Source organism: Pseudomonas sp. GW823-FHT06E10, assembly GCF_058794995.1.
Genome location: NZ_JBXAHJ010000017.1, coordinates 1 through 57,671 on the forward strand (window position 1 = coordinate 1; position 57,671 = coordinate 57,671).

Genomic DNA, 57,671 nt, shown 5'->3' on the forward strand with positions numbered 1-57,671 from the left:
ATCTGTCGCCAATAGCCATGGAGCAAAAAGCGGCATAAACACCGTAACCGGTGTCCGGGATTACTTGACCAGTTCAGGCTCGCTCCTACAGGGGGGCTTCGGTGAGTTCAGGAAGGGGGCTGTTCATTGCAATGCCTTGCTTAGCGGCAATCGCACCATGTTCCGGGCTTTCAGCGAACCGAAATACAACCAGGCCCCATACTCGCGCACGGTGGTGATGGGGGAGTAATTGTCGCTGCTGCCGTCCTGCAGGTTGGCGATCACTTTGCCATCAAGGTCCAGGCCCAGGGCAAATCCGTGTTTTTCCACGGGCTTGGGCAAGACGGTCATGGCCCGCACGATCATCTTGCGCACGAACGGATGCGCCGCCGTGGCATCGAGCAAGGGGTTTCGGGGGGCATACAGCGCCACCCAGAACCGGTCGTGGCCATTGAACGACAGGTTGTCCGGCAGCCCTGGCAGGTTGTCGATAAACAGGTCGTGGGTGCCGGCCTTCGGACCGCTGAGCCAATAACGAGTGATGCGGTAGGCGCCGGTTTCATTGACCAGTACATAGGCATCGTCCGGTCCCAGGGTCACGCCGTTGGCAAACTCCAGCTTATCCAGCACAACCGAGGTTTTGCCGGTCTGGAAGTCGTAGCGCAGCAGTCGACCGTCGCCGCCGTGTTCGATCACGGCCTCACCGTCGTGGCCATAGCCGAAGCGGCTCGAAGCATCGCTGAAATAAGCGTAGTGACCGGGTTTGTCGATGGCCACGTCGTCGGTAAAACCGAAGGGAACGCCGTCGGCCTCTGTGGTCAAGGCCACCAGGCGTCCCTGGGCGTCGAGGGACAACAAGCCTTTGACGGCATCGGCGATCACCAGCAGGCCATTGGGATGCCGGGCCAGGCCCAGTGGCCGGCCACCGGTATCGGTCAGGATACTGGTGGTCTTGCCGTCCAGGCTCGTACGGATCAGGCGCCCGTCGTGCAGGCCGGTGATGAGCGTGTCGTTTTCCAGCAACAAGGCTTCCGGCCCGTCGATATTGGCGGCGCCGACGCGCTCCACCTCTTTGAGCCGCTGATTGTCGGCGTAGATTCCGCTGGTGAGGGACGGCGCGGCTTGTGGTGTCCAGGCCACCGGCCGCACCTTGGTGGGCATCAGCAGCAGGAAGGCGCCGATGACGACGATGACCAGCAACAGACATTTGAAGGTTCTGCTCACACGCCGACTCCTGTCGCGGCCAGATACTTCTGTGCCATGTCGCGCAATGCCAGCATCGACGCCGCCGATTCCCGGTCTATGCGCCGCTTGAGCAACAAGCGGTTGGCAATGCGCATTGCCAGGCCGCTGAACTGATATTCCAGGGTGCGGACGAAACGTGTGTCTTCGCCTGTGGCATCGCATTCATAGGTCACCACCAGCGACAGGCCGTGGTCACCCCGGGCCTCGGCGCTCCAGCGCCGCCCGGGCAGGTACTCCGCCACCTCCCAGCGCAAGTGCCCGTCGCGCCCGCCGGCACGGATGTCTTCCTCGAAACGTGCGCCGGCATGCAGCGGGCCTTTTGGCCCGTCGATGCGCAGCGACGACGGATGCCATTGCGGCCAAAGGGTCACGGTGCTGGCGTAGGCAAGTACCTGGATCGGGTTTCCGGCAATGACAACCTGATGCTGCATGCGGGTCATGGGGGTTCTCGTCGGGTTGAGCGGCTCAGGTTCCGGCTCCCAATAGAGGGTGCCGAACAGGTAGTCCATCAGCGGGAAAACGATGTTGAAATTACGCGCCTGCATCAGTTCACGGCGGTGGTGCAGTTCGTGCAGCCGGCGCATCTGGCGGATCCACGGCAGCCGTGTGAGCGGGTTGCGCGACGGCAGATGCTCGCAGGCATGAAACACTTCATAAGTCAGGTAGCCGAGGACAAGAAGGCCGCCGACCAATCCGGCGACGTTGGTATTGATGTGCTTGAGCAGCCACCAGAGGGGCAGGGCGACGGCGAGGGTGTGCAGCACGATCAGCCACGCCGGAAACAGAATCACCCGCCAGTCGCGGGCGCTGTCGTAGGTCATGTGGCCGGGGGTGAAAAAGCTGTGGTGGTCGCCTGCGTGACGGGCGTAAAACAGCCGGGCGAAGCTCTTTTTATGATGCCCCAGGTGGCGATGCACCATGTACACACCGAGGTTGAACAACAGCAGCGTGACGGGCACCGCCAGCCATTCCGCTGGCCGCACCTGATGTACGTTGCTCCAGAAGACGCTGATCGCCAGTGCCCCGAACACCAGGACAAACGTGCCATGCAGCCAGGGGTTGTAGAGCGGATGAATGTCGGCGCGGTAACGGCCGCGGAATCCTTCGGTGGTCTGCCTCACTGCAATCACCTGTCGTTTTTGTTATCTCTTTCAGATTAGCCGATCCCGGTGATTTGACGGACCGAACCTTAAGGACACAACGGCCATGATCCGGTGCAAACCGGTCTCAGGTCAGTGGATCCCATCGCTGCGACCAGTCTTCGTCGGAGTCGATGACTTTGCGCAGCAGGTCGAAGGCGTGTTGCAGCGTCGGCGAGTCACGATCGCGCGAGTAGACCAGATAGGTCGGATAGTTGAATTCCGGCGCCTTGGGCACCCGTTCCAGGGCGCCGCTTTGCAGATAACTCTGCACGACGCGGGTGCGGAAGTAGCCACTGCCGCCGTTTTCGAGAAGATACTGCAAGCCCAGCGGGCCCAGATTGAAACTCAGCGCAGCCTTGGCCTTCTCCGGCAACGCGGCGTCGTGCTGGCGTCGAAAATCAGCGCCCCAATCGATGTACACATAAGGATCGGGCTTGTCGGCCAGGCGCACGAGAATCAGTTTTTCTTCGAGAATCTGCTCGACCTGCAGGCGCGGCCAATATTCGGGCTGATACACCAGCGCGGCATCCAGAACGCCCAACTCCAGTTGGCGCAGCAGGTTTTCGCCGTCGCGGATTTCCATGCGCAGGGCATGGCTGGGGATGTTCTTGCGAATTTCACCGGCCCAGCCGAGCATCAACGGGTTGCACAGACTCACCTCGCCACCGATGTGCAGCACATCGCGATAACCTTCGGGCAACGGCAAATCACGCCGCGCGGCTTCCCAGGTTTGCACCAGCTGATTGGCGTACACCACGAACGCTTCGCCATTGGGCGTCAGACGGGCGCCGGCACGATTGCGCACGAACAGGGTGCTGCCCAGTTGGCTCTCGAGTTTTTGCACCCGTGCGGTGATCGCGGTCTGGGTGACATGGAGTTTCTCGGCAGCCGCGGCCAGGCTGCCATGGCGAACGATTTCGAGGAAGGTGCGGGCGAGGTCGATGTCCATGGGGTGGCCGGTGGTGTAAGTGCCCGCATTGTAAGAGCACCACCTGACCTGTGGCGAGGGGGCTTGCCCCCGTTGGGGCGCGAAGCGGCCCTTGACGTCCTTCCGACAAGTCGAAATCTCTGGTTGTGCAACTGCTTCGCAGTCGAACGGGGGCGAGCCCCCTCGCCACAGGACCAGCGAAAACGACGAATCCCGCCACTAAGGGCGGGATTCGTTTGCAGCAGGCACGCTCCCGAAGTTCGGGAACCAGGTGCTTACGACGGGAACAGCTCGGACAGTTTCATCGCCAGCATCATGTCGCCTTCAGCGCGCAGTTTGCCGCCCATGAACGCTTGCATGCCGTCAGTCGAACCGTCGACGATGCCTTGCAGGGTTTCGCCGTCCATCACCAGGGTCACCTGGGCGTCCGGGTTCTCGCCTTCCTGCAGCTCGCAGGTGCTGTCCTTGACGATCAGCGAGAAGTTCTTGGTGTCGTCGATGCGGAAACCGAAGACCAGGTCCAGACCGGCGGCAGCGGCTGGGTTGAACTTGGCTTTCATTGCTTGTACGGCATCAGCTACGGAGGTCATGGTTCGATCCTTTCTTGGGTAATAAGAGCTGGGTGATTACAGCCAGGGTCACAATAATCCGGACTCAGCGAAACGTGATGAGTTCCGGGGCCGTCAACAGTTGCAGGTGCACATGACTGTTGAAGGAAGCCAGGGACACCTCGCGACCACGAAACTTAAGCTGGTTGAGCGAGGTGTTGACGATTTGCCAGTTCAATTCAAAGGCCTGCCGGGCAGGCATTTGCGTAATCAGGTGGAGCAGGGCGGTGATGGTGCCGCCGGACGTGAACACGGCGATTTTCTGGGTGTTGTCGGCCTGGTCGAGAATGCGATGCAGACCGGCCCTCACCCGTTCGACAAACCCCAGCCAGCTCTCCAGGCCCGGTGTGTCGTAGGTGCCGGCCAACCAGCGCTCGATGATCAGGGCGAAGATACGCTGGAACTCACCACGGTTTTGCGCGGCGTTGCGCAGGATGTCCAGGGCCTCGGGTTCGTCCGGCAGCATGGCCGGCAACAGCGCGCGGATCACTGCATCGGCGTCGAACTCATTGAAGGCGGAGTCGGTTTCCAGCACCGGCACCGGCAGGCCTGCCGCGGCGAATTGTTCCAGCGCGCTGTTGGCCGTGTGCTGCTGGCGGCGCAGATCCCCCGCCAGGCAGCGGTCGAAGCTGATCCCGAGTTCGGCCAAGTGCCGACCCAGGATTTCAGCCTGACGAATACCGGTCGGCGACAGCACGTCGTAGTCGTCTGCACCGAAGGAGGCCTGGCCATGTCGAATCAAATAGATACTGCCCACGTCCGCGTCTTCCCGGTACGTTGAAGGTTTGGCGAGGTTATGAGGATGGCGGTGTGCTGTCAATGAAAAAACATACGCTTGTTTGAAATGCCCGTTACAGGCCTGTTACCAGAGCTTTCACGGCTGGTAGCAAGGTCGGTGCATGGGTATGCTGGAGGTATCCCGCGCGCGTTCAAGTCGCGCATCGTTTGAGGAGTCCCTGTGGAGTTTTTTTCCGAGTACGCCATTTTTCTGGCCAAGACCGTGACCCTGGTGATCGCCATTCTGGTGGTCCTGGCCAGTTTTGCGGCCTTGCGCAGCAAGGGGCGGCGCAAGTCGTCGGGCCAGTTGCAGGTCAGCAAACTCAATGATTTCTACAAAGGGCTGCGCGAACGCCTGGAGCAGACGTTGCTCGACAAGGATCAGCTCAAGGCCTTGCGCAAGACCCAGGCTAAAACCGACAAGAAACAGAAGAAAAAACCCGAGGCCAAGCCCCGGGTGTTCGTGCTCGATTTCAATGGCGATATCAAGGCTTCGGCCACCGAAAGCCTGCGCCACGAAATCACTGCCTTGCTGACCCTGGCCACACCGAAGGACGAAGTGGTGCTGCGCCTGGAAAGCGGCGGTGGCATGGTTCACAGCTACGGCCTGGCCTCCTCGCAACTGGCGCGTATCCGTGAGGCCGGCGTGCCCTTGACCGTGTGTATCGACAAGGTCGCGGCCAGCGGTGGCTACATGATGGCGTGCATCGGCCAGAAGATCATCAGCGCACCCTTCGCGATCCTCGGCTCGATTGGCGTGGTGGCGCAGTTACCCAACATCAACCGTTTGCTGAAAAAGCACGACATCGACTTCGAAGTGCTGACCGCCGGTGAGTACAAACGCACACTGACCGTGTTTGGCGAAAACACCGAGAAGGGCCGGGAGAAGTTCCAGCAAGACCTGGACATCACCCATCAACTGTTCAAGAACTTCGTGTCGCGCTATCGCCCGCAACTGGCGATCGATGAAGTGGCCACCGGCGAAATCTGGCTCGGCGTGGCGGCGCTGGAAAAACACCTGGTCGACGAACTCAAGACCAGCGACGAGTACCTCGCCGAACGCGCCAGGCAGTCCGAGCTTTATCACCTGCACTATGCCGAGCGCAAAAGCCTGCAAGAGCGCATTGGCATGGCCGCCAGCGGCTCGGTCGATCGTGTGCTGCTGAGCTGGTGGAGCCGTTTGACCCAGCAACGCTTCTGGTAACGGGGCAGGAGATATTGCAAAACATCCAGCCGGGGCATTAGCCCCGGTTTTTTTTTGCCTGCGAATACTTGCCTGATGTCCTCCACGACCCGGCGAAATCTCTGTAGGCAGCAGGCGACCGTTCCTGCTTTCGGTAATGCGGCGGTTGGTTATGTTGGTGTTCCGGAATAATTGCCATGGAACGCATATGAATGACCATCAGACACCGCTTCATCCCGATCTTGCACCGCTGCGCGAAACACTGAAGTCTGTGGTGGGCGCGGCTTTGCCGCAGTCTCCCGAGCAGTTCGGTGCCCAGTTGATCAAGGCAAAATGGGGGCAAGACATCGACCCGCAAAAGGCCCTGTTGGTCACCCTGGATTACCGCTATCGCGGGCACCCACCGCAGGACGGTATCGAGCAAGGCCAGGTGGCAAACACGCAAACCCTGGTGCAGGCGTTGCTGGCGAACTACCAGACCGTCGGTGACGGGCGTTTTGCCGAAAGCGCATTTGGCTTGTACACACCGCCCGATGTCGGTCCGTCCGTTCGCATCGTGGAGCATGTCGATGAATTCGCCGATCACGGCAATGGCAATCACCACACCTACGAAGGTATCTATCGCCAGACCACGCCCCAGGTCTATGGACCGGCAACGCAAATTGCCCTGAGGCCAGCGGCGTTCAAACAGTGGGTGTGGGAGCTGGATCTGCAAACCCGCTATCAGGCTTACCTTGATCGCGCGTGGCCCTCCGATAAGCGTATCGTCCAGGCGGCGCCGTACGACCTGAGAACCTCGGCCAAGGCCGCCTTTATCATGAGCGCCTGCCTGCAACATCAGGAGGGCAGTTTGAGTCAGGAAGGCCTGGTCTTGGCCATGCAGGCCGCCGGGTTGCCAGCGCAGCAGACCTGGAATGCGTTGACCATCGGCCAGGTGCAGGCGCCCACCCGCATCAGTGCGCCGATCGAGGTCGGTCGGCTGACGATCTATCGCTATACATCGGACGATATCTGGTGTTATCGCCACCGTCACAGCGGCCGGGTCTTGCTGAACATTCCCGGCAACTCCTCACCCTTGCATGAATTCGCCGACTTCCGGCACCTGCGCCAATGGATCGTGGACCAAGGCAGGGTTGCCGCCAAACGGCAAGCGCTGGTCGCGCATTTTGCCGAGGACGATCGTGAAGACGGTACCTTCCATGCGGGGGTGTCGACGGCGTTGGAGGGTATGGCGGTTTACCCGAAGGAACACTGGCTGAAAAAGAACGCAGGGTTGTTCAACAACGACGGTTTCTGGGACCCGCAGGACTACATCGACCTTGAGCGTGCGCCGACTGACACCGATCCGTTCGCGCAATTGGTGCTGACCATGAAGCAGGCCTCCATGGCCAGCGTCAAAACCATCCGCGACGATGCCCAAGTCAATCGCGACAACCTGAGCGCGGTGGTGGAACCGCTCGTGCAGTGGATCAACCGGCTGGGGCCATTGGCACTGTTCATTCCGGGAGGTGAGGGCGTCCTGGTACTGGCCGGGCTGATCGACGCCGGTTATGGCCTCGATCAGGCCGTCAACGGTAAAACACCGGAGCAGCGCTCCGAGGGCGTGACGCGCACGGTGTTCGGCTTGCTCAATGCACTCCCGCTGGCCGGGGCGGTGGCGGCGCTCAAGGGCGAAGAAAAAATCGCCGGAACGTTGCACGAACCCCGGGAACCCGGGAGCGAGCCGCATCCCGAAACGCCGGCCGAGCCCGCACCCGGATCGGCTCCGGCGCCGGTGTCGACACGTGTGGAGCTGATGCGTGGCGTCTGCACCCCCCTTGCTGCCTTCAGTGATGAGGTATTGGCGCAGATCGCCCGGGTCAGTACGGTCGACGACGATATGCTGCGCCTGATGCAGACTGGCCGTCCGCCGACGCCGTTGCTCGCCGACACCATCACACGCTTCAAGCTCGATCAGGAACTCGAAATCGTCGCCGACCCGCAAGCCCGGGCCGGATTGTTCAACGCCCGATATCAGGCGCTCCAGCACTCGGACCAGGAGTGGGTTCGCCTGTTTCAGCGTGAGTACCAAGGTTTGCCGAAAAGCGCCGTGGAGCAGATCCTCGACCGTTCGGGAGTTGACATCAATCGGCCCGTCGATGCTGACGAGGCGCTGCTACTGTTCAAGCGCCTGGACAGCAAATCGCGGGAGTATCAACAACATGCACGACTCAACCGGGCTTATGAAGGTCTGTACTTGCGTTCGATCGTCCATCCGGAAACCGATGTCCTGGCGTTGCATTCCCTGCCACGCCTGCCCGGTTGGCCGAAAGACTTACGCATCGAAGTGCACGACGGGTCAATCAGTGGCCGGGTCCTGGACCGTTGCGGCCCGCCCGATTCGGCGGATTGCCGGCGCTTGATCAAGGTCGGTGATCGCTATCGGTATTCCACGATGGCGGCTACCGACGGCGAGGGTTCGGATCTGTTTACCGCACTGGTCGATCTATTGTCAGGGGAGGAACGCGCGGCGATGTCGCTGCGCTCCCCAGACGCGGCCAGCCAGTTGCGCCTGCGTATTGGCACACATGCCTTGCCCCGCTCCGAGCTGATACTCGGCTTGAATCGAATGGATTCGCGGTTGCCCTTCGAAGCCAGTGGGTTGCGCGGCGGCGGCTTTCCGAATACGCCACAGGCCGCTGCGCTGACCCATGAAATCATGCGACTGCAGGTCAAGAATCTGTATCCGGATTTCACCGATGCCCAGGCGGATGAGCTGCTCCTGATGGCGGGTAACGGCGCTCAAGCGCTGGTGGATCGCCTGATTCTCGAGATGCAGCAGTTGCATGCCGATCTGCGCCAGTGGATCGACCAGGCCGTGCTGGATGTCGATGACATGGATGTGGATTTTCTTGCGGTGGACGATGATGACGCCGCAGGCATGAGCCCTGAGCAGGTGGCGGCACACAATGTCGAACTTCTGCAAACCGTGATTGGCTTTGAGCGTGAAACGCGAATTGAATTGGGCGACGAACTGATGGGCATCTGGCAAAAATGCCCGCCCCAGATCAATAGAGTCATGTCCGGTGAGACGTTCTCTGGTTACAGGCTGGATCTGGGTTTCGAGGACTACCATAGGTTGCCAACGATAAACGTGCGCTTCAATGAGGTCGTCGAACTATCGATGCGGGGCTTGCACCTGGTTGAGCGCGAGAGCCTGAGCGTCTTTCTCGAAAGTTTTCCGAACCTGCGTTCCCTGAACCTGGAACGTGTCGACCTGCGGCAACTCAACGCAGACGGCGTGCTGGAAGGTGTGTTGCCTCCACCGATTCGGCAAATGCCCCACCTCACTACGCTCAACCTGAGTTCCACCTTTTTGCAGCTTCAGGAGCGCACGGCTTCGCAGTTTCGTGAGCTGGTGAGCTTGCAAATGCTGGATCTGAGTGACAACCCGTTGACTGTACCGCCCGTGGTATTGGGGATGAATGAACTGCGTGTGTTGAACCTGAGAAACACCGGAATCAGCCATTGTCCGATAGGCATCGCCGATCAGCCGTACTTCACCTCGCTCGACTTGCGAGGCAACCGGATCGGTCGGGTTCCCTACTCGATACTGATTCAGGCGGTGTCCCGGGACCGGGTGAAATTGTGGGGTAATCCGCTGACGGATGAAGACACGTTGTTGCGCCTGGTGAGTCATCGTGAGCGCACCGGTATCAATTTGTGGTTGAGTGAGCCGGGTGCCGATTACGGCAGTGCGACGCCCTGGCTGGAGGAGGGTGATGAAAGCGTGCGCGAGGCGCGGCAACAGATCTGGCAACGATTGGCCGTCAAGCCATCGGGCAGTGCGTTGCTCCGGGTCATGGATGGATTGAGCCTGACGGCGGATTTCCGGGTCGGTTATTGGTCGCTGCAGGCGCGTGTGTGGCGCTTGCTCCAGGAAGCGGATGCGTCAGAAGAGTTGTGGGGCTGGTTGCTGCACTGTGTCGAAACGCGGACGGCCGATGCGGACAATCCGTTCAGGCTGTTCGTGTTGCTGGAAGATCGAGTCCGGCTGTACTGCGACTGGGTCGCCATGGGGCGTCCGATTCCGCTGGTGGATAATCCGGTGTTTTAGCGCGAAGGGTAAAACCCCTTGAACCCCGGGTCGGGGTTCAAGGGGTGACGGTCAGCGACGACGGAACAGCGGCAGCGGTTCGTCGGCAGCGGCCTGGTAGGTCACCGAGAAGTCCTTGAGGCCTTCAAGGGCTTCGTGCGGGTCTTTGTCAGCGCGAATGGCGAACGCGTCGAAACCACAGCGATGCATGTAGAACAACTGGTCACGCAACACGTCGCCAATGGCCCGCAATTCGCCCTTGAAACCGTAACGGTCACGCAGCAGGCGGGCGTTGGAGTAGTTGCGGCCATCGGTGAATGCCGGGAAGTTCAGGGCGATGACCTGGAATTGCGCCACGTCTTCACCGATTTCCTCGGCTTCTTCATCGGCGTCCAGCCAGATGCCCAGGCCGCCATCGCGGGCCAGGAGCATGCGGCTATGTTCGCGCCACAGCTGCAACGGCACGATGAGGTCGTCGCAGTTGCTGATCTCGTCGATGTTGAAGTCCTTGGGCAGCAGGTGCCAGGTTTCGTCGACGACCTCGTTGTTCTTAATGATTCGCTGCATAGACACGCTCCTTGAAGAGGTCGATACCAATACGCTGATAGGTGTCGATGAAGCGTTCGTCTTCGGTACGTTGTTCGATGTACACGTCGATCAGCTTTTCGATCACGTCAGGCATGGCTTCCTGGGCAAAGGACGGGCCGAGGATCTTGCCCAGGCTGGCGTCACGGCTGGCGCTGCCGCCGAGGGAAACCTGATAGAACTCTTCGCCTTTCTTGTCCACCCCCAGGATGCCGATGTGGCCGACGTGGTGGTGACCACAGGCGTTCATGCAACCGGAGATGTTCAGGTCCAGTTCGCCGATGTCGAACAGGTAGTCCAGGTCGTCGAAGCGGCGCTGGATCGATTCGGCGATCGGGATCGACTTGGCGTTGGCCAGGGAGCAGAAATCACCGCCCGGGCAGCAGATGATGTCGGTCAGCAGACCGATGTTCGGCGTGGCGAAACCTTGCTCGCGCAACTCGCCCCACAGGGCGAACAGCTTCTCCTGCTCGACGTCGGCCAGGATGATGTTCTGCTCGTGGGAGGTGCGCAGTTGACCGAAGCTGTAGCGGTCGGCCAGGTCGGCCACGGCGTCGAGCTGTTTGTCGGTGATGTCGCCCGGTGCAACGCCGGTTGGCTTCAGGGACAAGGTCACGGCCACGTAGCCCGGCTTCTTGTGGGCCAGGGTGTTGCGCACGCGCCAGCGGGCGAAGCCCGGGTGCTGCTGGTCGAGCTCGGCCAGGGCGGCGGTCTGGTTGTCCAGCGCCTTGTAGTCCGGATCGACGAAGTGTGTGGCGACGCGCTGCACTTCGGCTTCGGTCAGCGTGGTCTGGCCACCGCGCAGGTGCTCCATTTCCGCATCGACTTTCTGCGCAAAGACTTCAGGCGTCAGCGCTTTGACCAGGATCTTGATCCGCGCCTTGTATTTGTTGTCGCGACGGCCATAGCGGTTGTAGACCCGCAGGATGGCGTCGAGGTAGCTCAACAGGTCTTGCCACGGCAGGAATTCATTGATGAATGCACCCACCACCGGCGTACGACCCAGGCCACCGCCGACAAGCACGCGGAAGCCCAGTTCGCCGGCTGCGTTGTGCACCGGCTCAAGGCCGATGTCGTGGACTTCGATGGCGGCACGGTCGGAAGTCGAACCGTTGACGGCAATCTTGAATTTGCGCGGCAGGTAGGCGAATTCCGGGTGGAACGTGGTCCACTGGCGGACGATCTCGCACCATGGGCGCGGGTCGATCAGTTCGTCGGCGGCGACACCGGCAAACTGGTCGGTGGTGACGTTGCGCAGGCAGTTGCCGCTGGTCTGGATCGCGTGCATCTGCACGGTGGCCAGTTCAGCGAGAATGTCCGGAATGTCTTCCACGGCCGGCCAGTTGAACTGCACGTTCTGCCGGGTACTGATGTGGGCATAGCCCTTGTCGTAGTCGCGGGCAATCCTGGCCATCATTCGCATCTGGCGCGAAGTCAGTTGGCCGTAAGGCACGGCGACTCGCAGCATAGGCGCGAAACGCTGGATATAAAGGCCATTTTGCAGGCGCAGGGGGCGGAATTCTTCTTCGCTCAGCTCGCCTGCCAGATAGCGTCGGGTCTGATCACGGAACTGCTTGACGCGGTCCTCGATGATCCGCTGATCGTATTCGTCGTATACGTACATATAAGTCCTGTTCTCAGGCTTGGGCCGGTCGGAAACAGCGGCGTTTTTTGGCTTGCTGGCGTCCGATAATACCTCGGCAATTCTGCGCGCACGGCCGCGCACTCCCTACGGAGCCGGGGCACGATACCAGTTTGCAGTTATGCGTAAAAGTGATGTTTGAGCATATGTAAAGAACCAAATCGACTAATGAGGGGCGCTGTTACAAAGACCCTGTTTGTGATGCGGGCAATCGTCGTCTTTACTCTGCTCGAGTCTTTATGCAATCACCGATAAAACCGACAAGAGGCGATGCAATGAGCAACCCAACCAAAGCACGGAAAAGCGATAGCACCGTTGATGCATGGGCCATTTTGTTCCTGATCATTCTGGTCGTGGGGACCGCGGTATTCTGGGTCAGTCATCAGTAAGCGACCCCGTCCGGGCCCGGTTCCGACGATTGTCTGACAAAAACCGGAAAAGTCGCCGTTTTACGGACGTTCGCTGGCTATAATGCGCGGCGAATTTCCGGGGGCTCGGACGACACATGTTGAAGTTTCTAAGTGGTGTATTACTGGCGCTGGGCATGGTCGCGGGACCGTGCGCTCAAGCGGCGTCAGTGCTGTTCCTTAACCCGGGAACCACCAAGGAAGCTTTTTGGGTCAGTTACTCACAGTTCATGCAGGCCGCCGCCAGGGATCTGGGCATGGACCTGCGGATCCAGTACTCCGACCGGGTGCCTGAAAACATCATCAAGCAGGCGCGCGAAGCCCTCCAGGGACACAATCGTCCCGACTACCTTGTGTTCGTCAACGAACAATCCGTTGCCCCCGAAGTGCTGCGCCTGGCACAAGGCAGCGGGGTGAAGTTGTTTCTGGTCAACAATGCCTTGACTGTGGATCAGGTAAAACTGCTCGGCGCCCGACCCGACAAGTATCCCGACTGGATCGGCAGCCTGGTGCCCAACGATGAGGAGGGCGGCTACCTGATGCTCAAGGAGTTGATTCGGTTGCATCCCCCGGTGGCCCCGGGCCAGATGATTGACCTGCTGGCTTTTTCCGGTTTGAAGGTCACTCCGTCGGCGCAGTTGCGTGAGAAGGGCATGCGTCGGGCGCTGGCCGAACACCCGCAAGTGCGTTTGCGTCAGTTGGTGTATGGCGGCTGGACACGTCAGCGCGCGTATGAGCAAGCCAAACTGTTGTTCACGCGTTATCCGCAGACTTCACTGGTGTGGGCGGCCAACGACGAAATGGCGTTTGGCGTCATGCAGGCGTATGTCGAATCGGGCGGTGTTCCGGGCAAGGATGCATTGTTCGGCGCCATCAACAATTCACCCGCAGCATTGCAAGCGCTGCTCGACAACCGCCTGAGCGTGTTGCTGGGCGGGCATTTCACCTTGGGTGGCTGGGCACTGGTTGAACTGCATGACTATGACCAAGGGGTCGACATCAGTCAGTACGGCGGTCGGGACCGACAACTTCCGCTGTTGCAACCGATTAACCGGGCGCAAGCCAAACAACTGCTGGCGTTGGGCAGCGCACGGAATTTCGGGGTGGATTTCCACAAGCTGTCGGCGAAGGGGCGACCAGCGTCCTACCGCTATCCGTTCAGCCTGCAAATCCTGATGCACTGAGCCGTTTCAGATCCCTGCCAGCAGCAACACCAGTTTGACGATGCCAAACAGCGTCAGGGCAAACACCGTGGTGAACAAAATCCCCAGGATCACGAAATGACTGGGCTTGCCGTGGGTAAAATCCCGCGCCCGGTTCTTGTTGCTCTGCACTCCGAACGCTGCCGCCATGACACTGTGCAACATCTGCCAGAAGGTTGGCGGCTTGTTGTCGACCGGATCGTCCATAAATCCCTCGCCTGTCAGTAAGTCCTCAGAGCATAGACAATCTGCCGGCCAGTGGTGCGGCCGGCCTGCGAATCGACGCATATTGAAATCAGTCTGGGCCGATGCGATAACTATCTACCGCAGATACGGTTCACTGAAATGATGTTCTGTCGTTCCATTTTTCAGGAGCGACACAATGTCTACCCATCCCCCCTCTGTGCCCCGTCAACCTCTGGTTGCGGGCCAAACCAGCATTCACCGCGAACTACTTGAACAGCTGACGCCTGATTGGTTGGTCGATGCCACGCCGCAGCGGCGGGCGGCCATAAAAGCCAGCGGCTCGCTCGCGCCGAACTGGTACACGCGAGCGTCCCGCGAGCAACAGCAGGCACTGAAAGACCGTTTCAACGACAGCCTGGTTTGCCAGACCCTGCTCGACAAAACCATGTCGTCGCTGCCAGATGCCGAAAGCTTTGCCGAGCCGATACTGCAAAAGGCGCTGAAGGATCAGTTCGGGGTCGAGGTCGACGTCAACAAAACCCTGGTGTGTCTGAGGCGAGCGCTGGAAGTCAGCGATCTTGAAATCGAGATCAGCACATTCGAGGTGATGAAGCTTTCGTTGTTGCAGGCGGCACTGCATAACTTCGAAGCGTCCGAATGCGAGGCGGGCGCCTTTCATCGCGGCTCGGGCTTTGTAGTCGAGACTTCCACGCCTGGTACGTTCGAGGTCACTGCCCTCAACATGTCGGTCACGCAATTCCTCTCACTCTGCCGCAAGCTGGATATCGGCGCGCAGTATCAAACCCGTGTCGAGGCGTTTTTCCAGGCAACGGCTGCGCAGAAGAAATCGACAGTGTCCGAGCAATTCATTGCCAGTCAGAAAGCGGCAATGAGAGCAGCCGCTGAATTGGCGCTGCTGAAAAAAGACATCGAACCCGACGATTACGCAATGATCCTTTCGGTGGTTAATGGCGAGGTCCATCCCCGTGTAGGCAGCAGGCCAGTCTGGTTTCGTGACCTGAACCTGATGAAGCGCAGGATGACGGGCTGCGTCGTGTTCAGCATCAGTGAACAATATCGTTATACCAACGACTACATCGTCTACATTCCCCACGATCCCGAGCACCCGCTCAAACGCTATACCTCTGAGCAGCTGCGTGAAGAATTCAAGCGTCAGTTCACCGCCCAGGACGCATTGCCCGCCAGTGGCAGTGGGCCGACCGCCCACCAGCGCTTTTTCAGCCAGTTCGTCGCCTACGCCGACCGCCCTTATTACTTCAGCCAGTTCACCCGCAAGGCCGCCGACTCTCCGACTGGTCCTTTGCATTCATTTTGGTTGAAGGTCCTCCAGTACGTGCCCCCGTTGTCGTCCGTCGCCCGCATCAAAGAGCTGCCGCCAGAACCTGCGGGTAAACGTGAGCCGGTCGAAGATCCTTACCTCAATCCATTCGGGATGATTCGCGAGGGCGTGGCGGGCATCTGGTCCGCCAACAGTGATCTGTGGACTTATCTCTACGAGCAAAACCGCAAGAAAGTCATCGCCGACGCACGCAGCCATGCGGTGCCCACGGCGGACGTCGATGCGCGAGTGCGGGCGCAAAAGCTCAATCATCTGCTGGAATTAGGCATGCTGGGCCTGAACATGGTGTCGATGTTCGTGCCGGTACTGGGGGAGATCATGCTGACGGTCATGGCGGGTCAGCTGCTGTACGAGTCGTTTGAGGGGGCGATCGAGTGGAGTGAAGGGGATCGAACGGCGGCCAAGGCGCACTTGGTCGATGTGGCCGAGAATCTGGCGCTGGCCGCGGTGATGGTCGGTGCGGGCAAAGGCTTGGCCAAGCTGACGGCGGTGAAACCCGAACCGCTGGTCGAGCGCCTGCAATCCATCAAACGCGACGACGGCAAAACCCGCTTATGGAAACCTGACCTGAGCGGTTACGAACGCAACCTCATCCTGCCTCGCCATTCAGTCCCTGATGCGTCGTGGCTGCACCGGATAAATGGCAAAACCTTCATTCGGCAGGGTGGCAAGGTCTACGAAACAACCTTTGACCCTTCGCTGAAGAAATGGCGCATTCGGCATCCGACGGATACCAGCGCCTGGCAACCCATACTCGAACACAACGGGCACGGCGCCTGGCGCCATGCGCTGGAGCGTCCCCGGACCTGGGATCGGCTGACCCTGCTGCGGCGCATCGGCCATATCACCGAGGCTTTTTCCGATGAGCAACTGCTCGACATCGCCGAGGCCTGTGGTGTCGAGGACAATGCCTTGCGCAAGATGCACATGGATCATCTTGCGCCGCCACCGGAGCTGGCGCAGGCCTTGCGGTTGTTCGAAGCCGACCCCGGCACTGGCGGACCACTGCTCGAAAAATTGCAACGCGCCAGCCCGGGGCTGAGTAATACCGCAGCCCGCAGGGTTCTGCTCGATGCCAATGCCGAAGAGCTCACCCGCCTGAAAACAACGAGTCGAGTTCCCCTGAAAATGCTGGAGGAGGCCCGTTGGTATGCACAACAGGGGCGTCAGGCCCGGGCTTTCACTGGCCTGCGCATGGAATCCGCGCTGTCCGCTGACAGCCGGTGGCTCGCACTGCATGCCCTGGAAAAAATGCCGGGGTGGTCCGGCGAGGTGCGGCTGGAGATTCGCGACGGCCACATCGAGGGTCCGCTCATCGACGGCATTGGTAGCGAGGCCGCGACAATCCGTAAGTACGTGGTTAAAAACGGCCCGTCCTATCAGGCATTTGATGAGCGTGGCGAGACACTCAATGGCGTGCCCGCCACCGGCGATAACTTTTACGCCTCGATCATGCACGCATTGCCCGATGAATCCCGTCGCGCATTGGGCGTTCCACACGTGGGCCAAAGCGTCGATCTGAAGCAGGCTGTCATCGACTCGGCCTTCGAGCATCGGGCGCAATTGTCGCAAATGCTGGAACAGCGCAGCGGTAACGGCAAGGCGTTCAAGCCGCCCGTACGCGTAACGGAGCGTCGGGTGGGCTACTACGCCAGCGGGCGCGGGCAAGGTTTGAATCCTTCTCTGGTGTCGCGGGTACAGGACGTGTATCCGGCGCTGACGGATCAGCAGGCCAATGGGTTTATCCTGGCGCAGCTGCGCACGGGTAAAACCGATGCACAGATTTATAGCCTCCTGCAGGAGCGTATGCGCGAGTGGGAGACCCTCGAGGCGACGCTCGATCAATGGGTCGGCGAGCCGATAGCGGGTTCTGTCCTGGAGTCGATGCTCGGAGGCAAGGCCTCGGTCGCGCAGAGTCTCAAGCAATCCTGGCGTAATTCGCCGCTGGCCGGGGAGCATCCGCGCTACAGATTGCTTGAGTTGGTCTGTGACGACCCGATCCCTGCGCTGTCGGCGGACTTCTCCCATGTGGGTGATCTGTATGTCCGGGGGCGAAGCATCACCGACGCCAATGTCGATGCGTTGTTGGCGAATTTTCCCAAGCTCAAAAGACTGCGGATCAATGCCACGGGCAACGATTTCGGCACCGTGCCCCAAGTGCTGAGCAGCATGCCGGACCTCAGGGGGCTGAGCCTGTATTCAGCCGCGCCCTTCGCCGCAGACATGCCGTCGAGACTGGGTGCGTTGACGGCGCTCGAGGAGCTCAGCGTGTATTCAACCTGGGGCGTTCCCGTGCCGTTGGACGTAAGCCGGCTGCGCAATCTGCGTCTGCTCGACGTGATCGCGCCGTCAATGGATCAGTGGCCAACCGGGGTTCTGGAACTGCCCCGTCTTGAACGTCTGAACCTCACCGGTACAGCCATCAGTACATTCCCCGAAGGCATTTTCGAAGGGCATGAAAAACTCTGGTCCGGGTTGTCGCTGGATTGGTCGAACATGCCGCGCCCAAACTTCAAGCAGGCCTATGAGTATCTCAGGCGTCAGCCCCGGCACCTTGTTGATCTGGAAGAAATGGTCAGGGATTACTGCAAGGGCGAGTTGAAACGTCTTGCTGAAGGCATCAATGACCCGTCCGCGGGATTATTCAATCAATTTGTCGAACAGTGGCAAGACGCAGGGGCGAGATTCGACGCCGTCGAAGCATTGAGTGAGCAGCATCATCAGCTCAACCGGCATCTTGAGGACTGGTCCCAACGCGCGCTGCGAATGCCTGCAGCGGCCAACGAAATCATCGGACGTACATGGACGGCAGATGCCCTGAGAATCTGCTGGCGCAATGGCGCATTCAAACGCTACGGCTCGACGGCCGATGCCTCGGTACTGGATCTGCCGAGCCTGGCGTTGAGCGAGTTTCCAGAATTGCCGGACGGTGCCTTCCCTGAAGTACGAACCTTGTATCTGAAGGGTAATAGTGCCCCCGTCGAGCAGACTCGCAAGTTCGTCCGCGGTTTTCCCGGGCTTGAAAAACTCGACGTGAGTGGCAGCGGTTTGACCGAAGTGCCCTTTGCGCCCGGTGATCTTGAAAAACTGACTGATCTGGATTTTTCCAATAACCGGATTGTTGGCGACGCCGGGGTTCAGCAGGCTTTTGATGGATTGCAGGCACTGCAATACCTGGACTTGAGCAACAACCCGTTGAATACCTTGGATGTCAGTGCAATGACCCGCCTCAAGTCCTTGAATCTAAGTGGCACGGCGCTGCAAGAATGGCCGACCGGGGCACAGGAGCTGCCAGAGCTGTATTGGCTGGACTTGCGGGATAGCAAGGTCAACGCGCTGCCGGAGCCGCTTGCGGATGAGACGCTGCTCAAGGCCAACCTCACGGGCACACCTTTAACCCCTCAAGCCGTCGCCATGCGCAACGCAGCCCGGCATCGAATGGAAATGGCCAAAGGTCTTCCGGCCGGCGCGCTGGAACGGTTCGATCTGGAGCAGGTGCCACAGGATTTCCCTCCGTTCGAAAGCGCCAGTTCGATCGCACGTCAATTGTTGCCGCTGTCGGAAGTCCCGGCGGGAGAAGGGGTTGCGGTTTTGACAAAGCGCCTGCAACGGCTGAAACCGACACTCGCCGATGATGACGCCTTGCAAATGATCGAACAGATGCAGGGCAGCGAAGCTGCGAGCGTGAAAATTGGCGAATGGGAGAAAACCTATGAAACGCTCACGCGCCAATTGAATGGCTGGCTGTTTACCCGGGGATCTCGCGGAAACGGCTGGATGACATCTTCCAGCATTCGCAGGCAGGCTGCCTTGCGGATCGTCGAATGCTGGCAAAAAGGTCTGAGCAGCACGGGCGCGGTGGCTGATGCGGTGCTGGATCTGAACGGTCTGCAACTGGGTGACCTGCCTGAGGTGCCGGCATCGTTCGAGCATGTCGGCACGTTGAAACTGACGAGCGTAAAACTTACCCGGCAAGGTTCCGACGGGTTCCTCAAGGCCTTTACCCGCCTGAAAACCCTGGACCTCAATGGCAATGGGCTGGATGGCGTTCCAGAGCCGGTCTGTGACATGGACAGGCTCGAGCGTCTGGAGTTGTCCTCGAACCGGATGGACGATGCCGAGCTGCTGTATACCGCATTGAGTAATCTGGAGCGTCTGCGCTGGCTGGACTTGAGCTACAACGAACTGGATACCTTTGATATCGGCGTTTTCGAGCAATTGGAGACGCTGGATCTGCGCAACAATAATTTGACCGAATGGCCGGACGGGGTGTTCGACAGCCAGCACCTGGGCACGCTCAATCTCAGTGGCAACGACATCACGTCGATCCCCGAGCAGGCCCTGAGTGGCGACCATGACGTTTTGACGGCCGGTACGGATTTGAGCGACAACTTCAACCTGTCGCTTGAGAGCCTTGAACGACTCAGGGATTACCGTGAAGCGGGTTTCCACGACAGGGTGCTGGGGATCTCGCGGGCCGATCTTGACGAGTTGATCGATGACGCCAACGGCGATGGCGACGATAGCAGTGAAGGCATCGATACGGATGAGGAACTGCCTGAGACTGAGCCGGATACCGAACAAAAAACACCGTGGTTAACCCATCTTCCTCCCGAGGAAGTGGCCAGTAAAACCGGGATGTGGAATCAACTCGCGGCGGAACCGGACAATGCGGCGTTCTTTCACCTGCTTTCGCGACTGCAGGATACGCAGGAGTTCAGGGTGGCTAACGCCGATCTGACGCGGCGGGTCTGGACGGTCATTGAAGCCGCCGCCAGCAATACCGAACTACGGGAGATCCTGTTTGCCAGTTCCAGCACCCACGGCACGTGTGTCGACGGTCGAATCCTCACGTTCAGCGGGCTGGAAAGCAGAGTCTTCACCCACAACGCCTTGCTTGATATTCCTGTCGGGCGCCCGAGTGTGAAGGGGCATGCACTGCTGAATTTATCCCGGCAGCTGTTTCGACTGGACAAGGTCGACGATCTTGCGAGGAAAATCGCCGCGCAAACCGGGCAGGATGAGGCCGAAATACGCTTAGGCTATCGAATCGGGCTGACGCAAGGATGGGCGGACGGCCTGGAGCTGCCAGGGCAACCGAAACACATGACCTATGCCTCGGGAGTGACCGCTCAACAACTGGCGGACGCGCGCATCGAGATCGTCAACGCAGAGCAGTCCGATGGTTTCTTTGAAGACTTGATCCAGCGCGACTATTGGGAAAGTTATCTCAAGGAAAAACATCCTGACGTGTTCAAGGCGCTGGATGAGATGGATGTTCAGGAGGAAGTTGAAAGCGCTGACGATGCGGCATTACTGACTCAGCTTTTCGAGCAGAGGGCGGCGCGCAACGCGAAGATGATCGAATTGTCCCGACAGGAGGTCGCGGAGCTGACGGCTGCCTCAAGCAGGTAAATCACCTGTGGGAGTGAGCTTGCTCGCGATGGGGCTTGATGTTCAACATCAATGTTGACTGATACGCCGCTATCGCGAGCAAGCTCGCTCCCACAAGGTTTTTTTCAGTTGATCACTCAGTTGTCGTAACCGAGATTCGGCGCCAGCCAGCGCTCGGTAACGCTCAGTTCCTGGCCTTTGCGCGACGTGTAGCTCTGCACCTGGTCCTTGTCGATCTTGCCCACGGCGAAGTACTGCGCCTGCGGGTGAGCAAAGTACCAGCCACTGACCGCTGCCGCCGGGAACATCGCGTAGTGCTCGGTGAGGAATACACCACTGCGGCCTGCGCGCATTTCCTGGGCTTCTGGATCGAGCAGGGCGAACAGCTGAGCTTTCTCGGTGTGATCCGGACAGGCGGGGTAGCCCGGAGCAGGGCGGATACCGCTGTACTGTTCCTTGATCAGTGCCTCGTTATCCAGCGCTTCATCCTTGGCATAACCCCAATAGTCTTTACGCACCTGCTGGTGCAGCCACTCGGCGCAGGCTTCGGCCAGGCGGTCGGCCAGGGCCTTGACCATGATCGAGTTGTAATCGTCGCCGGCGTCCTGGTAGGCCTTGGCCACTTCTTCGGCGCCGATGCCGGCGGTGGTGATGAAACCACCCACGTAGTCAGTCACTTCACTGTCCTTGGGCGCGACGAAGTCGGCCAGGGAGAAGTTCGGTTTGCCGTCGGTCTTGATGATCTGCTGGCGCAGGTGATGCAGCTTGGTCATTGGCTTGCCGTCATCGCCATAGAGCTCGATGTCGTCGTCATGCACCTGGTTGGCCGGCCAGAAGCCGAACACCGCGCGAGCGCTGATCAGCTTTTCGTCGATCAATTTGCGCAGCATTTCCCTCGCGTCGTTGTACAGCGAGGTGGCGGCTTCACCGACCACTTCGTCCTGGAGAATGCGCGGGAACTTGCCGGCCAGGTCCCAGGATATGAAAAACGGCGTCCAGTCGATGTATTCGGCCAGCACGTCGAGGTCGATGTTGTCCAGCACCCGCGCTCCGGTGAAGGTCGGTTTGACCGGCGTGTAGGACGCCCAGTCGAATTGCGGCTTCTTGGCGATGGCTGCGCCGTAGCTCAGGCGCTCGGTGCGGGCACTGCGGTTGGACGTGCGCTCGCGAACTTCGATGTAATCCTGGCGGGTTTTCTCGACAAAACCGGCCTTCAGTTCCTTGGACAGCAACTGGGTCGCCACGCCCACGGCGCGGGAGGCGTCGGTGACGTAGATCACCGCGTCGTTGCTGTATTTCGGCTCGATCTTGACTGCCGTGTGCGCTTTGGAAGTGGTGGCGCCACCGATCATCAACGGCAGGTGGAAGTCCTGGCGCTGCATTTCGCGGGCGACGTGGACCATCTCATCCAGCGACGGGGTGATCAGGCCGGACAGGCCGATGATGTCGCACTTCTGTTCCTTGGCCACCTGCAGGATTTTTTCCGCCGGCACCATCACGCCCAGGTCGACGATGTCGTAGCCGTTGCAGCCCAGCACCACGCCGACGATGTTCTTGCCGATGTCGTGCACGTCGCCTTTGACGGTCGCCATCAGGATCTTGCCCTTGGCCTCCGGCTTGTCGCCTTTTTCCAGTTCGATGAACGGGATCAGGTGGGCCACGGCCTGTTTCATCACGCGGGCGGATTTAACCACCTGCGGCAGGAACATTTTGCCGGCGCCGAACAGGTCGCCGACGATGTTCATGCCGGCCATCAACGGGCCTTCGATCACTTCGATCGGGCGGGCGAAGGACTGGCGCGATTCTTCGGTGTCTTCGACGATGTGGGTGGTGATGCCTTTGACCAGCGCATGCTCCAGACGCTTGTTGACGTCCCAGTTGCGCCACTCTTCGGTCTCGGCTTCCTTGACGCTGCCGTCGCCCTTGTATTTGTCGGCGATGGCGAGGAGGGCGTCGGTGCCTTCCGGGGTGCGGTTGAGGATCACGTCTTCCACGGCGTCGCGCAGCTCCACCGGGATCTGGTCGTAGATCTCCAGTTGCCCGGCGTTGACGATACCCATGGTCAGCCCGGAACGGATCGCGTACAGCAGGAACACCGAGTGGATCGCCTCGCGCACCGGGTTGTTGCCACGGAACGAGAACGACACGTTGGACACGCCACCGGAGGTCAGCGCATACGGCAGCTCGTCACGGATGTAGGCACAGGCATTGATGAAGTCGACGGCGTAGTTGTTGTGTTCTTCGATACCGGTGGCGACGGCGAAGATGTTCGGGTCGAAGATGATGTCTTCCGGCGGGAAGTCCACTTCGTTGACCAGAATGTCGTAGGAGCGTTTGCAGATTTCTTTCTTGCGCGCTTCGGTGTCGGCTTGGCCGGCTTCGTCGAAGGCCATCACCACCACGGCGGCGCCGTAGCGCTTGCACAGCTTGGCGTGGTGAATGAACTGCTCGACGCCTTCTTTCATGCTGATCGAGTTGACGATGCCCTTGCCCTGGATGCACTTGAGGCCGGCTTCGATCACTTCCCACTTGGAGGAGTCGATCATGATCGGTACGCGGGAGATGTCCGGTTCACCGGCAATCAGATTGAGGAAGGTCACCATGGCCTTCTTCGAATCGAGCATCCCTTCGTCCATGTTGATGTCGATCACCTGGGCGCCGGCTTCGACCTGCTGCAGGGCGACTTCCAGGGCCTCGGTGTAGTTGTCTTCACGGATCAGGCGGGCGAACTTGGCGGAACCGGTGATGTTGGTCCGCTCACCGACGTTGACGAACAGCGAGTTGCGATCGATGGTGAACGGCTCCAGACCCGAGAGGCGGCAAGCCTTCGGGATGTCCGGAATCTCGCGCGGCGCATAACCGGCCACGGCCTTGGCGATGGCCTCGATGTGGCCCGGCGTGGTGCCGCAGCAGCCGCCGACGATGTTGAGGAAGCCGCTCTGGGCGAACTCTTCGATGACCTTGGCGGTTTCCGACGGCAATTCGTCGTACTCGCCGAACTCGTTCGGCAGGCCGGCGTTCGGGTGCGCGGAAACGTGGGTGTTGGCCTTGTTCGACAACTCTTCGAGGTACGGGCGCAATTCGCGGGCGCCGAGGGCGCAGTTCAGACCGACGGAAATCGGCTTGGCGTGGGCCACGGAGTTCCAGAAGGCTTCGGTGGTCTGGCCCGACAGGGTGCGGCCGGAGGCGTCGGTGATGGTGCCGGAAATCATGATCGGCAGTTCGACGCCCAGTTCCTCGAACACGCCTTGTACGGCGAAGATCGCGGCCTTGGCGTTGAGGGTATCGAAGATGGTTTCGATCAGGATCAGGTCGGCGCCGCCCTCGATCAGGCCTTTGGTGGCTTCGGTGTAGTTCTCCACCAGCTCATCAAAGGTGACGTTGCGGTAACCAGGGTTGTTGACGTCCGGGGACAACGAGCAGGTACGGCTGGTCGGGCCGAGCACGCCGGCAACAAAACGCGGTTTGTCCGGATTCTCGAGGGTTTTCGCATCGGCGACCTTGCGCGCCAGGCGAGCGCCTTCTACGTTCAATTCGTACGCCAGTTTTTCCATGCCGTAATCGGCCATGGAAATCCGGGTGGCGTTGAAAGTGTTGGTTTCCAGAATGTCGGCGCCGGCGTCCAGGTAGGCTTTTTCAATGCCGCCAATCACGTCCGGGCGAGTCAGTACCAACAGGTCGTTGTTGCCTTTGACATCGCTTGGCCAGTCAGCGAAGCGTTTGCCACGGTAATCCTGCTCTTCGAGCTTGTAGCTCTGGATCATCGTGCCCATACCGCCATCGAGAATCAGGATGCGCTCTTTGAGGGCGTGCTTGAGAGCTTGAAGGCGAACGCTGCGATCGGACATTTGGACTACTCGGTAAGGCCATGACGAAGGGCCGGGATGATAGCAAACCTGTGCGCTTTTGGAGCGTGACTCGAATTTGCATGAATATCGTTCATGTTGATTAGGGTGACAGACCGGTAGAATCGCGGCGTTTTTTCAGGATTCGGGACCAGGGACATGTCGTATCGCTTCGTCATCGGCACATTGCTGCTGTTTTTAAGCTGGGGCGCCGTGGCGCAAGGCCCGGCGATTTCCTCTGCCATTTCACCTGTTATTTCCTACAGCCGCGACATTCAACCGATCTTCACTGAAAAGTGCGTGGCCTGCCACGCCTGCAATGACGCCGCCTGTCAGCTCAACCTGGGCAGCGGTGAGGGCGCGGCACGTGGCGCAACCAAAGTTCCGGTCTACGACGGTGACCGCCGCCAGGCGGTTGCACCGACCCGACTGTTCTATGACGCCTCCGGCAAACAGGCCTGGCAACAAAAGGGCTTCTATTCGGTGCTTGATGCCCAGGGCAGTCAGGCCGCACTGATGGCGCGGATGCTGGAGCTTGGCCACAAGACTGCGTTGCAACCCAACGCGAAGCTGCCGGAAGACATCGTCCTGGGTCTGAACCGGGAAAACATGTGTGCCATGCCCGCGGAGTTCGACGGCTACGCCGCCAAGCATCCGAAAGAGGGCATGCCGCTGGCAGTGACCGGCCTGACCGACCAGCAATACCAGACGCTGCAACGCTGGCTGGCGGCAGGCGCGCCGATCGATCAGCAGGCGCTGGCGCCCAGCGCCAGGGAAGCCTTGCAGGTGGTGCAATGGGAAAACCTGCTCAATTCGCCGGGAGCCCGGGAAAGCCTGGTGGGGCGCTGGCTGTACGAGCACTGGTTCCTGGCCCATCTCTACTTCAAGGACGGCGAGCCTGGGCATTTCTTCCAGTGGGTGCGTTCGCGCACCCCGACCGGCCAGCCGATCGACCTGATCAACACCCGTCGCCCGAACGATGATCCGGGCACGCAGTTTTACTATCGCTTGTGGCCGGTGCAGGGTGTGATCGTGCACAAGACCCACATCACCTATCCGCTGGGTCCGGCGAAGCTGGCGCGGGTCAAGAGCCTGTTCTACAGCGGCAACTGGCAGGTCGATGCATTGCCGGGCTATGGACCGCAGAGCCGGGCCAACCCCTTTGCCACTTTCGAAGCGATTCCGGCCCAGGCGCGCTATCAGTTCATGCTCGATAACGCCGAATACTTTGTGCGCACGTTCATTCGTGGGCCAGTGTGTCGCGGCCAGATCGCCACGGACGTGATCCGCGATAATTTCTGGGCGCTGTTCCAGGCGCCCGAGCACGACCTGTATGTCACGGATCCGAATTATCGCGGGCAGGCCACGCCATTGCTGGCGATGCCTGGGCAGAACGATGATGTCGGCAGCGTCCTCAGCCTGTGGCACGACTACCGCGACAAGCGTAACGAATACGAAGCCTTGCGCCGGGACAGCTACGCCGATGAGCCAGCGCCGAGCTGGTCGACCCTGTGGGCCGGCAACGACAATGCGTTGCTGAGTATCTTCCGCCATTTCGACAGTGCTTCGGTGACCAAAGGCCTGATCGGCGAGGTGCCGCAAACGATATGGCTGTTCGACTATCCGCTGCTGGAGCGCACCTACTATCAACTGGCAGTGAACTTCGATGTGTTCGGGAACCTGTCCCATCAGGCTCAGACGCGCTTGTATTTCGACTTGATCCGCAACGGTGCCGAACAGAATTTCCTGCGCCTGATGCCCGCCGACTCCCGGGATGACTACCTTGATGACTGGTATCAGAACAGTGGCAAATTCAAAATGTGGCTCGACTACGAGACCATCGACGACGACAAGCCGACCGCGCTGAAGCTTAACGCGCTGGACCCCAAGCGCGACTTTGCCATGCAGTTGCTGGCCCGTTATGGCGATCTCAATGCAAGGCCCGACCCGATCAATCGCTGCGACGGCGCTTACTGTTCGCGGCCAAACATCGACCCGGACCTGCAAAGTGCCGAGCAGGCATTGAGCCGCCTGACTTCGCGTCCGGCCGCCGGGCTGAAGGTCATCGATCAGTTGCCGGAGGCTACGCTGCTGCGTATTGAAACCGGCAGCGGCAAGCGTGAGGTCTACAGCCTGTTGCGTAACCGTGCCCACAGCAACGTGGCGTTTTTGCTCGGTGAATCATTGCGCTATCAACCGGGGCTCGACACCCTGACGATTTTCCCGGGTGTGCTCAGCAGCTACCCGAACTACATGTTCAACATCCCGGCCGGGCAAGTTCCGGCGTTTGTGGATGCGATGGAAAGCGCCAAGGACACCGACAGCTTCGAGAAAATCGTCGAACGCTGGGGAATACGCCGCAGTCATCCGCAATTCTGGGCTTATTTCCATGACCTGAGCCGCTACATCCACGAAAACGATCCGGTGGAAGAGGGCGTGCTGGACATGAATCGCTACGAGAACCTCTGAACAATCACCGCCCCCCCTGTAGGAGCGAGCTTGCTCGCGATGATGGATCAGTTGCATTGATGTCGACTGACACACCATCGCGAGCAAGCTCGCTCCTACAGGGGGTTTGTGGACAATCTTTCCCGACAAAAATACTAGGACTTTGTCCGGCGCGTTGATTGGCGTAAACTGCGCCCAAGCCTGCGAGGAGTTTCCATGACCGCTATTACCATCACTGACGCCGCCCACGATTATCTGGCTGATCTGCTCTCCAAGCAGAACACCCCGGGCATCGGCATCCGCGTCTTCATCACCCAGCCTGGCACCCAGTACGCCGAAACCTGCATTGCCTACTGCAAGCCGGGCGAAGAAAAACCCGAAGACACCGCTCTGGGGTTGAAAAGCTTCACTGCGTACATCGACCACTTCAGCGAAGCTTTCCTGGACGATGCAGTTGTCGACTACGCCACCGACCGCATGGGCGGCCAGCTGACCATCAAGGCGCCAAACGCCAAGGTACCGATGGTCAACGCCGACAGCCCGATCAACGAGCGCATCAACTACTACCTGCAAACCGAGATCAACCCGGGGCTGGCCAGCCACGGCGGTCAGGTCAGCCTGATCGACGTGGTCGAAGACGGCATCGCCGTCCTGCAGTTCGGTGGTGGTTGCCAGGGCTGCGGCCAGGCCGACGTGACGCTGAAGGAAGGCATCGAGCGCACCTTGCTCGAGCGCATCCCGGAGCTCAAAGGTGTTCGCGACGTGACCGACCACACGCAGAAAGAAAACGCCTACTACTAAGGTGTTCGCTGCGAATTGAAAGAACGGCGCCCCGTGAGCGCCGTTTTTTTATGGGTGATTGGAAACCTGTGGTGAATCAGGGCCTGTAAAGATGCGCATGCCCTGCGCGATACAGCGATGACTCGCTGAAGTGGTCACTGCCCAGCACCCGACCCACCAGAATCAACGCCGTACGACGAAATCCCTTCGATTCAACCTTCCCGGCAATATCTGCCAGCGTGCCCACCACCCAATCCTGATCCGGCCAGCTCGCGCGATGCACCACTGCAATCGGGCAATCGGCGCCGTAATGGGGCAGCAGTTCCTCGACGATCTTCGCCAGGTGACTGACCCCCAAATGAATCGCCATGGTCGCGCCGTGCTGCGCCAGGCTGGAGAATTCCTCTCCGGGTGGCATGGCGGTTTTGTCGGCGTAGCGAGTCAGGATCACGCTCTGCGAAATGTCCGGCAGGGTCAGTTCCGCGCCCAAGAGCGCTGCGCAAGCGGCTGTGGCAGTCACGCCGGGTACGATTTCGAACGCAATGCCCAGTTCACGCAGATAGCGAATCTGCTCGCCAATGGCGCCATACAGGCTCGGATCGCCAGAGTGCACCCGGGCCACATCCTGGCCTTTGGCGTGGGCGGTCTTGATCAGGTCGATGATCTGTTCCAGGTGCAGTTCGGCGCTGTTGACCACCTGTTCGGCACAGTGACCTTCCAGTACGGCGGCCGGCACCAGTGAGCCGGCATAAATGATCACCGGGCAACTGCGTATCAGCCGCTGGCCCTTGACGGTGATCAGTTCGGGGTCGCCGGGACCTGCGCCAATGAAGTAGACGGTCATCGTCGGTTCCTGTGGGAAAAAGGGGCTGAACAGGTCTTCAGATGAAGAATGTTCATGATCGAAGGCGGGGATTATCGGTTTTTACGCAGCACCAGCCAATGCCAGGGTTGCCTGGGCATATTTTTGTCGTGGAATCAGCAGTTTTGCCGGGGCCTGGGCCAGTTGTTCGGCCAGGGCCAGTGCGGCGCTTTCCGCAACGCCGTAGCAACCGGTGCGCTCAAACGCTATTTGCGATTGATGGCTGAGTTGCGGTTCATAAGCGGCCAGTTGCTCACTGCTGAAATACGTCAGTTCCAGGCCGAGTTGCTGAGCCAGTTCGATCAGTGCAGGTTCGTCGCGCTTCGAATCGATGCTGGCCAGCGCCTTGATTTCATGACGAGCTATCTGGTGCGCCTCCAGCGCCTGATCGAGCAGCGCCAGCAACGTGCTGACGGGGCAGCCCCGTTGGCAGCCCAGGCCGACCACCAGGGTCGGCGCTGTGCTGACGTCAGTCATGCGTTGTATTGACCATCGCTTTTGCGACGGAACAACCAGGCGCTGATCAGGCCCAGGGCCAGCCAGAATGCCACGTTGGTCAGTTGCGAAGCGATTTTGAACCGGGTTTCCAGCGCCTCTGGAGCAAGCATCGAATGCACCTCCGGTTGCGGCGCGCCAATCACATGGGGAACGGCGAGGATCGCCGCGCCGAGGACTTTCATCAGCCAGTGACGGCTGAACACGATCAGCGCAATACCGACGGCGGTGGAGGCGGCGGTACCGACCCACCACAGTTGCCGTTCTGCCAGGTCGGCGGCGGCAGTGCCTGGCAATTCAGGTGGCAGGCCTAGGGTCGGCGCGAGCACGAAAGTCGCGTAACCAGCCAGGCCCCAGAGCAGGCCTTGAGAGGTTTTGGTCGGCGCACGCAAGGTGTACAGGCCGGCCAGCATCAGGGCGAAACCGACCGCCACCACCAGGTTGCCACCGGTGGTCGACAGCACGCGCTGCCAGCCGTCTTGCGGCTCCCAGGCTTGTGCATCATGAGTGTGGGCAGCCACCGCACCGTCGGCGTGTTCATGCATTTCAACAGCGGCCGGTTCGGCTTTTTCGTAGGTCTCGGCCTGCAAAATCAGCGGGGCGACCCAGAAACTTTGCAGCAGGGTCAGCAACAGGGCGGCCAGCAGCCCGGTGAAACCTGCGGTTTGCGCAATACGCTTGATCATGTCGACAGCTCTCAATGGCACGGGAACGCGGAGCTGTGGCGGGTATCGTGGGCGGCGTTGTGCACCGCTTCGATGTGCGAGAAACCGGCGAAATACACAAGGCACGCGCCCAGGATCGACGCGCAGACGGCGGCGGCCAAACGTTGGGTCAGGGTTGAGGTGGTGCTTGCGGCTGTGTGTTCGGCGCTGCTGATGATCGACATGGCGTTTCCCTCTGGTCTGTCAGCGGGGAATAAGAGCGCATGCAAAACCCCGCACGACCAGGCGCGCAAGGTTTCAAACAGCGCCCGCCCACCGCGGGTTTGTTGGTTCAGTGATCGTACTGGTCACTTTGTGTTGCGGGCCGGTCTCCGGGCTCACGAGGGGCAAAGGCTTGCGCCTGGACCTGAAAGCATCACCTTCCCATGCCGCAGTGGCACAGTGGATCTGACGCTTCGCTCGCTTACCGTTGCGGGGGCAGCACCGGACTGACATGGCTTAAGAGTAAAGCACATGATTCACCGGTTTCCCGTTTCACCCTGTGAAGGGCACCCGTAACAAGGTGTGTAGGAGAGCATGGGCGGGGGTTGGGCGTCAATTGGCAGGGGTTCTCGTTTGAGTTTCTGTGGCGAGGGGGCTTGCCCCCGTTGGGCTGCGAAGCGGCCCCCTTACTTTTATCCAGACAAAGCGTGCACTCTGGATTTGCGACGGCTTCGCCGCCGAACGGGGGCAAGCCCCCTCGCCACAGGGATCGCAAGCATTGACCCGCCCCAAGACCATGCGTAGCCTTGCGCTTTCGAGGTTCTTCGGCGTTTGTCGAAGCTAAGAAGGGAACGCGGTCAATGCCGCGGCTGCCCCCGCAACTGTGAACGGTGATGTTCGTTGCCACGCCACTGCTGACTCAATCCATGAGGCCGGCGGGAAGGCGCAGCGAATGCCAGGCTCAAGCCCGGCACATCGTCAGCCAGGAGACCTGCCTCGTCACAGATTCTCACTTTCAACCGGGCGGGGTGATCCGGTGGCGAACTCTTCAGGCACGCGCGTGCGCGTTGCCGGTCGTCGTCCCGTATGCCCGCCAGCTTAGCCATAGGGCATCCGATGAAAACACTGGCCAAACTCCCCGTCACCATCGTTACAGGCTTTCTCGGCTCGGGTAAAACCACGCTGCTGCGCCACATGCTCGACAACGCCCAGGGTCGCCGCATCGCGGTGATCGTCAACGAATTTGGCGAATTGGGCATCGACGGCGAAATCCTCAAGCAATGCTCCATCGGTTGCACCGAAGAAGAAGCCAACGGCCGTGTCTATGAACTGGCCAACGGCTGCCTGTGCTGCACCGTCCAGGAAGAATTCTTCCCGGTGATGCGCGAACTGGTGGCCCGTCGCGGCGATCTGGACCACATTCTCATCGAAACGTCCGGTCTGGCATTGCCCAAGCCGCTGGTGCAGGCCTTCCAGTGGCCGGAAATCCGCAGTGCCTGCACGGTGGATGCGGTCATCACCGTGGTCGACAGCCCGGCCGTGGCCGCCGGCACCTTCGCCGCGTTCCCGGATCAGGTCGACGCCCAGCGCAAACTCGACCCGAACCTGGACCACGAATCGCCGCTGCACGAACTGTTCGCCGACCAATTGGCCAGCGCTGACCTGGTGATCCTCAACAAAACCGACCTGATCAACCCGACGGACCTGGCCCGTGTGCGCCTGGAAGTCGCCGAGGAATTGCCGCCAGCGGTGAAAATCATCGAAGCCAGCAGTGGTCGCCTGCCGCTGGACGTGCTGATCGGCCTCGGTGTCGGCTCCGAAGAACACATCGACAGCCGCCACAGCCACCACGACCATCATCACGATGGTGACGACGATCATGATGACCACGATCACGACGCCTTCGATTCGATCTCCATCGAACTGCCGCAAGCCGACGAAAGCCTGCTGCTGGACGCGCTGACCCAGTTGGTGGTCCAGCACGGCATCCTGCGCGTCAAGGGCTTTGCGGCGATTCCGAACAAGCCGATGCGCCTGCTGATCCAGGGCGTGGGTACGCGTTTTGACAAGCATTTCGACCGCCAGTGGGGCGCCGAAGAGGCGCGAGTCTCTCGCCTGGTGCTGATCGGCCAGAAACTGGACGCCACTGTTCTCGAGGCGCAATTGCGCGCCGCGCTCAGCGTGTAAGCCATGCACCTGCTCAGGACCCAGCCCGGCGGTTTCGTGTCGGATGACAACATTGCCGACCTTGGACAAACCCCCGCCGAGCTGGTGGTCCTGTGCAGCGGCGATTCCAGCCTGGCGCTGCTCGCCGAAGCGGCGCAGCAGTTGCCCGACGATTACCCGAGCGTGCGCCTGGCCAATCCGATGCAGGTGCAGAACCATGCCTCGGTTGACCTGTACGTCGATGAAGTCTTGCGCCACGCCAAGGTCATTCTGATTTCGCTGCACGGCGGCATCGCCTATTGGCGTTATGGCATCGAGCGTCTGGTCGAGCTGTCGCAGCGCGGCGTGCAGCTGATTCTGGTGCCGGGTGATGATCGCCCGGACCCGGAACTCAGCGACTTGAGCACCGTCGGTGCCGAGGATCGCGACCGGCTCTGGCAGTTTCTGCGCCAGGGCGGCATGGGCAACGCCCTCGACTTCTTCCGCTGCCTGGCCAACCGCTGGCTGGCGCGTGATTACACCTGGGGCGAACCGCAAACCCTGCCACGCACGGCGATTTACCATCCGCACAAACATTCTGCCGCACTGAGCGACTGGCAGGCCGACTGGCACGCCGATCAACCCGTGGCGGCGGTGCTGTTTTACCGCTCGCATTTGCAGGCGGCGAACACCGCTTTCATTGATGTTTTTTGCCAACGGTTGCAGGCAGCGGGGTTGAATCCATTGCCGATTGCGCTGGCTAGCTTGAAAGAGCCCGGCTGCCTCTCGGTGGTCGAGGACTGGCTGGATGAAGTCGAAGCTTCAGTGATTCTGAACACCACTGGCTTCGCTCAATCCAGTCCGGAAGCACCTCATCTGCGCCCGTTTCGCCGCAATATCCCGGTGATCCAGGCGATTTGCGCCCAGGACAATGAACCGGGATGGCGCGCCAGCGAACAGGGGCTTGGCCCCCGTGACCTGGCGATGCATATCGCGTTGCCTGAGCTGGACGGGCGCATCATCAGTCGCCCGATCAGCTTCAAGGACCTGGCGTGGCGCAGTGAGCGTAGTCAGTCGGATGTGGTCTGCTACCGGCCGCAGCCGGAACGCATGGATTTCGTTGCCGAACTGGCGCGACGCTGGATCGATCTGGCGCGGGTGCCCAATGCTGAAAAACGCATTGCCTTGATTCTCGCCAACTACCCGACCCGCGACGGTCGCATCGGCAATGGCGTCGGCCTCGATACCCCGGCAGCGGCGTTGAATATCCTGTGGGCGTTGCATGCCGACGGTTATCCATTACCGGCTGAGTTACCAGACAGTGGCACCGCGCTGATCCAGCAGTTGCTCGGCGGCGTCAGCAACGATCTCGAGACCCTCGACCTGCGTCCGTGCCAGCAAAGCCTGGGCATGGATGATTATCTAGTGATGTTCAACGCCTTGCCTGAAGCCAATCGCGCGGCGGTGCTCGAACGTTGGGGTGCGCCGGAAAACGACCCGATGTATCGCAGCGGGCGGATGATGATCGCCGGCCTGCGTTTTGGCCTGACCTTCGTCGGCATTCAGCCGGCCCGGGGTTATCAGGTCGACCCGAGCGCGGTGTATCACGACCCGGACCTGGTGCCGCCCCACGGCTACCTGGCTTTCTACTTCTGGCTGCGCAACACCTATGGCGCCCACGGCGTGATCCACGTCGGCAAACACGGCAACCTCGAATGGCTGCCGGGCAAGGGCGTGGGGCTGTCGGAACATTGCTGGCCAGACGCTTTGCTCGGGCCGCTGCCGAACATCTATCCGTTCATCGTCAACGACCCGGGTGAGGGCGCCCAGGCCAAGCGGCGGACCCAGGCGGTGATCATCGATCACCTGATGCCACCGCTGACCCGCGCCGAAACCTACGGCCCGCTGCGTAACCTCGAGCTGTTGGCCGACGAATATTACGAAGCGCAGCTGCTCGATCCGCGCCGCGCCCTAGAGTTGCAGCGCGACATCCTGCAACTGGTGCGTGACACCCACATCGACCGTGAACTGCAACTGGACGAACAACTCGACAGCGATGCCGATGCGGCGATCTGGTTGCCGCGACTCGACACTTACCTGTGCGACTTGAAGGAGTCGCAGATCCGCGACGGCCTGCATGTGTTCGGCGAATCGCCCTCCGGGCGATTGCGTATCGATACCTTGCTGGCGCTGTTGCGCATTCCACGGGGCGATGGCCGGGGTGCGCAGTCGAGTCTGCTGCGTGCGCTGGCCAAGGCCTTCGGGCTGGGGTTCGATCCGCTTGATTGCGCCTTGGCCGAGCCGTGGATTGGACCACGACCTGAACAACTGCAAGTACTCGGCGACGAACTTTGGCGTACCACAGGCGATACCCGTGAACGTCTTGAGCTGTTCGCTACACAACTGATCTCACAGACATTGAACTGTAGGAGCGAGCCTGCTCGCGATGGTGTGTCAGTCGACACCAATGTGGCTGACACACCATCGCGAGCAAGCTCGCTCCTACAGGAGTCGGACTGGACAGAGGTGCAAGCCATTATCGATGGTTTGCGTGACGTCATTGCTCCGCGTCTGGACGCCTGCGGTCCGGCGGAAATGCGCGGATTGCTCGACGCGCTTGGCGGTCGCTTCGTCCCGGCCGGTCCCAGCGGCGCGCCCAGTCGTGGTCGTCTTGACGTGCTGCCCACCGGGCGCAACTTCTATTCGGTGGATGTACGCAACCTGCCGACCACCACGGCGTGGCGCATCGGGTTCCAGTCGGCCAACCTTATTCTCGAACGGCACCTGCAAGACCACGGCGATCATTTGCGCCAGCTCGGCTTGTCGGTGTGGGGCACCGCAACCATGCGCACCGGTGGCGATGACATCGCCCAGGCGATGGCGTTGATGGGCGTGCGTCCGGTCTGGGCCACCGGCAGCCAGCGGGTCGATGATTTCGAGATTCTGCCGTTGAGTTTGCTCGACCGCCCGCGGGTGGACGTGACCTTGCGTGTGTCCGGTTTCTTCCGTGATGCCTTTGCCAATCTGATTCGTTTGTTCGACGCGGCGGTGCAAGCGGTGGCCGATCTCGATGAGCCGGACGACCTGAACCCGTTGGCGGCCAAGGTACGCGCCGAGCGTGCAGCCTTGCTGGAGGCGGGGCTCGATGAAGACGCAGCGCGACGTCAGGCCGGCTGGCGGATATTCGGGGCCAAACCCGGTGCCTACGGCGCGGGTGTGCAGGGCGCCATCGACGGTCGCCTGTGGCAGAGCCGCGAGGACCTGGCCGAGGTCTACCTCAACTGGGGTGGCTACGCTTACGGCGGTTCCGACGAAGGCACCGCCGCCCGCGAACAGTTCAGCCAGCGCCTGAGCCAGGTACAGGCGGTGCTGCAAAACCAGGATAACCGCGAGCACGATCTGCTCGACTCCAACGATTACTACCAGTTCCAGGGCGGCATGCTCGCGGCGGTGGAAAGCCTGAAAGGCGAGGCGGCGGCCAGCTATCATGGCGACCACAGCCAGCCGGACCTGCCGAAGATTCGCACCTTGAAGGAAGAGCTGAGCCGGGTGATCCGCTCCCGGGCGGCTAACCCGAAGTGGCTCGAAGGCCTTAAACGTCACGGCTACAAAGGTGCGTTCGAAATGGCTGCGACGGTCGACAACCTTTTCGCCTTCGACGCCACCACGCAATTGATCGACGATCACCAGTACGCGTTGCTGGCCGATGCCTATTTGCTCGATCCGGGCACCCGGGATTTTGTCCGCGAACACAATCCCCATGCCTTGCGCGACATGACCGAGCGCATGCTCGAGGCGCAACAACGGGGAATGTGGAAGGAGCCCGGCGAGTACCGCGAGGCGCTGGAGAATCTGTTGCTGGATATAGAAGAAGATGGCTGACGCACTTAAACCTGTGGGAGCGAGCTTGCTCGCGATGACATGCGTTCAGTCGACAAAAATGTTGCCTGACATTCCGCCATCGCGAGCAAGCTCGCTCCCACAGGGATTGGGGTGGCTGTGACGATTACCGACCATGACCGAGATAGAACAATGACCGACACCCCGCATTTCCCGCTCTGCGCCGTGGTCGGCGCCGACGATTTGAAGCTGGCCCTGTGCCTGACCGCCATCGACCTGAAAATCGGCGGCGTCCTGATCGAAGGCCCGCGGGGCATGGCCAAGTCGACGCTGGCCCGCGGTCTGGCGGATCTGCTGGCCAGCGGTCAGTTCGTCACCTTGCCGCTGGGCGCCACTGAGGAGCGGCTGGTCGGCACCCTCGATCTCGATGCGGCACTGGGCGAAGGTCGCGCACAGTTTTCCCCCGGCGTACTGGCCAAGGCTGACGGTGGCGTGCTCTATGTCGACGAGGTCAATCTGTTGTCCGATCATCTCGTTGACCTGCTGCTCGATGTAGCCGCCAGCGGCACCAATCTGGTGGAGCGTGACGGCATTTCCCATAGGCATTCGGCAAAATTCGTGCTGATTGGCACCATGAACCCGGAAGAGGGAGAACTGCGTCCGCAATTGCTTGACCGTTTCGGTTTGAACGTCGCCCTCGGTGGTCACACCGCGCCGGTCGAGCGCGGTCAGATCATCCGTCGTCGCTTGGATTTCGACGCCGACCCGCAAGGTTTCTGCGCCGAATGGGAATCCGCACAGGCGACTCTGCGTGACCGTTGCCAGAACGCACGCAATGCACTGGCAAGCATTCCCCTCGACGACCAGGCGCTGGCACACATCACCGAACGTTGTTTCGCCGCTGGCGTCGATGGTTTGCGCGCCGATCTGGTCTGGCTGCGCGCTGCCCGGGCTCACGCTGCCTGGCGCGGGGCGAACGCCATCGCCGAGGAAGATATCGACGCAGTCGCCGAGTTCGCCTTGCGCCATCGCCGTCGCGAACATTGCGCACCGACGCCTCAGTCATCCCAGGCGACGCAACACTCGGTGCCGCAGCACGCCAATCCGGGCGAAGGGCAGGGCCAGTGGGGCGAGTTGCCTGCCCAGGCGCTGGCGGTCGGTGCACGACGTGAAGTGCCGAGCTGGCCAAAAAAGCCCTAGGCATTCGCCCACGCTCCGATGCGGGGGCGAATGCCAGACCCCGAGCCGGGCGGCTGGACCACGGCAAACAGGGTAAGCGTCATACGGCCCGTAGCGGCTCGGTCAACTGGCCTGGCACATTGCTCAATGGCCGACCGCGTCAGCGCGACGACCTGTTGTTTCAGCTGCGCACTCGCTCGCCCCACGAACTGTGGCTGGTGATCGTTGATGCCTCTGCATCGACCCGCCGTCATCAGGCATTGAGCGATGCCAAGGGCTTGCTGGCGCAGTTGTTCGACGATGCCTATCGCCAGCGTGCGCGTCTGGCGCTGCTCACAGCCAGCGGTGCTACACCGAAGTGGCAGGTGCAGGGATTGAAGGCCTCGACCGGGTTGCGCCATTGGCTCGATGGCCTTGGCGCCGGGGGCGGCACGCCGTTGCTGGCCGCGTTGGGCGAAGCGGGGCGATGGCTTGGTGCACGGAAAAAGCGTTTTCCGGCAGAGCAGCAGCGGTTGTTGCTGGTGACCGATGGACGGCTGAAGGACTGGCCGTTGTTGCCCGTGCTGGAGTGCCCGGGGGTGCTGATCGACATCGAGCGCGGGCCGATCCGGCTCGGGCGCAGCAGGGTGTTGGCGACGCAGTTGCAGGCCGAGTATCGGCACATTGACGAGCTGCTTCCTGGCTGAAGTTTGCTTTGTCTGCACGGGCCTCATCGCGAGCAAGCTCGCTCCCACATTGGTCCGGGTGAACACAAAGTCTGTGAACACCGAATGATCCCTGTGGGAGCGAGCTTGCTCGCGAAAGCGGAGGGTCAGTCAACATCAATTTCGGATTACTTGCCCATCGCCTGCCGATACTGCCGGGTGCGCTTGCCAATGTACAACCGGTCGAGAATCAACGCCCACAACGCCGAGACTTCAGGCCGGGTTTTGCGTCCACGGCTCAAGCGATGCAGCTGGAATTTGACCACCGCCATGCTCGCCAGCGCCGCCAAGGGCTTGCGTTTCCAGCGGATCGGCGGCAGTTGCGGATGGCTGTCCTGCCCTTCGCGCCAGTGCTTGACCAGGTGTGGTTCCACAGCGAGCGCGGTGCCGATGCCGGCCATGGCAAGGCCGCTGTCGAGGACCTGTTCGACGATTGCCAGACGCCGGATCCCGCCGGTCACCATCACCGGCATCCGCGCCACGCTGGCCAGTTCGCCGGCCATTTCCAGAAAGTACGCCTCCCGCGCCAGGGTTCGGCCGTCGCGCGCCTCGCCTTGCATGGCAGGTGCTTCGTAACTGCCACCGGAGAGTTCCAGCAGGTCGATCGGTTGTTCGTTGAGCCACTGGATCACTTGCCGCGCATCATCGGCATCGAAACCACCGCGCTGGAAATCTGCTGAGTTGAGTTTTACCGACACACAAAATTGCGGCGACACCGCTTGGCGAACCGCCTCGACGACGGACAACAGCAGTCGCGCACGATTTTCCAGGGATCCGCCCCATTGATCGGTGCGCCGATTGGTCAGCGGCGAAAGGAACTGGCTGATCAGGTAGCCGTGGGCGGCGTGGATCTGCACGCCGGTAAAACCGGCTTTCTCGGCCAGTGCGGCGCTGGTGGCGAAACGTCGGATCACCTCCTGGATGTCGTCCGCGTTCATGGGTTTGGGTTCGGCGAACATCTTCGAGAACGGGCCCAGATCCAGCGCAACCGCCGACGGCGCCAGAGCTTGCTGGCCAAGGTTGGCCATGGTCTGGCGGCCAGGATGGTTGAGCTGCACCCAGAAATGCGCACCGCCGGCCCGACCAGCGCTGGCCCACTGGCGGAAGCGCTCCAGGTGGCGCTCGTCTTCCAGCGCTACTCCGCCGGGACCGGTCATGGCGCGACGGTCGATCATTACATTGCCGGTCAGCAACAAGCCGGCCCCGCCCTCGGCCCAGGCCTGATACAGACGAAGCAGGGCCTTGTCGGGTACTTGATCGGTATTGGCGAGGTTCTCTTCCATCGCGGCTTTGGCAATGCGATTGCCGATGGTCTGGCCGTTGGGCAAATTCAACGCTTGAAAGGGCGACATGCTTGGCTCCTCGTAGTGATGAGCAGAGGCTAACCTTAAAGTTAACTTTAATGTCAAGCAGATAAATGGGCCCGCAATGAAGATCGGTGAATTGGCGCAGTTGAGCGGGTTGACCGCATCGCGGATGACCCATGGCAAGGCGCAGTTGCCGGGTTGGATCGACACCCTCCAGGCCCGGCCCGAAGGGGGATTTTTACTGTTGAGCGGGCAAAACAGTTTGAGTGACAGGGTAGGCAAAAGACTCAGTGTTATCGATAGTCGCAAAAACGGTTTGCTCCTCTCCCGGCTTTATGGGAGCAGAAACGTTTCGTAAGAAGCTGATGTATCGGTCTGGCCTCCAGCGGGTTGTACTTAAACCCATGAAAGACGGGAGCAAGGTAGCCCCAGTATAAAACTCCCCAGGTAAAACAGAGAAAATGGTGGTAACGGAGGTTTTGATTGGAAAAAAGATCGCGCCGGGATAAGTGCCACATAACGGATAGTTCGGAGCTCCTTGTGAACATTTTGACGGTGGCTCCTGGCCGACTACCAGTTTGGTGGGCGGTGAACTTACACCCGTTACCACAACCGAAAATGAAATGCCCTTGCCTGGCAGGTTTTGCAGATTCAATTGTGACATCGTGAAGTTACCGTTAGACAGCGTGGATACCTGCTTCAAAATGACGTCATCGCTGGTTTTCGCCGTTACCATGAACGGGCCTGTAGCCGTGGTCCCAACGATCGTGCCCGAGATGGATGTGGCACTTTTTGAAAGCGGTGTCGTGATGCAAACTTCAGGGCCATTCTGGCCGATGTACTTTCCATTGACCAAGCTGCTGCACTCTTCGCTGACCGTGGAAACAGTCGCGTCCGGATCAATATTGCAACCCGTTAAACCCATCCCCAGCGTCGCGCAAACAAATAAAGTTCTCGCCGTATTCATGTTCGATCCCCTTTGGTTTCGATAGTCAGATGCGGCGCCAGTATTTCCTTGCCTACTCAGAAGCGTCTACTGTCATATTTGACAGTAGCAAGCAGATTGGTCGGGTTTAAACAGATCTTTTTTCGATGGCACACATCGCTCGGTTAGCGATGAGGAGGCGCTTTGCAGTAGGTGGGATAGATAGCTTTATTGATGAAATGTGTAGCGATCCTTCCCGGTATGTTTTGACTCATACAAGGCCGCATCGGCCTTGATCAGCGCCTGGTTCAATGTGTCACCGTCGAGCACCCGGGCCAGGCCGATACTGATGGTCACCGGGTGTCGAGTGGGTTGCTCGCGTACCACTCGACACAGGTCGCCGGCCAGCGTCTCGACGTCTTCGCGGCTAACCCCGGCCAGGTAAATCGCGAACTCCTCGCCACCCAATCGCGCATATTCGTGGTGGGCCGTCACCGACTTGATGTCCTGCGCGATGCGCTTGAGCACCTCATCGCCAATGTCGTGGCCGTAGACGTCGTTGACCTTCTTGAAGTTGTCGATGTCGATCATCGCCAGGTAGTGGTCGTTTTCCCGCGGCACGCTGTTCAACTGCAGGCTTGCGCGGGTCATGAACGAACGGCGATTGGGGATTTCGGTGAGGGTGTCGATGTAGGCCTGGTCCAGCAGCAGCCTGGACATGATGAAGTTGTTGAGCTTGGCCTTGTGCAGCGTCAGGAAGCTGTAGAGGGTCAGGCCGCAGATAAATGTCGTGTAACTGAGGGCCATCACGCCCCCCAGTTCAAACTGTTCGATACCGGTGTTGTAGAAGGGATTGAGAAACCACCAGGTCACCAACTGCGCGGCAAAGAATGACCAGCGGCTCAGCGGCAACACCGAGGCTGTGAACAGGGTGGCCGAAGCCGCCAGCAACAGCCAGGCCGGTTGGTGGTCGTTTCCCAGGCCTTCGATGAGCAGCCGCGTGCCGAAGGCAATGGTGAGCACAAACAGCAGGTTGAGTTTCTGGAAGTGCCGGGCGTCGCGGATAAACAGCAGAATGATGACGAGAATGGTGAAGACACCGAAGAACACCAGCGAACGCCAGGTGAATGGCTGCCCGCCGATGAAACTCAGGATCAGGTCGTAAGCAACCCAGACCACAATGCTGGCGATGTAGATCAGTACGCAAAATGTGTGCAGCCGATCGAATTCATGTTGGAGGAACTCGGCCTTGAGCTCAGCCGGCGCCGATTTTTTGAGCACTTCGTCTTCAATGGTTTTGTACATCGCCGACCTTGCCCTTGTGCTGGTTGTCGAGAATCACCTTGCCCCAGGGTCGGTAGCGCAGGGAGAAAACCGATGTCGGGTGGCAACCCGGTGAAGAGGTTTGTGGCGGCATCGGTTCGGCACGGAAGGGTTGTCCGGCAGCGCTGACTTGCCGGAAGGCTTCCCTGACGATGCCGATGGAGCAGGGCAGCGCATTGGCGTAGCCGGTGCGAATCAATGGTGGCAAGCGTCCGGTGCCGGCACCGTCTTGCCACCACACCTGGATTCCGGCGTTCGCCAATTCCCCCAGCCATTGGCCATTCACTTGTGGCGCGAGTTTGCCGACGTTGAACACGCTGATGTGCAATGGTGCGTCGAGCTTGCCGGAAAAATCCTTGAGCTGGCGTTGCAATCTTTGTCGGCGATCCAGCGCCAGAAAGTGCAGGTCATCCAGTTCCATGGGCAGATACCAGCCGCTGACGGGGAGTTTCCAGTCCTTGCGCAGTTTCTGCTGCCGGGCCAGCGACTGCCCCAGTTGCGTCTGCCAGTACGTTGCCAGCCCGGCACTGTCAAGCTCATTGATACGCTGGTAATAGGCCGGGTCCATGTACAGGCCCAGCACCAGTTTCAGGCCTTGGGCCTGGGCCTGTTTCAGGCTGCGGGCAAGCCAGCCGTCGGCACCGCCGAAGTCCGAATCGCCGTAGGCCGTCCACTGTACGATCACCGTGTGCACGCCCTGGCGGGCGCTGTCCTGCCAGATCCGCTGCCATTGCGCCTGGCTCAGGTTGGCATCGACATTGAGCGGTTGATAGAAAATCCGTTCGTCGGCATGGGTCGCCGCGGCGCCCAGCAACAGGCACAAAGCCAAAAGAAGTCGCTTCATCAGAAATTCAACTCCACGCCCACCAGCACGCCGTTGCCGCCTTCATACAGATTGCCACCCAACGCTTGTTGATACTCGGTGCGCACCGTCAAGTGCGCGCGATAGGCGTTGTAGACATCGTCGTCGAACCACCATTGCCAACGCAGGCCCAGACCGGTGCGCAGATCCTGGCGCCAGTCGTTGCTCGGGTCCTGGGTCGCGAATTCGAGAAAGCCGTACGGCATGATCGTTTGTGCGCCGTTGAACGGAAGTTTCCAGGTGTGCCCTTGCTGGAAGCGCGACAACCATTGATGGTCGCCGGCCTTGGTCCACCACGCCGCGTCGAGGTAGAGGAAGCGCTCCTCCCAGTTGCTTTCATCGACCCGCCAATCGTTGCGGAATCGACCCTGATCAAGGAACGACGCGGTTGTCCGCAGCAGGTAGTCGGTGGTGGTGTGGCCATCATTGCGGTGATCCTCGGCCTGATCGGACACCTTGTCGGGGACCAGCATCTGGCCGAGGCTCAGGCCATGGTTGTCCTGATCATCGAACTGGCTTTGCTTGTAGATCTCACCATAGAAGTTGATGTTGGCGGTGCCCCAGGGCTTGTAGCGCAGGCCGACGCCGGTACCCAGGGATTCGGCATAGCTCGACCTGCCCACGCCGCCAAGCAACACGCGGCCATAGACCGACAGCGTGCTGCCGGCGCGGCTGGGTTCATCGCCCAGTGCATGGTCCCACATGGCCAGTTGCACGTTCTGTGAACTGGAGCGTCGCTGTGTGCCGATGCTGTCGTCGGGACGCAGGATGTCGTTGGTCGATATCCCGGCCGGTGACCAGGTGCTGGCGATGGTGACTGTGTCGCGACGGGACAGGCTTTCGTGGGCGCGACGCTGGCGATAGCGGCGCGCTTCCATGCTGCCATCCTCGTCATCGGCGGCCACCGGGTTCTGCTCCAGATCGATCACCCGGCGCAGTTCCTTGCGCGCCGAAGCGCTGTCTTCGACCTCGTCATAACGCCAGGCCAGGGTTTCGCCGAGGCGATAGTCTTCCGGGAAATCCTGGGTGGCGCGTTGCAGATACGGGATGGAACCGGCGCGTGCTGCCTTGGTCTCGGCACCGGCCAGGCGCACGCCGTAGTCGGCCCGATAACGGGGATTGTTCGGTTCGCGGCGCGCCGCTTCGGCAAGCCATTCGGTACTTTGTTGCAGGTCGCCGGCCTTTTGCGCCGTGACCGAGGCCGCATAGTAATGCTCGGCATCCGGTACTAGCTGCAGGGCGGAACGCTGGCGTTGCAGCGCGAGGGTGTGATCGCCCCGGGCATCGGCAATCGCCGCGCCCAACGTCCACTCATTGGCACCACGGGTGCGGCTTAGTTGCCAGTAGCGTTCAGCTGTTTGCGTGTCGCCGATATTCAGGGCGCCGCGGCTGGCGGTGAGGCGGGCATTGTCGCTGAGTTCGGCATCTGGAATGCTGCGCCAGATGGCCAGGGCACCGGCCGAGTCTCCGGCCGCCTCCAGGGCGTAGGCGAGTGGCAGGCGAGTGTTCTGGTCACCCATTTTTTCGGCGGTCTGGTAATACACCACTGCTTCGCCGGGGCGCTCGGGCATTGCACAACGGCCGAGGGCGCGGTAGTCGCCCGCAGCTTGCGGGAGATCACTGATGGCCTGTTGAACCGCGCCGCACTGGCCGTTTTCCGCCAGTTGCGCCAGCAGTTGCCCGCGAGTGGCGGGGTCGACGCGCTTGAGCAGCGAAACAATGCGTTGCTGTTGTGCCGCGGTCGGTGTCGACGCGGCATACAACCCCGCCAACCTTTGCAGCAGGGGCGTCGGCAGCTTGCCGCCGTGGCGGTCGAAGGCGCTCTCGAGCAACTGTTGCGCATGTTCACGATGGCCGGCATTCAGCGCCAGGTAGGTAGCCTGGTTGAGCGAATCGAGGTTGCCGGTCTGCTGGTAATGCCGCTCCCAGAATGCCGCCGCTTCGGTATCGTGATCCGATGCCTGGAGCAGTTCAGCGCGGCGTTTGACCACGTCGGCGGTCTGCGGCTGGCTGGCGAGGTAGGCCATGACTTTGTCGCTGCGGCCTTCCTCCTGCCAGACGTCGAGCAGGTGTTCGCGGCGTCGCGTGTCCCAAGGCTCCGGTAGACGGGTCGTTTGCAGCAGGTCGGTGGCTTGCAGGCGCTGGGCGAGGACCAGCCAGGCCTGCGGGTTTTCTTCGGGTTGGCAACTTTTCAATTGGCTCAGCGCAGCTTGCGGATCACGACGCGACAGCCAGTCGGCGGTCTCCAGGCATGGCCGCTGCAACTCACCACTCAAGCGTTGTACCGTGGCGCTGTCGCCGGTTTGCCGCGCCAGTTCCCACAGACGCTGGCGTTGCGCCGGGTCGGCAAGATCGGCAGGCGGCAGCGATTGCATCCAGCGCTGCGCCTGCTGGACCTGGCCCATGGCAATCGCCCGGTCGACCATGGCCAGCCGGGTCTTGCGCGCGGCTTCCGGGCTTGGCGCCGTTTGCAGCAGTTGCTGCAAGGATTGCTCGTCGAGGCGTTGCACGTAGGCGTTGGCCAGGCGTTGCCAGCTTTGGGCATCGAGTTGTTGGTTAGCGGCCAGTGGCGCCAGTTCCTTGATGGTGCCATCCCAATCGCGCAGTTGCTCGGACCAGTTGGCCCGGGCCTGTTGCAGCGCTTGCTCATCACCCTTGGGTGGCAGTTGCGCCAGCCAGTCATGGGCCGAGGCCGCGCCGCCGCGCTTGGCCAGGCTCGCGCTGTAGGCCTGCCACAGGCGCACGCGATGCTCCAGATTGCTGGAGGCTATCCATTGCTCCACCTGTTTTCTGTCCGGCGGATCCTGTTCGATCCAGGCCAGGCGCAAGTTGAGCAGGCTATCGCTGTTGGACGGGGTATCCGGCAGCGCTTGCAGGGCATCTTCGTAGCGTTGCTGCTTGACCAGCGATTGCACCAGTAATGCCCGTGCTTCATCGTTTTGCGGCACTTTGCTCAGCAGGTGGCGCATCAGCCGTTCGACTTCCTTCCAGTTGCCGTTTTTCGCTTCGCGGTAACTGCGGTCCATATAGGGGTAACTGCGGAACTGATCGAAATCGGTCAAGGGTTCGGCTTGCACCCACGCCGTCGTGTTCAGGCAGAGCAACAGGCTACCGGCCATCAAGGTCTGACGATGGACAGGCTTCATGCGGCCTCCCGGGCAATGCAGTACGCTGCGTGCTGCTCGCTCGTCTGATCGACCAGGGCCTGTTCGAGGATTTCCTGTGTGATCATGCCGCGTTCAATCAAGTGTTCACCGAGAGACATTTTTTCCGCATCGAAATCGATCAGCGCCTGATTGAACAGGGTTGGCGGCACCATGCCGCGTACTTGCAACAGATTGCCCAGCAACACTTGGTGATGGCTGACGCGCTCAATCAGGTCTTCGTCGTCCTGATTTTGCTCAAGCACCTCAAGCATCTGATGCACTTCCTCGCTTTGACGAGGGCTGGCGTACCAGTAGCGGATCCCCAGCGTCACCCGGCCTTGTGGTGCAAGGCGGCAACGCACCGGGCGTTTAAGTTGACGGCTGATGGCGCCCAGGGACACTTGGCTCACCGGACCTTCGGAGGCCAGCACCAGGGTTTCGTTCTCCTCGGCGACCGGCAACACGCCGTAGTGTGTAGCGATTTTGCGCGGCACGGCGTCGATCAGGCGTTTGTCGAGCTTGAACGGATTGAGTGGCGCCCATTCCAGGTCCAGTTGTTCGGCCAGGGCCTGCACCAGTTGCGTGGTGTCGATGTGCCCGCGCAGCAGCAGTTCCTGACCCAGGCGTCGGCGTACCGGGTTGGTGATCGCGGCTTCGAGTTGATCTTCAGACAGCAGGCCTTTTTCCACCAGGCGATGGCCCAGCGGGGTGCGCTGGGCTTCAGCCAGGGCCGGAAACTCATGGGTGGTCTTGTCCCAGGCGACGCGACGGGAATCGCCCATTTCCATCACCTGGCGCAACGCCCGAACGTTGGCAAAAAAATTCACGAAATTGCTCCACACCATCCGGGGCGCCGACAGCAGTCCTTCGCCGAGTCCGTAAAAACGGGTGACAAACCAACCGCGCTGGAATAGCCGGTTGAGCAGCATGAAGCCATTGAGCCACAGCAGGCCCGCCAACAACGTGCTGTCAGAGAGGATCGACGGGAACCGCCAGGCGGTCGGCGCGATCACGGTGACCAGCCACATCGCCAGCAACACCACCAGCAGTATGTTCACCAGGAAGCTCAACAGGTACGCAATCAGGCCACGGCGGTCGCGCCACAGAAAATAATTGAGCAGGCCTTTGCTGCTCCAGCCCAGATTCTTGGTGCCCTGGAACACGATGCCGACGATCCAGCGCGACTTCTGCCGGATCGCGTACTGCAAGTCCCGGGGAAAGTGCTCGCGCACACAGATCACCTGGGAAAAGGCGCGGTCCATGCCGAACACCCATGGTTGTTCCAGTGCCAGTTTCGGGTCGGTCACCGAATAACGGGCAAAGATGCACTTCATGCCTTTTTGCTTGAGGCGGAAACCGATGTCGTAGTCTTCGGTGAGGCTCTGCACGTCGAAGGCGATACCGTCACCGTCTTCGAGCAGGGCACTGATGGCCTTACGGCTGAAACAGGTGCCGACCCCGGCACTGGGCACTTGCCCGGTCAGTGCTTCACGCACGATGACGTCCTTGCCATGGTTCTCGGCGAACTCGTCGACGTAGTGCCCGGCAGTGAAGCCATGCCATTCCGGCGCGTAGGGATAGACCGGAATCTGGATCAGGTCCTTGGCCGGCAGCAGGTAGTTGAACAGGCGCAACTCCATGGGCGAAATCACGTCCTCGGCATCGTGCAGGATGAAGCCGGCGAACTGGATCTTTGCATCGTTTTCAAAGCGCAGGATGGCGTCGATCACGTTGTTCAGGCAGTCAGCCTTGCTGGTAGGACCGGGACGGGCGCACACCACTTTGTGCACGTTGGGATAATGCAGGCACACCGCATCGACGTCGGCCTGGGTCTCGGCGTCGTTGGGGTAGGTGCCGACGAAAATCTGATAGTTCTCGTAGTCGATGGTCGAGGCGGCCAAGCGCGCCATTTCACCAACCACGCCGACTTCGTTCCACGCCGGCACCATGATCGCCAGGGGTTTTTCGCCGATGGAATACAGCCGTTGCTCATCGGCTCGGTCGAATTTTTCATAGATCCGCCAGCGCCGGATCAGCTTGCGGGTCCAGTACACCAGGTCGATGAACAGGTCATCGAGGCCGAGTATGAACATCAGCAGGGCCAGGGTAATCGCGAGGTATTTGAGACCGAACAACACATAGGCAAAGAAGTCGACAAACACCAGGCTCATACGGCTTTACCCGCCGTGCGGTGTTTGAGCCAGATGCCGAGGCGATTGGCGATGCGTTCGCTGGCGTGTCCGTCGCCATAGGGGCTATGGACCCGGCTCATTCGCTGGAAGGTGGCTTCATCATCGAACAACAGGCTCGATTCCCTGACGATGCGGTCGGTGTCGGTGCCCACCAGCACCACGGTTCCGCCTTCGAGCGCCGATGGCCGCTCCGTGACATCGCGCAGCACCAGAAGCGGCTTGCCAATGGCCGGTGCTTCCTCCTGGATGCCACCGGAATCGGTGAGAATGAAATAGGCGCGGTCCATCAGCCAGACGAAATGCTGGTAATCCTGCGGTGCCACCAGATAGATATTGGGTTTGTCCGAGAGGACGCTGTAGACCGCCTTTTGCACCTGCGGATTGAGGTGCACCGGGTAGACGAATTGCGCATCGGGATAACGTTCGGCAAGGGTGGCCAGAGCCAGGCAGATGTTGCGAAAACCGCCGCCGAAATTCTCCCGGCGATGCCCGGTGATCAGCACCATGCGCCTGTTGTCGTCGAGCACCGCCAGCGGCGAGTCGGCGGCCGGGTGCCAGTGGATTTCCTGTTGGTGTTTGCGCATCCATACCAGCGCATCGATCACCGTGTTACCGGTGACCTCGATGTTGGCCTTGGACACACCTTCGCGCAGCAGGTTGTCCTGGCTGATGGTGGTCGGCGCGAAATGCAGGTCGGCGATGACACCGGTCAGGTGCCGGTTGGCTTCCTCAGGCCAGGGTGCACGCAAGTTACCGGTACGCAAACCTGCCTCGACGTGGCCGATGGGTATCTGGCGATTGAAGGCGGCGAGGGCGGCAATGAAGCTGGTGGTGGTGTCGCCGTGTACCAGCACGATATCCGGATGCACCCGCTCGTAGGCTTTGTCGAGATGCCCCAGCAATTGTTCGGAGAGACCGTTGAGGGTCTGGCCCTGGGTCATCACCTGCAAGTCTTCATCGACCGTCAGCTCGAACGAGTCGAGGACCTGCTTGAGCATTTCCCGGTGCTGGCCTGTGGAGCAGATGTTCAGGGTTATACCTGGCCAATTGCGCAGGACCCGTGCCAGAGGGGCCATCTTGATGGCCTCCGGACGCGTACCGAAAACCATCATGACTTTAAATGACATCAACCCTCCTGGGACCGCGCACGCCGAACACGTCACGGCTGCTAAAACCGGTAATTTCCTGAACATAGAATAAAGCAGTCGGGTGGGCGGTTGTCCAATGAAGCTGCTCTGAGTCGCGGGTGTTGCTTCGAATGGGGTCATGTGCACCCAATTGAGAACCAGATACCCGTCCCTCTGATTCAAAACAAATTTCAATCCCTCTCACATTCCCTCCACATCCTGTGGCACACTTTCTGCCGCTTATTCCGTTATTGCACAATAGATTCCGCTATAGCGGAACAATAACTTCCAGTCAGGAGAAACACCCATGAGCATTACTCGTTACGGCACTGGCAGCACCGCCGGCGGCGGTCAGCCTCGTCCATTCGCCCGCGCTGTCGAAGCCGATGGCTGGCTGCACGTGTCCGGCCAGGTGCCGGCGCTGGATGGCGAGATCATTGTCGGTGGTATCGTCGAGCAGACTCACCAGACCATGAAGAACCTGATCGCTATCCTTGAAGAGGCCGGTTATGGCCTCGAAGACGTGGTGCGCACCGGCGTGTGGCTGGAAGACCCGCGGGATTTCTGGAGCTTCAACAAGGTGTTCTCCGAGTACTTCAAGCCAGAACATGCCCCGGCGCGGGCCTGTGTGCAGGCGAACATGATGGTCGACTGCAAAGTCGAGATCGACTGCATTGCGTACAAGAAAAAGGCTTGAACCGAGTCGCGCCCATCGCGGGCAAGCCACGCTCCCAAAGGTTTGTGTGCTGCCACAGATTGCAGACACACCACCATTCCCTGTGGGAGCGGGCTTGCCCGCGAAGGCGGCCTAACGATCAGCGCGGCACACTGGGTAAACTCCAGGCGACCATGAATGGGAACCACTGAAATGACCGAAGACACCATCAAGCGCCGGGCACGCGGGCTGGACCGGGCGTTCGATATCCTCGATTTCCTCAAGGAGATCGGTCAGCCCCTGCGCCCGAACGACATCGCCAGCGGCATCGGCAGCCCCAAATCCACGGTCTACGAACTGGTGGCCTCGCTGCTGGAACGACGCATCCTGGAGCCGGTGGGCAAGGACGGTCATGTCTACCTCGGTCGCCAGTTGTACTTTCTCGGGCAGGCACACCTGCGACATTTCGACCTGACTCGCGAGGCCGATCACGCCTTGCAGGAAATCGTCAGCCAGACCCGTGAAACGGCGCAGATGTGCCTGCTCAACGGGCGCAAGTACACCGTTGCGCTGATGAAGGAGGGGGAGCGGCATTTCCGCATTTCCTCGGACATCGGTGAAAACGCGCCCATCCCCTGGACCGCATCCGGGCGCTTGCTGCTGGCGCACCTGAGCGACCAGTCAATCGTCGACCTGATCGACCACGACGACTTCATCCTGCCCAATGGCGAACGCTTGGAACTTGCGCAGTTTCTAAAGGAAATCCGTCAGGCCGGAATCGATGGTTTCTTTTCCTTCGATAGCGTCGCCGACACCTTTACCCATTGCTTCGCCGCACCGGTCAAAGACCCCAACGGCGTGGCCATCGCGACCCTGTGCATCGTCGCCCCCCGGGCCGATGCCAAGAACAACTACAACGACTACCGCCGGGTGCTGATCGAAAGCGCCAATAGCCTGGCCCGTCGCATCAACGAATAACAGCGGCTGCCTGCGGCCGCGTGAACGAGGAGTTCGACCATGTCTTCTGCCCCCAATACTGCCGCCGTGGAAAAAGGCACCGCACCCAAGGGCGCGAACCTGGTGCGTGACGTCAGCCTGCCTGCGCTGGTACTGCACCGCGAGGCGCTGGAACACAACATTCGCTGGATGCAGGCGTTCGTCAGCGACAGCGGAGCGGAACTCGCGCCCCATGGCAAAACCAGCATGACCCCGGCGCTGTTCCGGCGCCAACTGGACGCCGGTGCCTGGGGCATCACCCTGGCCAGCGCCACCCAAACCCGTGCGGCCTACGCTCATGGTGTGCGCCGGGTGCTGATGGCCAACCAGTTGGTCGGTACGCCGAACATGGCGCTGATTGCCGACCTGCTGGCCGACCCGACGTTCGACTTCTATTGCATGGTCGATCACCCGGACAACGTCGCCGACCTCGGTGCCTATTTCGCCTCCCGTGGCGTGCGTTTGAACGTCATGATCGAATACGGCGTTGTCGGTGGTCGCTGCGGTTGCCGCAGCGAGCAGCAAGTGCTCGACCTGGCCAAGGCCATCGCCGCGCAACCGGCGCTGGCCCTGACCGGGATCGAAGGCTACGAAGGGGTGATCCACGGCGATCACGCGGTGACCGGTATCCGCGATTTCGCCGCATCACTGGTGCGCCTGGCGGTGCAGTTGCAGGACAGCGGTGCCTTCGCCATCCCCAAGCCGATCATCACCGCGTCGGGTTCGGCCTGGTATGACCTGATTGCCGAGTCGTTTGAAGCACAGAACGCCGCCGGGCGTTTCCTCAGCGTGCTGCGTCCCGGCAGTTACGTGGCCCATGACCATGGCATCTACAAGGAAGCGCAGTGCTGCGTGCTCGACCGTCGCAGCGACCTGCACGAAGGCCTGCGTCCGGCGCTGGAGGTGTGGGCGCACGTGCAGTCGCTGCCGGAGCCGGGGTTTGCGGTGATTGCCCTGGGCAAGCGCGACGTGGCCTACGACGCCGGTTTGCCGGTGCCATTGCTGCGCTACAAGGCGGGCGTCGTGCCGGCCGAAGGCGATGATGTGAGCGTCTGCAAGGTGACTGCGGTGATGGACCAGCATGCGTTCATGACCGTGGCACCGGGGGTTGATCTGCGGGTGGGCGACATCATTTCGTTTGGCACTTCGCACCCGTGCCTGACGTTCGACAAGTGGCGTGTCGGTTGCCTGGTGGATGAGCAACTGAACGTCATCGAGACCATGGAAACCTGTTTCTAAGGGTTTGAGATCGAGTTGCGGCCATCGCGAGCAAGCTCGCTCCCACATTGGATCTATGGCGTTTACAAAATCCCTGTGGGAGCGAGCTTGCTCGCGATGGCGGCCGACCAGACAACACCGAAACACCAGAGACCCCACAACAATGAACACCATCAACACCCTGGGCCCCAACACTCCACGCATCGCCCTGATCGGCGAGTGCATGATCGAGTTGCAGCATCGCGCCGACGGCAGCCTGCAACAGAGCTTCGGCGGCGATACATTGAACACGGCCGTGTACCTGTCCCGGGAACTGGGAGAGGACGGCTCCGTGGACTACGTCACCGCCCTGGGCGATGACAGTTTCAGCGACGCGATGTGCCAGAGTTGGGCGGCGGAAAATATCGGGCTCGCCATGGTCCAGCGTCTGCCCGGACGCCTGCCGGGTTTGTATTGCATCCAGACTGACACCGCCGGTGAGCGACGCTTTCTGTACTGGCGCAACGAAGCGGCCGTCCGCGATTGCTTCACCACCCCGGCCGCCGCGCCGATTCTCGCCGCGCTGCCGGATTATGATGTGCTGTACTTCAGCGGCATCACCCTGGCGGTACTCGGTGCGCAAGGTCGGGAAAAACTGCTGGAAACCCTGATCGAAGCCCGCCAGCGCGATGCGCGAATCGTGTTCGACAACAACTACCGGCCACGGCTGTGGGCATCGGTCGAGGACGCCCGGGCGGCATATCGCAGTGTGCTGGCGTATGTCGACCTGGCGTTGCTGACGGTGGATGACGAACAGGCGTTGTTTGGTTATGCCGATGGTGACGCGGTGTTTGCCGCGTATGAGCAGATCGGTACGCCGGAAGTGGTGCTCAAGCGCGGCGCACAAGCGTGCCTGATTCGTTGTGATGGAGAGTCGTTCGAAGTGCCCGCGCAGAAGGTCGAGCGGGTGGTGGACACCACGGCGGCGGGGGATTCGTTCAGCGCGGCGTATCTGGCTTCGCGGCTCAAGGGCGGCAGCCCTTCGCAAGCCGCCGAGGCCGGGCATCGGTTGGCGAGCCGGGTGATTCAGGTGCCGGGGGCGCTGATTCCCAGAGATTGAAATGCATTAACTGGGGCGAGGGGGGCTTTGTGGCGAGGGGGCTTGCCCCCGTTGGGCTGCGAAGCAGCCCCAAACCCTGTCTACCGGATTTATCTGACATGCCGAGTGCAGCGAACTCACGAGTGCTGCGCACTCGAACGGGGGCAAGCCCCCTCGCCACAGGGGCCTGACCAGCCACTCAATCCCGGTAAAACACCTGCACCAGGTGATACCCGAACTTGCTCTTGATCGGCCCATGCACCACCCGCAGCGGTTTCTTGAAGATCACCGCATCAATCACGCCGACCATCTGTCCCGGCCGCACTTCACCGAGATCGCCGCCGCGCTTGCCCGATGGGCAGGTCGAATACTTCTTGGCCAGCACGTCGAACGCTTCGCCCTTGGCGATGCGTTGTTTGAGCTGCTCGGCTTCTTCCGAGGTTTTCACCAGAATATGGCGGGCTTGAGCTTTCATTGGCGGTACCTTGCAACGGTGGTGGCTATGTGGGCGGCAGTGGGGGGGCGCGCGATTATGCCTCAACTCAGTCCGATTGACTGATCATCGTGCGAATCTTGTTGGCCAGCAGATCGATGGAAAACGGCTTGGCTACCATGTCCATGCCCTCTTCGAGAAAACCCTGGCGCTCGGCGGCGATCTCGGCGTAACCGGTCATGAACAGCACTTTCAGTTCGGGACGATGCTGACGGGCGATTTCCGCCAGTTGGCGGCCGTTCATGCCCGGCAACCCGACGTCCGTCACCAGCAGGTCCACCCGCAGGTCCGACTCCAGCAGCGGCAGGGCGCCCTTGGCATCTTCGGCTTCATGGGCTCGGTAACCGAGCTCATTGAGCAGGTCCAATACCAGCATGCGCACCGCCGCATCGTCCTCGACCAGCATCACGGTTTCGCCGGCAATGGCCGCCGGTGCCTCGCCGATGACGGGCGACAAAACTTTTTCCGGCTCGGTCGAATGCAGGCGCGGAAGGTACAAACGCACGCTGGTGCCCCGTCCCGGCAGGCTGAACAGACTGACGTGGCCCCCCGATTGCTGGGCGAAACCGTAAATCATCGACAAGCCCAAACCGGTGCCCTGGCCGATGGGCTTGGTGGTGAAGAACGGGTCGAATGCCTTGGCCAGCACCGAGGGCGTCATGCCGGTGCCGTTGTCGCTGACGGCAATCATCACGTAGTCACCGGCCTTGACCGGTTCCAGGGTCGTCATGTCACTGCCGTCGAGGTACACGTTGGCCGTTTCGATCTGCAACTCGCCGCCATCGGGCATGGCGTCCCGGGCGTTGATCACCAGGTTGAGCAGGGCGTTTTCCAGTTGGCTGACATCGGTGTTGACCCGCCAGATGTTCTCGGCCAGTTGCAGGTCGAGCTCGATATGGTCGCCCTTGGTGCGCCTGAACAAGTCTTCCAGAGAGTGGATCAGCTCGTTGGGGTTGAGCGGCTTGCGATTGAGTGATTGGCGGCGGGAGAACGCCAGCAGGCGATGGGTGAGAGCGGCGGCGCGGTTGGCCGAGGACACGGCCGCTTCGGTGAATCGACCGATCTCGCTGGCGCGGCCGTCGGCAATGTAGCGTTGCATCAGGTCGAGGCTGCCGATGATGCCGGTGAGCATGTTGTTGAAGTCATGGGCGATGCCGCCGGTAAGCTGGCCGACCGCTTCCATTTTCTGCGCATGGCGCAAGGCGTCTTCGGCACGTTCGCGCTCGAACATCTCGTTCTGCAGACGTTCGTTGGCTTCGGCCAGTTGGCGGGTGCGGGCGGCAACCCGTTCTTCAAGGGTTTCGTTGAGGTTACGCAGGGCTTCTTCGGTCTTTTTACGCTCGGTTTCATCGATCACGAAGATGTAGAAACCGTTTACGGCGCCATCCGCGCCGTGGCGTGGCAGGTAATTCATCAAGGCCTGGCGGATGCTGCCGTCGCGGTGTGGCGTGCTGATGCTGAAACAGCAGGGCCGGCCGGACAGCGCCTCCTTGATGTGCGGAGCGCGCAGCGCATAGGCTTCTTCGCCGAGCACTTCAAGAATGGTTCGCCCGTAAAGCTCTTGCGGCGTCAGCCCGTACCAGTCGAGGTACGCCGCATTGTTCAGGCGAAAGCGCTCTTCGCGGTCGACGTAGCTGATCAGGACCGGCATGGCGTTGATGATCAGTTGCAGCTCGGTCTGGCTCTGGCGCAGGGCCTGTTCGGTGTGTTTGCGCTCGGTCAGGTCCAGGACGGCGCCGAGGAAGCGCACTGGCCGGCCATGGTGATCCTTGTAGCAGCGACCGCGGGCAAATACCCAGCGCATCTGGCCGTCGGTTTGCAGCAGGCGATACTCCTCGGCGTATTCGGTGCCATGGGTGATGCAATGCTTGATGCTGCGGGCGATCAGGGCGCGGTCTTCGGGGTGTACGCCGTGCAGGTATTCACTGATCGGCAATTGACTGGCCATGGCCGGGTCGATGCCATGCAGTTGGGCAAAATGCGCATCGGCGATGAAGCGGTCCTCGCTGATGTCCCAGTCCCAGGTACCGACCGCATCGGTGGCGGCGAGGGCCAGTTGCAGGCGTTCCTCGGTTTCACGCTGGGCCTTGAGGCTGGCCGCCGAGCGCTGTTCGAGTTCGAGGGCGATGCGCCGGCGTTCGTTGGTTTCGATGGCGGTGACCAGGATCCCGGACACCTGGGCACCTTCGTCGCGGATCGGGCTGTAGGTCAGGTCGAGCCAGAAGTCAGACTCCTGGCCCCCGCGTTGCAGGGTAAAGCGCTGCTCGCTGTAGGTGCGCACCTGACCTTGCAGGACGGCGCTGTAGATCGGGTCGGTGAAGTCTTGCAACTCTGGCCAGATCAGGTGTGTCGGTTGTCCGAAAGCGTGCGGATGTTTGCTCCCGGCGAGCAGGGCGAAGCCGTCGTTGTAGATTTGCGTCAGTTGCGGGCCCCATAACAGCAGCATCGGCATCGGTGAATGAATGACGATGTCCACGGCGGTTCGCAGGCTTTGTGGCCAAGTGCTGGCAGCGCCCAGCGGGCTGCTTGCCCAGTCGATTCGGGCGATCAAGGCCTGGGCATCGCTGGCGGTTGGTATTGCGTTCATCTGGGAGTCCTGCACATGAGTCGCTTTGGCTGGGACTATTCTTGCACAGGTGATAGGTGCAGGTTGATTCGAAGGCTTGAGCGGTTACTGTGGGAGCGAGCTTGCTCGCGATGGCGTCGGGTCACGTTGCATTGATGTGAACTGACACTCCGCTATCGCGAGCAAGCTCGCTCCCACAGGTAATCCCATTTCAATCCATCAGTTCGGGCCGGTCACGAAATTGCTCCAGCGCCTCGGGATTGGCCAAGGCATCAGTGTTCTTCACTTTCTGCCCATGCACCACATTGCGCACCGCCAGCTCAACGACCTTGCCGCTGATGGTCCGGGGAATGTCCGTCACTGCCACGATCTTCGCCGGCACATGACGCGGCGTGGTATTGGCGCGAATCACCTGGCGGATCTGCTGTTGCAGGGCCTCGTCCAGTTCGAGCCCGTCGCGCAAGCGCACGAACAGCACCACCCGCACGTCGTCCTGCCACTGCTGACCGATCGCCACGCAGTCGAGCACCTGGGGGACTTTCTCCACCTGGCGATAGATTTCCGCCGTGCCGATGCGCACGCCGCCGGGGTTGAGCACGGCATCCGAGCGTCCGTGGATCATCATCCCGCCATGGGGCAGTTGTTCGGCGTAATCACCTTGGGCCCAGACGCCGGGGAACAGGCTGAAATAGGATTTGCGCAGTTTTTCGCCATCAGGATCGTTCCACAGGCCAATGGGCATCGCCGGGAAATGCCGGGTGCAGACCAGTTCGCCTTTTTCACCGATCACCGGGTGGCCTTCGTCGTTCCACACTTCAACGGCCATGCCCAGGCTCTTGCCCATGATTTCGCCGCGCCGCACGGGCGACATCGGGTTGCCGTTGACGAAGCACGAGACGATGTCGGTGCCGCCGGACATCGAAGCCAGGCACACGTCAGCCTTGAAATCGCGATAGACGAAGTCGTAACTGTGCGGCGACAGCGCCGAGCCGGTGCAAAGCAACGTCTTGAGGCTGCTCAGGTCATGACTTTCACGGGGCTTGATACCGCTGCTTTCCAGAGTTGCGAGGTATTTGGGACTGGTGCCGAAGACGCTGATGCGTTCGTCGTCGATCAGGTCGATCAAGCGTTGTGGATCGGGCTGGAACGGTGAGCCATCGTACAGCACCACGGAGCTGCCGGTGGCCAGTGCCGACACCAACCAGTTCCACATCATCCAGCCGCAGGTGGTGTAGTATAACAGCCGTTCACCGGGGCCTAGATCGCCATGCAGGCCGTGTTCCTTGAAGTGTTGCAGCAACACGCCGCCGGTGCTGTGGATGATGCATTTAGGCACGCCGGTGGTGCCGCTGGAGTAGAGGATGTACAGCGGATGGGCGAAGGGCACGGGGACGAAATCCGGCTCGCCGCCGGGTTCGTAGAAATCGTCCCACAGCGTCACGTTGGCCTGGGTGTGGAATTCTTCGATGTGCGCCTGTGGCCGGGCGTAAGGCACGACGATCAGCTGTTGCAGCGAAGGCAGACGCTGGAGGATCTCGTTGACCTTGGCGCTCTGGTCGATCTCCTTGCCGGCATAGCGGTAGCCGGCGCAGGTCACCAGTACTATCGGTTCGATCTGACCGAAACGGTCAACCACCCCTTGGGTGCCGAAGTCCGGTGAGGAGCAGGACCAGATAGCGCCAAGGCTGGTGGTGGCGAGCATGGCCACCAGGGTCTGCCAGGTGTTGGGCATGCACGCGGCGACCCGGTCACCCACACCGACGCCGGCGGCGATCAAGCCATTCTGAAAACCGGCGACCTGTTCGGCGAGTTCAGCCCAGGTCAAATGTTCACGCTGACCGTTTTCGCCGACGGCTATCACGGCGATCGCATCGTCGCGACGCTGTAGCAGGTGTTCGGCAAAGTTCAGCGTTGCACCGGGGAACCATTGGGCGCTGGGCATCCGGGGGCCTTCGAGCAGCACGGCGTCGGGCTGCTCGTGGAAGCGGATGTCGAAGAAGTCGACGATGGCCTGCCAGAAGTCCGGGCGCTGATCGATGGACCACTGGTGCAGGGCAGGGTAGTCGTCGATCTTGAGGTGGTGTCGCTGATTGATGAAGCGCCGAAAGGCTTCCATGCGGGTCTT

General features: G+C 60.8%; 37 protein-coding genes and 2 riboswitches (1 of these 39 running past the window's edge). Of the genes, 14 read left to right on the forward strand and 23 right to left on the reverse strand.

Annotated elements, in window-relative coordinates:
- Positions 1 to 123: 123 nt before the first annotated feature.
- From AC1Q6Y_RS23605 to AC1Q6Y_RS23625, 5 genes are all read right to left on the reverse strand, one after another.
- Positions 124 to 1,203 carry an SMP-30/gluconolactonase/LRE family protein gene (locus AC1Q6Y_RS23605; RefSeq protein ID WP_492625265.1) on the reverse strand — a complete coding sequence of 360 codons (1,080 nt, stop codon included), beginning with the start codon at positions 1,201 to 1,203 and terminating at the stop codon, positions 124 to 126.
- Complete coding sequence (locus AC1Q6Y_RS23610) at positions 1,200 to 2,345, reverse strand: sterol desaturase/SRPBCC family protein (RefSeq protein WP_492625266.1); 1,146 nt, start codon at positions 2,343 to 2,345, stop codon at positions 1,200 to 1,202. The genes AC1Q6Y_RS23605 and AC1Q6Y_RS23610 overlap by 4 nt, the downstream gene beginning before the upstream one ends.
- A gap of 106 nt (positions 2,346 to 2,451) precedes the next feature.
- On the reverse strand, positions 2,452 to 3,315 hold the full coding sequence (locus tag AC1Q6Y_RS23615) for a LysR family transcriptional regulator (RefSeq protein WP_223501988.1): 864 nt from the start codon (positions 3,313 to 3,315) through the stop codon (positions 2,452 to 2,454).
- Between the two features lie 254 nt (positions 3,316 to 3,569).
- Positions 3,570 to 3,884: an SCP2 sterol-binding domain-containing protein gene (locus tag AC1Q6Y_RS23620; RefSeq protein ID WP_007946492.1), complete on the reverse strand. Its 315-nt coding sequence runs from the start codon at positions 3,882 to 3,884 to the stop codon at positions 3,570 to 3,572.
- Between the two features lie 64 nt (positions 3,885 to 3,948).
- Positions 3,949 to 4,659 carry a histidine phosphatase family protein gene (locus tag AC1Q6Y_RS23625; protein WP_492625267.1) on the reverse strand — a complete coding sequence of 237 codons (711 nt, stop codon included), beginning with the start codon at positions 4,657 to 4,659 and terminating at the stop codon, positions 3,949 to 3,951.
- 201 nt (positions 4,660 to 4,860) lie between these two features.
- Between AC1Q6Y_RS23625 and sohB the strand changes: the two genes are divergently transcribed.
- Together sohB and AC1Q6Y_RS23635 are read left to right on the forward strand one after the other, a co-directional pair.
- Positions 4,861 to 5,883 carry a protease SohB gene (gene sohB, locus AC1Q6Y_RS23630; protein WP_090455662.1) on the forward strand — a complete coding sequence of 341 codons (1,023 nt, stop codon included), beginning with the start codon at positions 4,861 to 4,863 and terminating at the stop codon, positions 5,881 to 5,883.
- A 187-nt stretch (positions 5,884 to 6,070) separates the two neighbouring features.
- Positions 6,071 to 9,958: a dermonecrotic toxin domain-containing protein gene (locus tag AC1Q6Y_RS23635; protein ID WP_492625268.1), complete on the forward strand. Its 3,888-nt coding sequence runs from the start codon at positions 6,071 to 6,073 to the stop codon at positions 9,956 to 9,958.
- Positions 9,959 to 10,009: 51 nt separating this feature from the next.
- Here AC1Q6Y_RS23635 and AC1Q6Y_RS23640 read toward each other — a convergent pair whose 3' ends face one another.
- Together AC1Q6Y_RS23640 and AC1Q6Y_RS23645 are read right to left on the reverse strand one after the other, a co-directional pair.
- On the reverse strand, positions 10,010 to 10,504 hold the full coding sequence (locus AC1Q6Y_RS23640; RefSeq protein WP_057714377.1) for a DUF934 domain-containing protein: 495 nt from the start codon (positions 10,502 to 10,504) through the stop codon (positions 10,010 to 10,012).
- Entirely contained in the window at positions 10,488 to 12,146 is a 1,659-nt protein-coding gene (locus AC1Q6Y_RS23645; protein WP_492625269.1) for a nitrite/sulfite reductase, read from the reverse strand. Before AC1Q6Y_RS23645 ends, AC1Q6Y_RS23640 begins: the two co-directional genes overlap by 17 nt.
- 523 nt (positions 12,147 to 12,669) lie before the next feature.
- On the opposite strand from AC1Q6Y_RS23645, the gene AC1Q6Y_RS23650 reads away from it, so the two are divergent.
- Positions 12,670 to 13,755, forward strand: coding sequence for an ABC transporter substrate-binding protein (locus tag AC1Q6Y_RS23650; protein ID WP_090455657.1), 1,086 nt, complete (start codon positions 12,670 to 12,672; stop codon positions 13,753 to 13,755).
- Positions 13,756 to 13,761: 6 nt separating this feature from the next.
- Here the strand turns inward: AC1Q6Y_RS23650 and AC1Q6Y_RS23655 are convergent, their stop codons facing one another.
- On the reverse strand, positions 13,762 to 13,980 hold the full coding sequence (locus AC1Q6Y_RS23655; RefSeq protein WP_057714552.1) for a DUF2970 domain-containing protein: 219 nt from the start codon (positions 13,978 to 13,980) through the stop codon (positions 13,762 to 13,764).
- A 175-nt stretch (positions 13,981 to 14,155) separates the two neighbouring features.
- On the opposite strand from AC1Q6Y_RS23655, the gene AC1Q6Y_RS23660 reads away from it, so the two are divergent.
- Positions 14,156 to 20,734, forward strand: a complete 6,579-nt coding sequence (locus AC1Q6Y_RS23660; RefSeq protein WP_492625270.1) for an NEL-type E3 ubiquitin ligase domain-containing protein — start codon at positions 14,156 to 14,158, stop codon at positions 20,732 to 20,734.
- Between the two features lie 116 nt (positions 20,735 to 20,850).
- On the opposite strand, the gene metH is transcribed toward AC1Q6Y_RS23660, so the two are convergent.
- Positions 20,851 to 24,561: a methionine synthase gene (metH, locus tag AC1Q6Y_RS23665; RefSeq protein ID WP_340312144.1), complete on the reverse strand. Its 3,711-nt coding sequence runs from the start codon at positions 24,559 to 24,561 to the stop codon at positions 20,851 to 20,853.
- A 156-nt stretch (positions 24,562 to 24,717) separates the two neighbouring features.
- Between metH and AC1Q6Y_RS23670 the strand changes: the two genes are divergently transcribed.
- Together AC1Q6Y_RS23670 and nfuA are read left to right on the forward strand one after the other, a co-directional pair.
- Complete coding sequence (locus AC1Q6Y_RS23670; RefSeq protein WP_492625271.1) at positions 24,718 to 27,027, forward strand: fatty acid cis/trans isomerase; 2,310 nt, start codon at positions 24,718 to 24,720, stop codon at positions 27,025 to 27,027.
- A gap of 195 nt (positions 27,028 to 27,222) precedes the next feature.
- Positions 27,223 to 27,807 (forward strand): Fe-S biogenesis protein NfuA, encoded by a 585-nt coding sequence (gene nfuA, locus AC1Q6Y_RS23675; RefSeq protein ID WP_008059275.1) that lies wholly within the window; start codon positions 27,223 to 27,225, stop codon positions 27,805 to 27,807.
- Positions 27,808 to 27,883: 76 nt separating this feature from the next.
- Here nfuA and cobM read toward each other — a convergent pair whose 3' ends face one another.
- The 4 genes from cobM to AC1Q6Y_RS23695 form a co-directional block, all read right to left on the reverse strand.
- Positions 27,884 to 28,630, reverse strand: a complete 747-nt coding sequence (gene cobM, locus AC1Q6Y_RS23680) for a precorrin-4 C(11)-methyltransferase (RefSeq protein WP_223501982.1) — start codon at positions 28,628 to 28,630, stop codon at positions 27,884 to 27,886.
- An 81-nt stretch (positions 28,631 to 28,711) separates the two neighbouring features.
- Positions 28,712 to 29,125, reverse strand: a complete 414-nt coding sequence (locus tag AC1Q6Y_RS23685) for a cobalamin biosynthesis protein (protein WP_057714561.1) — start codon at positions 29,123 to 29,125, stop codon at positions 28,712 to 28,714.
- Positions 29,122 to 29,829, reverse strand: a complete 708-nt coding sequence (locus AC1Q6Y_RS23690; RefSeq protein ID WP_492625272.1) for a CbtA family protein — start codon at positions 29,827 to 29,829, stop codon at positions 29,122 to 29,124. Before AC1Q6Y_RS23690 ends, AC1Q6Y_RS23685 begins: the two co-directional genes overlap by 4 nt.
- A gap of 11 nt (positions 29,830 to 29,840) precedes the next feature.
- Entirely contained in the window at positions 29,841 to 30,032 is a 192-nt protein-coding gene (locus AC1Q6Y_RS23695) for a CbtB domain-containing protein (RefSeq protein ID WP_057714565.1), read from the reverse strand.
- Between the two features lie 121 nt (positions 30,033 to 30,153).
- A riboswitch (cobalamin riboswitch) is annotated at positions 30,154 to 30,379 on the reverse strand.
- Between the two features lie 211 nt (positions 30,380 to 30,590).
- Positions 30,591 to 30,803: riboswitch (cobalamin riboswitch) on the forward strand.
- 103 nt (positions 30,804 to 30,906) lie between these two features.
- Here AC1Q6Y_RS23695 and cobW point away from each other — a divergent pair.
- The 4 genes from cobW to AC1Q6Y_RS23715 all read left to right on the forward strand — a co-directional run bounded on the left by cobW (position 30,907) and on the right by AC1Q6Y_RS23715 (position 37,640).
- Positions 30,907 to 31,977, forward strand: a complete 1,071-nt coding sequence (gene cobW, locus AC1Q6Y_RS23700; RefSeq protein ID WP_057714567.1) for a cobalamin biosynthesis protein CobW — start codon at positions 30,907 to 30,909, stop codon at positions 31,975 to 31,977.
- A gap of 3 nt (positions 31,978 to 31,980) precedes the next feature.
- Positions 31,981 to 35,817 carry a cobaltochelatase subunit CobN gene (cobN, locus tag AC1Q6Y_RS23705; protein WP_492625273.1) on the forward strand — a complete coding sequence of 1,279 codons (3,837 nt, stop codon included), beginning with the start codon at positions 31,981 to 31,983 and terminating at the stop codon, positions 35,815 to 35,817.
- A gap of 150 nt (positions 35,818 to 35,967) precedes the next feature.
- The gene (locus AC1Q6Y_RS23710; RefSeq protein WP_492625274.1) at positions 35,968 to 36,975 is read left to right on the forward strand and encodes a magnesium chelatase ATPase subunit I; all 1,008 of its coding nucleotides are present in this window, start codon (positions 35,968 to 35,970) and stop codon (positions 36,973 to 36,975) included.
- 119 nt (positions 36,976 to 37,094) lie between these two features.
- The gene (locus AC1Q6Y_RS23715; RefSeq protein ID WP_407516950.1) at positions 37,095 to 37,640 is read left to right on the forward strand and encodes a vWA domain-containing protein; all 546 of its coding nucleotides are present in this window, start codon (positions 37,095 to 37,097) and stop codon (positions 37,638 to 37,640) included.
- 146 nt (positions 37,641 to 37,786) lie between these two features.
- On the opposite strand, the gene AC1Q6Y_RS23720 is transcribed toward AC1Q6Y_RS23715, so the two are convergent.
- The 7 genes from AC1Q6Y_RS23720 to wecB form a co-directional block, all read right to left on the reverse strand.
- A complete protein-coding gene (locus tag AC1Q6Y_RS23720) occupies positions 37,787 to 39,010 on the reverse strand; it encodes an NADH:flavin oxidoreductase/NADH oxidase family protein (protein ID WP_340312137.1) in 1,224 nt (407 codons plus the stop codon).
- 193 nt (positions 39,011 to 39,203) lie between these two features.
- On the reverse strand, positions 39,204 to 39,932 hold the full coding sequence (locus tag AC1Q6Y_RS23725; protein WP_349736612.1) for a hypothetical protein: 729 nt from the start codon (positions 39,930 to 39,932) through the stop codon (positions 39,204 to 39,206).
- A gap of 186 nt (positions 39,933 to 40,118) precedes the next feature.
- A complete protein-coding gene (locus AC1Q6Y_RS23730; RefSeq protein WP_057714580.1) occupies positions 40,119 to 41,195 on the reverse strand; it encodes a GGDEF domain-containing protein in 1,077 nt (358 codons plus the stop codon).
- Positions 41,179 to 42,057 (reverse strand): DUF4434 family protein, encoded by an 879-nt coding sequence (locus AC1Q6Y_RS23735; RefSeq protein WP_057714582.1) that lies wholly within the window; start codon positions 42,055 to 42,057, stop codon positions 41,179 to 41,181. Before AC1Q6Y_RS23735 ends, AC1Q6Y_RS23730 begins: the two co-directional genes overlap by 17 nt.
- A complete protein-coding gene (locus AC1Q6Y_RS23740) occupies positions 42,057 to 45,221 on the reverse strand; it encodes an NfrA family protein (RefSeq protein WP_492625275.1) in 3,165 nt (1,054 codons plus the stop codon). Before AC1Q6Y_RS23740 ends, AC1Q6Y_RS23735 begins: the two co-directional genes overlap by 1 nt.
- Positions 45,218 to 47,392, reverse strand: a complete 2,175-nt coding sequence (gene nfrB / locus AC1Q6Y_RS23745) for a cyclic di-3',5'-guanylate-activated glycosyltransferase NfrB (protein WP_218498189.1) — start codon at positions 47,390 to 47,392, stop codon at positions 45,218 to 45,220. Before nfrB ends, AC1Q6Y_RS23740 begins: the two co-directional genes overlap by 4 nt.
- Complete coding sequence (wecB, locus tag AC1Q6Y_RS23750; RefSeq protein ID WP_057714588.1) at positions 47,389 to 48,540, reverse strand: non-hydrolyzing UDP-N-acetylglucosamine 2-epimerase; 1,152 nt, start codon at positions 48,538 to 48,540, stop codon at positions 47,389 to 47,391. Before wecB ends, nfrB begins: the two co-directional genes overlap by 4 nt.
- 307 nt (positions 48,541 to 48,847) lie before the next feature.
- Between wecB and AC1Q6Y_RS23755 the strand changes: the two genes are divergently transcribed.
- The 4 genes from AC1Q6Y_RS23755 (at position 48,848) to AC1Q6Y_RS23770 (ending at position 52,508) form a co-directional block, all read left to right on the forward strand.
- Positions 48,848 to 49,237: a RidA family protein gene (locus AC1Q6Y_RS23755; protein WP_057714589.1), complete on the forward strand. Its 390-nt coding sequence runs from the start codon at positions 48,848 to 48,850 to the stop codon at positions 49,235 to 49,237.
- Positions 49,238 to 49,408: 171 nt separating this feature from the next.
- Complete coding sequence (locus AC1Q6Y_RS23760) at positions 49,409 to 50,173, forward strand: IclR family transcriptional regulator (protein WP_492625314.1); 765 nt, start codon at positions 49,409 to 49,411, stop codon at positions 50,171 to 50,173.
- Between the two features lie 39 nt (positions 50,174 to 50,212).
- Positions 50,213 to 51,430: an amino acid deaminase gene (locus AC1Q6Y_RS23765; protein WP_492625276.1), complete on the forward strand. Its 1,218-nt coding sequence runs from the start codon at positions 50,213 to 50,215 to the stop codon at positions 51,428 to 51,430.
- Between the two features lie 142 nt (positions 51,431 to 51,572).
- Positions 51,573 to 52,508, forward strand: a complete 936-nt coding sequence (locus tag AC1Q6Y_RS23770; RefSeq protein ID WP_492625277.1) for a sugar kinase — start codon at positions 51,573 to 51,575, stop codon at positions 52,506 to 52,508.
- A 178-nt stretch (positions 52,509 to 52,686) separates the two neighbouring features.
- On the opposite strand, the gene AC1Q6Y_RS23775 is transcribed toward AC1Q6Y_RS23770, so the two are convergent.
- From AC1Q6Y_RS23775 to AC1Q6Y_RS23785, 3 genes are all read right to left on the reverse strand, one after another.
- Entirely contained in the window at positions 52,687 to 52,962 is a 276-nt protein-coding gene (locus AC1Q6Y_RS23775; protein ID WP_007898282.1) for a peptidylprolyl isomerase, read from the reverse strand.
- Positions 52,963 to 53,029: 67 nt separating this feature from the next.
- Complete coding sequence (locus AC1Q6Y_RS23780; RefSeq protein WP_492625278.1) at positions 53,030 to 55,567, reverse strand: PAS domain-containing hybrid sensor histidine kinase/response regulator; 2,538 nt, start codon at positions 55,565 to 55,567, stop codon at positions 53,030 to 53,032.
- Positions 55,568 to 55,757: 190 nt separating this feature from the next.
- A protein-coding gene (locus AC1Q6Y_RS23785; protein ID WP_492625279.1) for an acetoacetate--CoA ligase crosses the window boundary here: on the reverse strand, positions 55,758 to 57,671 show its 3' portion. The gene runs 42 nt beyond the window's last position; 1,914 of the gene's 1,956 nt are visible here — the last part of the coding sequence; the start codon falls outside the window, past its right edge; its stop codon occupies positions 55,758 to 55,760.

Bases quoted from the DNA above. Each gene is read 5' to 3' on its own strand.
- AC1Q6Y_RS23615 (WP_223501988.1), bottom strand. From the start codon at position 3,315: ATGGACATCGACCTCGCCCGCACCTTCCTCGAAATCGTTCGCCATGGC.
- AC1Q6Y_RS23620 (WP_007946492.1), bottom strand. From the start codon at position 3,884: ATGACCTCCGTAGCTGATGCCGTACAAGCAATGAAAGCCAAGTTCAAC.
- AC1Q6Y_RS23635 (WP_492625268.1), top strand. From the start codon at position 6,071: ATGAATGACCATCAGACACCGCTTCATCCCGATCTTGCACCGCTGCGC.
- AC1Q6Y_RS23640 (WP_057714377.1), bottom strand. From the start codon at position 10,504: ATGCAGCGAATCATTAAGAACAACGAGGTCGTCGACGAAACCTGGCAC.
- AC1Q6Y_RS23645 (WP_492625269.1), bottom strand. From the start codon at position 12,146: ATGTACGTATACGACGAATACGATCAGCGGATCATCGAGGACCGCGTC.
- AC1Q6Y_RS23650 (WP_090455657.1), top strand. From the start codon at position 12,670: ATGTTGAAGTTTCTAAGTGGTGTATTACTGGCGCTGGGCATGGTCGCG.
- AC1Q6Y_RS23655 (WP_057714552.1), bottom strand. From the start codon at position 13,980: ATGGACGATCCGGTCGACAACAAGCCGCCAACCTTCTGGCAGATGTTG.
- AC1Q6Y_RS23660 (WP_492625270.1), top strand. From the start codon at position 14,156: ATGTCTACCCATCCCCCCTCTGTGCCCCGTCAACCTCTGGTTGCGGGC.
- metH (WP_340312144.1), bottom strand. From the start codon at position 24,561: ATGTCCGATCGCAGCGTTCGCCTTCAAGCTCTCAAGCACGCCCTCAAA.
- AC1Q6Y_RS23670 (WP_492625271.1), top strand. From the start codon at position 24,718: ATGTCGTATCGCTTCGTCATCGGCACATTGCTGCTGTTTTTAAGCTGG.
- nfuA (WP_008059275.1), top strand. From the start codon at position 27,223: ATGACCGCTATTACCATCACTGACGCCGCCCACGATTATCTGGCTGAT.
- cobM (WP_223501982.1), bottom strand. From the start codon at position 28,630: ATGACCGTCTACTTCATTGGCGCAGGTCCCGGCGACCCCGAACTGATC.
- AC1Q6Y_RS23685 (WP_057714561.1), bottom strand. From the start codon at position 29,125: ATGACTGACGTCAGCACAGCGCCGACCCTGGTGGTCGGCCTGGGCTGC.
- AC1Q6Y_RS23690 (WP_492625272.1), bottom strand. From the start codon at position 29,829: ATGATCAAGCGTATTGCGCAAACCGCAGGTTTCACCGGGCTGCTGGCC.
- AC1Q6Y_RS23695 (WP_057714565.1), bottom strand. From the start codon at position 30,032: ATGTCGATCATCAGCAGCGCCGAACACACAGCCGCAAGCACCACCTCA.
- cobW (WP_057714567.1), top strand. From the start codon at position 30,907: ATGAAAACACTGGCCAAACTCCCCGTCACCATCGTTACAGGCTTTCTC.
- cobN (WP_492625273.1), top strand. From the start codon at position 31,981: ATGCACCTGCTCAGGACCCAGCCCGGCGGTTTCGTGTCGGATGACAAC.
- AC1Q6Y_RS23710 (WP_492625274.1), top strand. From the start codon at position 35,968: ATGACCGACACCCCGCATTTCCCGCTCTGCGCCGTGGTCGGCGCCGAC.
- AC1Q6Y_RS23720 (WP_340312137.1), bottom strand. From the start codon at position 39,010: ATGTCGCCCTTTCAAGCGTTGAATTTGCCCAACGGCCAGACCATCGGC.
- AC1Q6Y_RS23725 (WP_349736612.1), bottom strand. From the start codon at position 39,932: ATGAATACGGCGAGAACTTTATTTGTTTGCGCGACGCTGGGGATGGGT.
- AC1Q6Y_RS23730 (WP_057714580.1), bottom strand. From the start codon at position 41,195: ATGTACAAAACCATTGAAGACGAAGTGCTCAAAAAATCGGCGCCGGCT.
- AC1Q6Y_RS23735 (WP_057714582.1), bottom strand. From the start codon at position 42,057: ATGAAGCGACTTCTTTTGGCTTTGTGCCTGTTGCTGGGCGCCGCGGCG.
- AC1Q6Y_RS23740 (WP_492625275.1), bottom strand. From the start codon at position 45,221: ATGAAGCCTGTCCATCGTCAGACCTTGATGGCCGGTAGCCTGTTGCTC.
- nfrB (WP_218498189.1), bottom strand. From the start codon at position 47,392: ATGAGCCTGGTGTTTGTCGACTTCTTTGCCTATGTGTTGTTCGGTCTC.
- wecB (WP_057714588.1), bottom strand. From the start codon at position 48,540: ATGTCATTTAAAGTCATGATGGTTTTCGGTACGCGTCCGGAGGCCATC.
- AC1Q6Y_RS23755 (WP_057714589.1), top strand. From the start codon at position 48,848: ATGAGCATTACTCGTTACGGCACTGGCAGCACCGCCGGCGGCGGTCAG.
- AC1Q6Y_RS23760 (WP_492625314.1), top strand. From the start codon at position 49,409: ATGACCGAAGACACCATCAAGCGCCGGGCACGCGGGCTGGACCGGGCG.
- AC1Q6Y_RS23765 (WP_492625276.1), top strand. From the start codon at position 50,213: ATGTCTTCTGCCCCCAATACTGCCGCCGTGGAAAAAGGCACCGCACCC.
- AC1Q6Y_RS23770 (WP_492625277.1), top strand. From the start codon at position 51,573: ATGAACACCATCAACACCCTGGGCCCCAACACTCCACGCATCGCCCTG.
- AC1Q6Y_RS23775 (WP_007898282.1), bottom strand. From the start codon at position 52,962: ATGAAAGCTCAAGCCCGCCATATTCTGGTGAAAACCTCGGAAGAAGCC.
- AC1Q6Y_RS23780 (WP_492625278.1), bottom strand. From the start codon at position 55,567: ATGAACGCAATACCAACCGCCAGCGATGCCCAGGCCTTGATCGCCCGA.